Annotated in this window: 47 protein-coding genes and 1 pseudogene (1 of these 48 only partly in view); 28 read left to right on the top strand and 20 right to left on the bottom strand. The window is 69.2% G+C overall.

The window, feature by feature from the left end; genetic code table 11:
- The 6 genes and pseudogenes from ACPEH1_RS04730 to recO form a co-directional block, all read left to right on the top strand.
- Nucleotides 1–538, top strand: a pseudogene (locus ACPEH1_RS04730) (elongation factor 4); the annotation flags it as partial.
- A 24-nt stretch (nt 539–562) separates the two neighbouring features.
- Nucleotides 563–1,357: a signal peptidase I gene (gene lepB / locus ACPEH1_RS04725; RefSeq protein WP_017356784.1), complete on the top strand. Its 795-nt coding sequence runs from the start codon at nt 563–565 to the stop codon at nt 1,355–1,357.
- 32 nt (nt 1,358–1,389) lie between these two features.
- Nucleotides 1,390–1,773 carry a DUF4845 domain-containing protein gene (locus tag ACPEH1_RS04720; protein ID WP_017356785.1) on the top strand — a complete coding sequence of 128 codons (384 nt, stop codon included), beginning with the start codon at nt 1,390–1,392 and terminating at the stop codon, nt 1,771–1,773.
- Nucleotides 1,763–2,443: a ribonuclease III gene (gene rnc / locus ACPEH1_RS04715; protein WP_017356786.1), complete on the top strand. Its 681-nt coding sequence runs from the start codon at nt 1,763–1,765 to the stop codon at nt 2,441–2,443. The genes ACPEH1_RS04720 and rnc overlap by 11 nt, the downstream gene beginning before the upstream one ends.
- Nucleotides 2,440–3,336, top strand: a complete 897-nt coding sequence (gene era / locus ACPEH1_RS04710; RefSeq protein WP_136003123.1) for a GTPase Era — start codon at nt 2,440–2,442, stop codon at nt 3,334–3,336. The genes rnc and era overlap by 4 nt, the downstream gene beginning before the upstream one ends.
- A 95-nt stretch (nt 3,337–3,431) precedes the next feature.
- A complete protein-coding gene (gene recO / locus ACPEH1_RS04705) occupies nt 3,432–4,154 on the top strand; it encodes a DNA repair protein RecO (protein WP_136003124.1) in 723 nt (240 codons plus the stop codon).
- A 16-nt stretch (nt 4,155–4,170) separates the two neighbouring features.
- On the opposite strand, the gene ACPEH1_RS04700 is transcribed toward recO, so the two are convergent.
- Nucleotides 4,171–4,896, bottom strand: coding sequence for a response regulator (locus ACPEH1_RS04700; RefSeq protein ID WP_136003125.1), 726 nt, complete (start codon nt 4,894–4,896; stop codon nt 4,171–4,173).
- Nucleotides 4,897–5,024: 128 nt separating this feature from the next.
- Here ACPEH1_RS04700 and rlmD point away from each other — a divergent pair, with 128 nt between their 5' ends.
- Entirely contained in the window at nt 5,025–6,359 is a 1,335-nt protein-coding gene (gene rlmD / locus ACPEH1_RS04695) for a 23S rRNA (uracil(1939)-C(5))-methyltransferase RlmD (protein ID WP_136003126.1), read from the top strand.
- A gap of 23 nt (nt 6,360–6,382) precedes the next feature.
- Here rlmD and ACPEH1_RS04690 read toward each other — a convergent pair whose 3' ends face one another.
- A complete protein-coding gene (locus tag ACPEH1_RS04690) occupies nt 6,383–7,021 on the bottom strand; it encodes a hypothetical protein (RefSeq protein ID WP_423715339.1) in 639 nt (212 codons plus the stop codon).
- Between the two features lie 59 nt (nt 7,022–7,080).
- Between ACPEH1_RS04690 and ACPEH1_RS04685 the strand changes: the two genes are divergently transcribed.
- The 8 genes from ACPEH1_RS04685 (at nt 7,081) to ACPEH1_RS04650 (ending at nt 12,873) form a co-directional block, all read left to right on the top strand.
- Nucleotides 7,081–7,572, top strand: a complete 492-nt coding sequence (locus ACPEH1_RS04685; RefSeq protein WP_017357283.1) for a CYTH domain-containing protein — start codon at nt 7,081–7,083, stop codon at nt 7,570–7,572.
- Between the two features lie 138 nt (nt 7,573–7,710).
- Nucleotides 7,711–8,361 (top strand): DsbA family oxidoreductase, encoded by a 651-nt coding sequence (locus tag ACPEH1_RS04680; RefSeq protein ID WP_136003128.1) that lies wholly within the window; start codon nt 7,711–7,713, stop codon nt 8,359–8,361.
- A gap of 100 nt (nt 8,362–8,461) precedes the next feature.
- Nucleotides 8,462–9,469: a beta-N-acetylhexosaminidase gene (nagZ, locus tag ACPEH1_RS04675; protein WP_153165220.1), complete on the top strand. Its 1,008-nt coding sequence runs from the start codon at nt 8,462–8,464 to the stop codon at nt 9,467–9,469.
- Complete coding sequence (locus ACPEH1_RS04670; RefSeq protein ID WP_017357286.1) at nt 9,469–10,023, top strand: hypoxanthine-guanine phosphoribosyltransferase; 555 nt, start codon at nt 9,469–9,471, stop codon at nt 10,021–10,023. Before nagZ ends, ACPEH1_RS04670 begins: the two co-directional genes overlap by 1 nt.
- On the top strand, nt 10,023–10,769 hold the full coding sequence (locus ACPEH1_RS04665; protein ID WP_026070968.1) for an S-methyl-5'-thioinosine phosphorylase: 747 nt from the start codon (nt 10,023–10,025) through the stop codon (nt 10,767–10,769). Before ACPEH1_RS04670 ends, ACPEH1_RS04665 begins: the two co-directional genes overlap by 1 nt.
- Before the next feature lie 88 nt (nt 10,770–10,857).
- Nucleotides 10,858–11,064 carry a cold-shock protein gene (locus ACPEH1_RS04660; protein WP_017357288.1) on the top strand — a complete coding sequence of 69 codons (207 nt, stop codon included), beginning with the start codon at nt 10,858–10,860 and terminating at the stop codon, nt 11,062–11,064.
- An 88-nt stretch (nt 11,065–11,152) separates the two neighbouring features.
- On the top strand, nt 11,153–12,388 hold the full coding sequence (locus ACPEH1_RS04655) for an FAD-dependent oxidoreductase (RefSeq protein ID WP_136003129.1): 1,236 nt from the start codon (nt 11,153–11,155) through the stop codon (nt 12,386–12,388).
- A 29-nt stretch (nt 12,389–12,417) separates the two neighbouring features.
- Nucleotides 12,418–12,873: a hypothetical protein gene (locus tag ACPEH1_RS04650; RefSeq protein ID WP_312708688.1), complete on the top strand. Its 456-nt coding sequence runs from the start codon at nt 12,418–12,420 to the stop codon at nt 12,871–12,873.
- A 30-nt stretch (nt 12,874–12,903) separates the two neighbouring features.
- Here ACPEH1_RS04650 and pdeM read toward each other — a convergent pair whose 3' ends face one another.
- From pdeM to ACPEH1_RS04630, 4 genes are read right to left on the bottom strand one after another with little or no spacing between them, the layout of a single operon-like run.
- Nucleotides 12,904–13,548 carry a ligase-associated DNA damage response endonuclease PdeM gene (gene pdeM, locus ACPEH1_RS04645; protein ID WP_153165218.1) on the bottom strand — a complete coding sequence of 215 codons (645 nt, stop codon included), beginning with the start codon at nt 13,546–13,548 and terminating at the stop codon, nt 12,904–12,906.
- On the bottom strand, nt 13,538–15,982 hold the full coding sequence (locus ACPEH1_RS04640; RefSeq protein WP_153165241.1) for a ligase-associated DNA damage response DEXH box helicase: 2,445 nt from the start codon (nt 15,980–15,982) through the stop codon (nt 13,538–13,540). The genes pdeM and ACPEH1_RS04640 overlap by 11 nt, the downstream gene beginning before the upstream one ends.
- Nucleotides 15,983–15,996: 14 nt before the next feature.
- The gene (locus ACPEH1_RS04635) at nt 15,997–17,601 is read right to left on the bottom strand and encodes an ATP-dependent DNA ligase (RefSeq protein WP_423715338.1); all 1,605 of its coding nucleotides are present in this window, start codon (nt 17,599–17,601) and stop codon (nt 15,997–15,999) included.
- The gene (locus tag ACPEH1_RS04630; RefSeq protein ID WP_017357467.1) at nt 17,598–18,605 is read right to left on the bottom strand and encodes a ligase-associated DNA damage response exonuclease; all 1,008 of its coding nucleotides are present in this window, start codon (nt 18,603–18,605) and stop codon (nt 17,598–17,600) included. The genes ACPEH1_RS04635 and ACPEH1_RS04630 overlap by 4 nt, the downstream gene beginning before the upstream one ends.
- A gap of 109 nt (nt 18,606–18,714) precedes the next feature.
- On the opposite strand from ACPEH1_RS04630, the gene ACPEH1_RS04625 reads away from it, so the two are divergent.
- Nucleotides 18,715–20,343, top strand: coding sequence for an acyl-CoA dehydrogenase family protein (locus ACPEH1_RS04625; RefSeq protein WP_017357466.1), 1,629 nt, complete (start codon nt 18,715–18,717; stop codon nt 20,341–20,343).
- 79 nt (nt 20,344–20,422) lie between these two features.
- Here the strand turns inward: ACPEH1_RS04625 and ACPEH1_RS04620 are convergent, their stop codons facing one another.
- The 3 genes from ACPEH1_RS04620 to ACPEH1_RS04610 all read right to left on the bottom strand — a co-directional run bounded on the left by ACPEH1_RS04620 (nt 20,423) and on the right by ACPEH1_RS04610 (nt 22,602).
- Entirely contained in the window at nt 20,423–20,827 is a 405-nt protein-coding gene (locus ACPEH1_RS04620) for a hypothetical protein (protein WP_136003133.1), read from the bottom strand.
- A 133-nt stretch (nt 20,828–20,960) separates the two neighbouring features.
- On the bottom strand, nt 20,961–21,302 hold the full coding sequence (locus ACPEH1_RS04615) for a hypothetical protein (protein WP_136003134.1): 342 nt from the start codon (nt 21,300–21,302) through the stop codon (nt 20,961–20,963).
- Nucleotides 21,303–21,426: 124 nt separating this feature from the next.
- Nucleotides 21,427–22,602, bottom strand: a complete 1,176-nt coding sequence (locus ACPEH1_RS04610; protein WP_017356163.1) for a thiolase family protein — start codon at nt 22,600–22,602, stop codon at nt 21,427–21,429.
- 176 nt (nt 22,603–22,778) lie between these two features.
- Between ACPEH1_RS04610 and ACPEH1_RS04605 the strand changes: the two genes are divergently transcribed.
- A complete protein-coding gene (locus tag ACPEH1_RS04605; protein WP_423715337.1) occupies nt 22,779–25,631 on the top strand; it encodes a S8 family serine peptidase in 2,853 nt (950 codons plus the stop codon).
- A gap of 73 nt (nt 25,632–25,704) precedes the next feature.
- Here the strand turns inward: ACPEH1_RS04605 and ACPEH1_RS04600 are convergent, their stop codons facing one another.
- Entirely contained in the window at nt 25,705–26,802 is a 1,098-nt protein-coding gene (locus ACPEH1_RS04600) for a Glu/Leu/Phe/Val dehydrogenase dimerization domain-containing protein (RefSeq protein ID WP_136003136.1), read from the bottom strand.
- A 309-nt stretch (nt 26,803–27,111) separates the two neighbouring features.
- Here ACPEH1_RS04600 and ACPEH1_RS04595 point away from each other — a divergent pair, with 309 nt between their 5' ends.
- Nucleotides 27,112–28,242 carry an HDOD domain-containing protein gene (locus tag ACPEH1_RS04595; RefSeq protein WP_136003195.1) on the top strand — a complete coding sequence of 377 codons (1,131 nt, stop codon included), beginning with the start codon at nt 27,112–27,114 and terminating at the stop codon, nt 28,240–28,242.
- 6 nt (nt 28,243–28,248) lie between these two features.
- On the opposite strand, the gene ACPEH1_RS04590 is transcribed toward ACPEH1_RS04595, so the two are convergent.
- From ACPEH1_RS04590 to ACPEH1_RS04580, 3 genes are all read right to left on the bottom strand, one after another.
- Nucleotides 28,249–29,826 (bottom strand): phospholipase D-like domain-containing protein, encoded by a 1,578-nt coding sequence (locus ACPEH1_RS04590; RefSeq protein WP_423715335.1) that lies wholly within the window; start codon nt 29,824–29,826, stop codon nt 28,249–28,251.
- A gap of 60 nt (nt 29,827–29,886) precedes the next feature.
- Nucleotides 29,887–30,597, bottom strand: coding sequence for an rRNA pseudouridine synthase (locus ACPEH1_RS04585; RefSeq protein ID WP_017356540.1), 711 nt, complete (start codon nt 30,595–30,597; stop codon nt 29,887–29,889).
- 61 nt (nt 30,598–30,658) lie between these two features.
- Entirely contained in the window at nt 30,659–31,156 is a 498-nt protein-coding gene (locus ACPEH1_RS04580; RefSeq protein WP_017356541.1) for a YgjP-like metallopeptidase domain-containing protein, read from the bottom strand.
- Nucleotides 31,157–31,230: 74 nt separating this feature from the next.
- On the opposite strand from ACPEH1_RS04580, the gene ACPEH1_RS04575 reads away from it, so the two are divergent.
- Both ACPEH1_RS04575 and ACPEH1_RS04570 read left to right on the top strand, forming a co-directional pair.
- Nucleotides 31,231–31,785 (top strand): DUF2058 domain-containing protein, encoded by a 555-nt coding sequence (locus tag ACPEH1_RS04575; protein ID WP_017356542.1) that lies wholly within the window; start codon nt 31,231–31,233, stop codon nt 31,783–31,785.
- A 124-nt stretch (nt 31,786–31,909) separates the two neighbouring features.
- Entirely contained in the window at nt 31,910–32,176 is a 267-nt protein-coding gene (locus ACPEH1_RS04570; protein WP_017356543.1) for a DksA/TraR family C4-type zinc finger protein, read from the top strand.
- A gap of 10 nt (nt 32,177–32,186) precedes the next feature.
- On the opposite strand, the gene ACPEH1_RS04565 is transcribed toward ACPEH1_RS04570, so the two are convergent.
- Together ACPEH1_RS04565 and ACPEH1_RS04560 are read right to left on the bottom strand one after the other, a co-directional pair.
- Nucleotides 32,187–32,768 carry a mechanosensitive ion channel family protein gene (locus ACPEH1_RS04565; RefSeq protein WP_017356544.1) on the bottom strand — a complete coding sequence of 194 codons (582 nt, stop codon included), beginning with the start codon at nt 32,766–32,768 and terminating at the stop codon, nt 32,187–32,189.
- A 79-nt stretch (nt 32,769–32,847) separates the two neighbouring features.
- Nucleotides 32,848–33,036 (bottom strand): hypothetical protein, encoded by a 189-nt coding sequence (locus ACPEH1_RS04560; protein WP_136003139.1) that lies wholly within the window; start codon nt 33,034–33,036, stop codon nt 32,848–32,850.
- A 122-nt stretch (nt 33,037–33,158) separates the two neighbouring features.
- On the opposite strand from ACPEH1_RS04560, the gene ACPEH1_RS04555 reads away from it, so the two are divergent.
- Genes ACPEH1_RS04555 through ACPEH1_RS04545 form a run of 3 tightly spaced genes read left to right on the top strand, consistent with a single transcriptional unit; the run spans nt 33,159 to nt 35,169 of the window.
- Nucleotides 33,159–33,743 carry an RNA polymerase sigma factor gene (locus tag ACPEH1_RS04555; protein WP_017356546.1) on the top strand — a complete coding sequence of 195 codons (585 nt, stop codon included), beginning with the start codon at nt 33,159–33,161 and terminating at the stop codon, nt 33,741–33,743.
- Nucleotides 33,740–34,273, top strand: coding sequence for a hypothetical protein (locus ACPEH1_RS04550; RefSeq protein WP_017356547.1), 534 nt, complete (start codon nt 33,740–33,742; stop codon nt 34,271–34,273). Before ACPEH1_RS04555 ends, ACPEH1_RS04550 begins: the two co-directional genes overlap by 4 nt.
- Before the next feature lie 11 nt (nt 34,274–34,284).
- A complete protein-coding gene (locus ACPEH1_RS04545; RefSeq protein ID WP_026070840.1) occupies nt 34,285–35,169 on the top strand; it encodes a DUF4097 family beta strand repeat-containing protein in 885 nt (294 codons plus the stop codon).
- A 48-nt stretch (nt 35,170–35,217) separates the two neighbouring features.
- Here the strand turns inward: ACPEH1_RS04545 and ACPEH1_RS04540 are convergent, their stop codons facing one another.
- The 3 genes from ACPEH1_RS04540 to ACPEH1_RS04530 form a co-directional block, all read right to left on the bottom strand.
- Nucleotides 35,218–35,397, bottom strand: a complete 180-nt coding sequence (locus ACPEH1_RS04540; protein ID WP_017356549.1) for a hypothetical protein — start codon at nt 35,395–35,397, stop codon at nt 35,218–35,220.
- 11 nt (nt 35,398–35,408) lie between these two features.
- Entirely contained in the window at nt 35,409–35,708 is a 300-nt protein-coding gene (locus ACPEH1_RS04535) for a YkgJ family cysteine cluster protein (RefSeq protein WP_082316410.1), read from the bottom strand.
- A gap of 320 nt (nt 35,709–36,028) precedes the next feature.
- Nucleotides 36,029–37,399, bottom strand: a complete 1,371-nt coding sequence (locus ACPEH1_RS04530) for an Hsp70 family protein (protein WP_136003140.1) — start codon at nt 37,397–37,399, stop codon at nt 36,029–36,031.
- A gap of 131 nt (nt 37,400–37,530) precedes the next feature.
- Between ACPEH1_RS04530 and ACPEH1_RS04525 the strand changes: the two genes are divergently transcribed.
- Nucleotides 37,531–37,866: a zinc ribbon domain-containing protein YjdM gene (locus tag ACPEH1_RS04525; protein WP_136003141.1), complete on the top strand. Its 336-nt coding sequence runs from the start codon at nt 37,531–37,533 to the stop codon at nt 37,864–37,866.
- A gap of 9 nt (nt 37,867–37,875) precedes the next feature.
- Here ACPEH1_RS04525 and ACPEH1_RS04520 read toward each other — a convergent pair whose 3' ends face one another.
- On the bottom strand, nt 37,876–39,027 hold the full coding sequence (locus tag ACPEH1_RS04520; protein ID WP_153165211.1) for a tetratricopeptide repeat protein: 1,152 nt from the start codon (nt 39,025–39,027) through the stop codon (nt 37,876–37,878).
- A gap of 245 nt (nt 39,028–39,272) precedes the next feature.
- Here ACPEH1_RS04520 and ACPEH1_RS04515 point away from each other — a divergent pair, with 245 nt between their 5' ends.
- The 4 genes from ACPEH1_RS04515 (at nt 39,273) to ACPEH1_RS04500 (ending at nt 42,191) form a co-directional block, all read left to right on the top strand.
- Nucleotides 39,273–39,878: an HD domain-containing protein gene (locus ACPEH1_RS04515; protein WP_017356326.1), complete on the top strand. Its 606-nt coding sequence runs from the start codon at nt 39,273–39,275 to the stop codon at nt 39,876–39,878.
- A 50-nt stretch (nt 39,879–39,928) separates the two neighbouring features.
- Complete coding sequence (locus tag ACPEH1_RS04510; protein WP_026070810.1) at nt 39,929–40,123, top strand: oxidoreductase-like domain-containing protein; 195 nt, start codon at nt 39,929–39,931, stop codon at nt 40,121–40,123.
- Entirely contained in the window at nt 40,120–40,767 is a 648-nt protein-coding gene (locus ACPEH1_RS04505; RefSeq protein ID WP_262071697.1) for a DUF998 domain-containing protein, read from the top strand. The genes ACPEH1_RS04510 and ACPEH1_RS04505 overlap by 4 nt, the downstream gene beginning before the upstream one ends.
- 80 nt (nt 40,768–40,847) lie before the next feature.
- The gene (locus ACPEH1_RS04500) at nt 40,848–42,191 is read left to right on the top strand and encodes a virulence factor family protein (protein WP_136003143.1); all 1,344 of its coding nucleotides are present in this window, start codon (nt 40,848–40,850) and stop codon (nt 42,189–42,191) included.
- A gap of 412 nt (nt 42,192–42,603) precedes the next feature.
- Here ACPEH1_RS04500 and mprF read toward each other — a convergent pair whose 3' ends face one another.
- Nucleotides 42,604–42,686 carry the end of a bifunctional lysylphosphatidylglycerol flippase/synthetase MprF gene (mprF, locus tag ACPEH1_RS04495; protein ID WP_166473308.1) on the bottom strand. Its footprint extends 2,476 nt past the window's final position, so the window shows 83 of its 2,559 coding nt (coding positions 2,477–2,559); the start codon falls outside the window, past its right edge; it ends in the stop codon at nt 42,604–42,606.

Here is a 42,686-nt window from a genome sequence, read left to right as displayed (position 1 = left end):
CATCAAGCTGTGCGAAGAAAAGCGTGGCAGCCAGATCGGCATCAACTACCTCGGCAGCCAGGTGCAGATCAGCTACGAGCTGCCGATGGCCGAAGTGGTGCTCGACTTCTTCGACAAGCTCAAGTCGGTCAGCCGCGGGTACGCCTCGCTGGACTACCACTTCGTGCGTTTCGACGCCGGTCCGTTCGTCCGTGTGGACGTGCTGATCAATGGCGACAAGGTCGATGCGCTGTCGCTGATCGTGCACCGCAGCCATGCCGACCGCCGCGGCCGCGAGCTGTGCGAGAAGATGAAGGACCTGATCCCCCGACAGATGTTCGACGTGGCCATCCAGGCCGCCGTGGGCTCGCAGATCATCTCCCGCACCACGGTCAAAGCCATGCGCAAGAACGTTCTGGCCAAGTGCTATGGTGGCGACGTTTCGCGCAAGAAGAAGCTGTTGGAGAAGCAGAAGGAAGGCAAGAAGCGCATGAAGCAGGTGGGCCGCGTGGAGATCCCGCAGGAAGCCTTCCTGGCCGTGCTGCAGATGGACAAGTAAGGCACCCGATCCCAAGGACACCGCATGAAATTGTTTGAAATCCTCCTGGTCGTACTGACGCTGGCCTCCGGGCTGATCCTGCTGGCCGACAAGCTGTACTTCGCCAGGCGCCGTGCCGCGCGTGCCGGCCTGCTGGATTCCGAACCGGTGCTGGTCGACTACTCCCGGGCGTTCTTCCCGGTGCTGGCGATCGTGCTGGTGGTGCGCAGCTTCATCGCCGAGCCGTACAAGATTCCGTCCAGCTCGATGATGCCCAACCTGCTGATCGGCGATTTCATCCTGGTCAACAAGTTCTCCTACGGTCTGCGCCTGCCGTTGAACAACGCCAAGATCGTTCCGCTGGGCGAGCCCAAGCGTGGCGACGTGGTGGTGTTCCACTTCCCGGGCCATTCCGACGCCGACCCGGCCAAGGGCGAGAACTTCATCAAGCGCGTCATCGGCGTGCCGGGGGACGAGGTCGCCTTCCAGGGCGATGGGCTGATCCTCAATGGCGAGCCGGTCAAGTACGACAACAAGGGCATCTACGCGGGCCACCTCGGCCAAGGCGACGGCAGCACGCTGCTGGTGGAGCACCTGCCGGGCCGTACCCACACCGTGCTGGAGACCGACTACCCGCGTGGCCAGGGTCAGTGGACCGTGCCGGCCGGCAAGTACCTGGTCATGGGCGACAACCGCGACAACAGCGACGATGGCCGCTTCTGGGGCCTGCTGCCGGAGGAAAATCTCCGTGGCAAGGCGTTCCTGATCTGGCTGAACTGCTCGGGCTGGTTCTGCAAGGACGGCTTCGAGCCGTCGCGGATCGGCTCGACCATCAACTGATCCATCACACCGGCGTATCTGGGGAGAACGCAATGAAGACGATGAACACGCAGCGCGGCATGACCCTGACCTCGTTCCTGGTCGTCCTGATCGTGGTTGCCTTCGGCCTGTACATCGGCATGAAGCTGTTCCCGATGTACCAGGAGTACTACTCGGTGCGGTCGGCGATGAAGAGCCTGGCCAAGGAGCCGGGGGTGGGCAACATGGAGCCCGGGCGTGTCCAGGACCTGTTCTTCAAGCGTCTGTACATCAACTACTCCGAGAACGTGAAGCCGGCCAACGTCACATTCGATCGCATCGATGGCGGCTGGAACATGAAGGTCAACTACGAAGTGCGCCGGGCAATGATCGGCAACCTCGACGTGGTGGGCCGGTTTGATACCAACCAGGAATTGACCCGTAGCGGTGCCGAATAAACCTTTCCAACGCGGTGACCTGATCGGTCACCCCTTCCGCGATCCGGGTCTGCTGCAGCAGGCCCTGACGCATCGCAGTGCCGGTACGCCCAACAATGAGCGGCTGGAGTTCCTTGGCGACAGCATCGTCAATATGATGGTGGCCCAGGCGCTTTACGAGCGGTGGCCCAAGGCCGACGAGGGCGCGTTGACCCGCGCCCGGGCCGAGCTGGTGCGCGAAGGCGCGCTGGCGGTCATCGCCCGCACCCTGCAGCTGGGCGACCGGCTGACGCTGGGACCTGGCGAGATGAAGTCCGGCGGCCAACGCCGGGACTCGATCCTGGCCGACGCGCTGGAGGCGGTGGTCGCGGCGATCTACCTGGACGCCGGCTTTGCCGCCTGCCAGACCGTGGTGCTGCCCTGGTTCAGCCCCTCGATGGAGGCGCTGCCGGCCACGGGCAAGCCGGAGAAAGACCCCAAGACGCGCCTGCAGGAATGGCTGCAGGCCCGACAGAAGGCGCTCCCCCAGTACGAACTGGTGTCAGAATCGGGTGACGATCACGCCAAGACCTTCCGGGTACGCTGCGGCGTAACCGATCCTGCCGTCAGCACCGAAGGCGAAGGTGCCTCGCGACGGCTGGCCGAACAACAGGCGGCCGCCGCCGCCCTCGAGCAACTGGATTCCAAGTGAGCGAAGCAACCCCCCATCGTAGCGGCAGCGTGGCCGTCATCGGCCGCCCCAATGTCGGCAAATCCACTCTGACCAACGCCCTGGTCGGCGCCAAGGTCAGCATCGTGTCCAACCGGCCGCAGACCACGCGCCACCGGCTGCTCGGCATCGCCAGTTATCCGGAAGGGCAGCTGGTGCTGGTCGACACGCCCGGGCTGCACAAGGTGCAGAAGCGCGCCATGAACCGGGTGATGAACCGGGCGGCGCGCGGCTCGCTGGAAGGTGTCGACGCCGGGCTGCTGGTGATCGAGGCCGGCCGCTGGGACGAGGAAGACACCCTGGCCTTCAACGTTCTCAGCGATGCGGGCGTGCCGGTGGTGCTGGTGGTCAACAAGATCGACCGCCTCAAGGACAAGGGCGCGTTGCTGCCGTTCCTGCAGGAAGTGACCGCCGGCCGCAGCTTTGCCGCCGTGCATCCGATTTCCGCGCAGAAGCGCAACGGCTTGGACGCGCTGGTGCGCGACGTGCTGAAGCTGCTGCCCGAAGCCCCGCCGATGTTCGGCGAGGACGAGATCACCGACCGCAGCCAGCGGTTCCTGGCCGGTGAGCTGGTCCGCGAGCAGCTGATGCGCCAGCTGGGCGAAGAGCTGCCGTACGCCACCACGGTGGAGATCGAGCGCTTTGTCGAAGACGGCAACCTGCTGCGCATCGGTGCGGTGATCTGGGTCGAGCGCGAAGGCCAGAAGGCGATCGTCATCGGCAAGGGCGGTACCCGCCTGAAGGATATCGGCGCCAAGGCCCGCATGCAGATGGAACGTCTGTTCGGTGCCAAGGTGTTCCTGGAAACCTGGGTGCGCGTGCGCGAGGGCTGGTCCGACGACGAAGCCGCGCTGAAGGCCTTCGGCTACGAATGAACCGCCCCGGGCGCGCGCAGCGGCGCGGCGTCCGTCGTGTCCCGGCGTGCGCCGCGGTGGGACCCCACCGGCCGGCGCCGGTCGGGAGGTAGGCCGTGCGCATCGAGGATGAACCCGCCTTCGTTCTGCACGCCCGCCCGTGGCGGGAGACCAGCCTGCTGGTGGAAGTGCTGACCGAGCAGCATGGTCGCATCGGCCTGCTCGCGCGGGGCGTGTCCAGTGCCCGCAGCCAGCCGTTGCGGGCGGCCCTGCAGCCCCTGCAATGGATCCGGCTGACCGCGGTACAGCGCGGCGAACTGGCGCAGCTTCGCGGTGCCGAGGCACTCGACGCCGCACCGCGGCTGCTGGGCGATGCGATGCTCGCCGGCTTCTACATCAATGAACTGCTGCTGCGGCTGGCACCCCGCCAGGACCCGCTGCCCGACCTGTACGACGCCTATGCCGTGGTGCGCCAGCGGCTGCGCGACGGCGACCCCTTGGCATGGACCCTGCGCCGCTTCGAACGGGATCTGCTGGATGCGCTCGGGGTGGGGTTCGACCTGAGCCATGACGGCGATGGCGAGCCGCTCGATCCCGCTGCCCGCTACGAACTCGACCCGGGCGATGGCCCGCGCCGTCTGCTCAGTGACCGGGGCGCCGACCAGCGACGCGGGGCGGCCACCGGCAGCGCGCTGCTCGCGCTGGGCGCTGACCGTCTGCCCGGCGCGGAGGACCTGGCCAGCCTTCGCCGCAGCATGCGCACGGTGCTGCTGCACCACCTCGGGGGCCGCGGCCTGAAATCCTGGGAAATGCTCGACGACCTGTCACGCCGGCGCTAGCGCCGGGCGCTGAGACTCAATGCAGCAGGGCTTCCACCGCCGCGCGGAACTGGGTCTGTGCGCCGCCGGACTCCGGTGCCTGGTGCAGCTGGCGTACCGCCCGGGCCAGGCGCGCGGCGCCGACGAAGCCGCAACTGGCCTGCAACCGGTGCAACTGCCCGCGGAGGGCCCGTACATCCTGCTGCAGCAAGGCCTGCGCGACGGCGTCGCGCACCCCGGGCAATTCGGCCAGGAACAGTTCGCGCAGGGCGATGAGATGGTTGCGCTGCCCATTCAGGGCTGCCAGGGCGGTGGTTTCATCCCAGTCCTGGCGCTCGTTCTCGGTGCTGCTCCCGGGACCGGCCGCCATGCCGCCGGGGCTGTTGACCAGCGCGCGGCGCACCGCCTTGAGCAGCTGTTCGCGGGTCAGGGGCTTGATCAGGGTCTCGCTGAAGCCGGCCTCGCGCAGCCGGGCATGGATGCCGCTGTCGCCATCGGCGGTATGCGCCAGCGCCGGGGTGTCCGGCCGCGAACGGCGCAGGGCCTGCAGCAGCTCGGTGCCGTTGCCGTCGGGCAGGTTGACGTCGATCAGCCACAGGTCATGGCCGCCGCCGTTGGCGCGGTCCATTGCGCTGGCCAGCGAATCGGCGGTATCGACCTCGGCGGGCAGGGTCTCCAGCGCAGCCTTGAAGAAGCCGCGGCTGATGGTGTCGTCCTCGACGAGCAGGAATCGGGGCATGGGATCCCGCGGGGTCATCTGCATTGGGGCTGCCTCCATGTCAGCTGTGTCCCATATTAAACACGTCCGGGGCCGCTGCAAACGGTTTCCGAGCAGGGCAATGCCTCCATCTGCGACAATACGCACCCTTTTTGCCCGCAGCCTGTTGCCACGTGGCCCGAACCCGCTCCCGCCTCGACCGTACGCCCTTCCAGACCGACATCCTCGACCTCAGCCACGATGGCCGTGGCGTGGCCCGCCGTGATGGCGAGGGTGGCAAGGTCACCTTCATCACCGGCGCGCTGCCGGGCGAAGTGGTGACCGCCGAACCGACCGCCCGCAACCGCCACTTTGACGAGGCGCGCACGCTGGAGGTGGTGACCGCCTCGCCGCAGCGGGTGACGCCGCGCTGCCCGCATTTCGGCGTCTGCGCCGGCTGCGTGCTGCAGCACCTGGAGGAATCGCAGCAGATCGTGGCCAAGCAGCGGGTGCTGATGGACAACCTGACCCGTATCGGCCACGTCACCCCGGGTACCGTGCTGCCGCCGCTGGTCGGCGACAGTTGGGGCTACCGCCGCAAGGGCCGGTTCTCGGTGCGTCGGGTCGAGAAGAAGGACAAGACCCTGGTCGGCTTCCGCGAGCAGGACCCGCGCTTCGTCGCCGATCTGTCGCAGTGCCTGACCGTGATCCCGGAGATCGGCAGCAAGGTCGGCGCGATGGCCACCTTCATCGAGACCCTGGACGGCAAGCGCGATATTCCGCAGATCGAGTTCATCGCCGGCGACGACGCGATCATGCTGACCATCCGCCACATGCAGCCGCTCAGCGACGCCGATCGTGCGGCGTGGACCGCCTTCGGGCAGGAACACGGCTTTGCGATCTCGCTGCAGCCCGGCGGCGTGGAATCGGTGCAGCCGCTGTGGCCGGCCGAGGTGCCGCTGTCGTTCAAGCTCGCGCCGTGGGATGTCGAGCTGGCCTTCCGGCCGCTGGACTTCATCCAGGTCAATGCATCGCTCAACGTGAAGATGATCGCGCTGGCGCTGGAACTGCTCGACGCCGGCCCGGACGAGCGGGTGCTCGATCTGTTCTGTGGCCTGGGCAACTTCACCCTGCCGCTGGCGCGTACCGTGCGTGAAGTGGTCGGCGTGGAAGGTGATCCGGGACTGGTCGCGCGTGCACGGGAAAACGCCGAGCGCAATGGCCTGTCCAACGCCCAGTTCCACGCCGCGGACCTGACCCAGGACCAGCGCCAGACGCCGTGGATGCGCCAGGGCTTCGACAAGCTGCTGCTGGACCCGCCGCGCTCGGGGGCCATCGAAGTGCTGCAGCAGCTGCCGCTGAAGCAGTTCAAGCGCATCGTCTACGTCAGCTGCCATCCCGGCTCGCTGGCGCGCGATGCGGGCTATCTGGTCAACGAACAGGGCTTCACCCTGGTCTCGGCCGGCGCAATGGACATGTTCCCGCACACCGCGCACGTGGAAAGCATCGCGGTGTTCGAGAAGCGCTGACGCCCGTTCGCCGGCCGCGTCCGCTACTGCGCCGTGGCCGGTGCGTTGTGCCACTGTCCGTCCCCCCACACGAACGCCATCGGCTGGCGGCCGCGCTCGCTGGCGACGATGGCGTCGACCTCGCATTCGATCACCGGCGCGTCCTCGCCGATGTCGCACGCATGCACCGCGACCACGTCGGCCGTGCGCGCCGCCTGTGCCAGCTCGGCACGCGCGGCAGGGTCGGCCTCCTGCGCGGCGCGCGCGATGAACGCCTCGCGCAGCAGGACCTGCACACGCTCCTGCGGCGGCACCGGCACCGGGATCCGGCGCTGTTCGACAGGCATCGTCCAGCGCTGCTCCGTGTAGACGAAGCGCAACAGGCGATACACCGGCTCCGGACCCGCCTGGGCGGTCGTGATGCAGTCCACCGTGGCCGCGGCGGCGCCGTCGAGCGGCATGCAGCTGGACAACCCCAGCAGGCGGGGACGAAACGCGTCGGCGACCATGCGGCTGCTGTCGGTGGCGGGGCGGTCGGCGATGGCGGCATCGAACAGCGCGTCCATCGCCGACTGGGCCTGCGCCAGCGTGGGGATGGCCGGCGCGGCAGCGCTGGCGGCCAGCGGGAGCAGCGCCAGGGAGGCGAGGGCGATGCGGCGCAGAGTGGGGCGATGGCGTGTCATCGTGGCTGGATCCTTGCAGGGGGCGCGCAGTGTAGGCGCCGCGCCGCCATACTGTGCGCATGGGCATTGAAATCGAACGCAAATTCCTCGTCACCGGCGACGGCTGGCGCACCGCCGCGCACGCGGTGATTCCGATGGCGCAGGGCTACATCAATGACGCCGCCGCGCTCGACAGTGGCGCGCAGAAGGCCTCGGTGCGTGTGCGCATCCAGGGCGCGCAGGCCTTCCTCAACCTGAAGTCGCGCGAGATCGGCCACACCCGGCAGGAGTTCGACTACCCGATTCCGGTGGACGATGCCCGCGCGCTGCTTGCGCTGTGCGTCGGCGGGCTGATCGACAAGCGCCGGCATCTGGTCGAACACGGCGGGCGGGTCTGGGAGGTCGATGAATTCCTCGGCGACAACGCCGGGCTGGTCGTGGCCGAGATCGAGCTGGAGCGCGCCGACCAGTCCATCGCCCTACCGGCATGGGTGGGTGAGGAAGTCACCGACGACGTGCGCTACTACAACCTGGCGCTGGCCGCCCATCCCTTCAGCCGCTGGGACAGATAGCCGCGGGCGCGCGGCGGTGTCGCCGCTCGGGTTCAGCGCGAGCGTGAAGGGCCCGTCGGCGACGATCACGTCCAACGCGGCGCTTTGAGGCGCCGCTGCCCCCTTTTTTCCGCAGGCCGTCATCCCCATCTTGGCCGCATGAACATTGAGATCTGGTCCGACGTGGTGTGCCCCTGGTGCTGGATCGGTAAACACCGGTTCGAGCAGGGCCTGGCCCTTCTGGGCGACGAAGCGCCCGAGATCGAGGTGCGCTGGCGGCCGTTCCTGCTGGATCCGGACGCCGGCACCACTCCGGTGCCGCTGCGCGAGGCCTATCGGGCCAAATTCGGCAGTGCCGAGCGCACCGAGCAGATTCTGTCCCAGACCCAGACCACGGCGCGCGCCGAAGGCCTGCCGATGGACTTCGACCAGGGCCAGGTGCGGGTCACCACCCTGCCGGCGCATCGCCTGCTGTGGCTGGCGGGTCGTGAGGGCGTGCAGGCGGCGGTCGGCGAGGCGCTGTTCCGTGCGCATTTTGTTCACGGGCGGAATCTGGCCGATCCGCAGACGCTGATCGAGGCCGCCGCCGCCGGCGGAATCGCGGCCGACCGGGTGACGGCGCTGCTGGCCGGCGAGGAAGGGCTGGAGGAGATCCGGGCCCAGCTCGACCAGGCCCGTGCGGTGGGCATTCAGTCGGTGCCCACCTTTGTGATCAATGGCCGCTACGCCGTGCAGGGGGCCCAGCCGCCCGAGGCGTTTGCCCAGGCACTGCGGCAGATCGCGGCGGAAGGCGCCGCGGACGCGTCCTGACCGAGACGTGGTCACAGCCGCGCGGTCGTGGCCCACGGCGCGCGGGTTCTGCGACAATGCGGCGGTGCGCCATCGCGGCGCCCCGTATTGGAGATGACCCATGCTCGTGATCGGCGTCGCCGGGACCGAACTCACCGCCCAGGAGCGGCACTGGCTGCAGCATGACGCCGTGGCCGGTGTCATCCTGTTCAAGCGCAATTTCGCCTCGCGCGAGCAGGTTGCCGCGCTGTCGGCCGCGATCCGCGCCGCCGCCCCGCGCCCGGTGCTGATCTGCGTGGACCAGGAAGGCGGCCGCGTGCAGCGGTTCCGTGACGGCTACAGCGCGCTGCCGCCGCTGCAGGGCTTCGATGCGCAGTACGCCAGGGACCCCGAGGCCGCGCTGGCCCTGGCCGAGCAGCACGCCTGGCTGATGGCCAGCGAAGTGCGCGCCAGCGGCGTGGACCTGAGCTTTGCACCGGTGGTCGATTTGGGCCGGGGCAACCTGGCCATCGGCGACCGCGCCTTCAGCGCCGATCCGGACGTGGTCGCGGCCTTCACCCGCGCCTATGTGCGCGGCATGCACAGCGTGGGCATGGCGGCCACGCTCAAGCACTTCCCCGGCCACGGCACGGTCAAGGAAGACACCCACGTCGACGATGCCAGCGATCCGCGCACGCTCGATGAACTCCGTGCGCTGGACCTGGTGCCGTTCGTGGCCGGTATCGACGCCGGTGCCGACGCGGTGATGATGGCCCACGTGGTCTACCCGCAGGTGGCGCCGGAACCGGCCGGCTACTCGCCCCGCTGGATCGGCGAGATCCTGCGCGGCGAGATGGGCTTCCGCGGCGTGGTGTTCTCCGACGACATCGGCATGGCCGCGTCGTTCTCCGCCGGTGGCGTGAAGGCGCGCGTGGATGCGCATCTGGACGCCGGCTGCGACGTGGTGCTGGTCTGCCACCCCGAACTGGTGGAAGAATCGCTGCGCGCGGTCGAAGGCCGCACCCTCAATACCGCCGCGTTGCTGGGCCTGATCGGCCGCGGCGCGCTGGGCTGGGACGGCCTGTTGGCCGACACCCGCCACGGCACTACCCAATCCCGTTTGCTTGACACCCTTGGAAGAACCGTCTGATGCCCAACCTCACCATCCCCCAGGCCCTGGCCCAGGCCGACCTGCTGGTCGACCGCCCCACCATCGACAAGGCCATCGCCGGCATCGCTGACGCCATCGCGCGCGATTACAAGGGCGAAGTGCCGCTGTTCCTGTCGATCATGCATGGCGCCCTGCCGTTCGCCGGACAGCTTGCGCTGGAACTGGGTGCCCGCGGCCAGGACGTGCAGTTCGATTACCTGCATGCCACCCGCTACCGCGGTGAGACCACCGGCGGCGACCTGGTCTGGAAGCACAAGCCGGCCACCGCGCTGTTCGGCCGTCGCGTGCTGCTGGTCGACGACATCCTCGATGAGGGCTACACGCTGCAGGGCGTGCGCACCTGGTGCCTGGAACAGGGCGCGACCGACGTGCGCATCGCCGCGCTGACGGTCAAGCAGCACGACCGCGCGCTGCCGGACATCAAGGCCGACTACGCCGGCATCGACCTGCCGGACCGTTACGTGTTCGGCTTCGGCATGGACGTCAATGAGACGCTGCGCTGCGTGCCGGCCATCTACGCGATGAAGGAATGATGGAACACATCGCACTGGCCGTCATCGGCGGCACCGGCGTCTACAAACTGGCCCAGCTCGACGATGTCAGCAGCCACCAGGTCGAGACCCGCTACGGCACGCCGTCCGGCCCGATCCGGGTCGGCACGCTGCTCGGCCAGCGCGTGGCGTTCCTGGCCCGCCACGGCGAAGGCCACTCGCTGCCGCCGCACAAGATCAATTACCGCGCCAATCTCGCTGCGCTGCAGCAGATCGGCGCGACGCGCGTGCTCGCACTCAATACTGTTGGCGGCATCACCGATGCGTTCGGACCGCGCGTGCTGGCCTGTCCGGACCAGTTGATCGACTACACGTGGGGTCGCATCTCCACGCTGTGTGAAGAGCCGGGCAGCGAGGTGCTGCACGTGGACTTCGGGCATCCGTACACGCCGATGCTGCGCAGCAAGGTATTGGCCGCAGCCAAGGTCACCGGCGTGCGTCTGCAGGATGGCGGATGCTACGGCGCCACGCAGGGGCCGCGCCTGGAAACCAATGCGGAGATCGCCCGCATGCGTCGCGACGGCTGCGATCTGGTCGGCATGACCGGCATGCCCGAAGCCAGCCTGGCGCGCGAGCTCGGTCTGGACTATGCCTGCCTGGCGATCGTGGCCAACTGGGCGGCCGGGTGTGGTGATGGCGACGAAATCACGATGGCCGAAGTACTGGCCAACGTCGATGCCGCGTCGGCGGGTTTGCCGGAACTGATCGGTGAATTGGCGCGGGGGTGATTGTCATTGCGGAACAAGCTTTGCATACTCCGGCAGTGCGCTGGTTGAGCGTACACCACCCATTCATTGAAGAAGGTCTCGCATTACCATGCCGAACGGTACCGTCAAGTGGTTCAACGACGCCAAGGGATTTGGCTTTATCTCGCCGGAGGACGGCAGCGCCGACGTCTTCGCGCACTTCTCCGCGATCAACGCCAAGGGCTTCCGCAGCCTGCAGGAAGGCCAGCGTGTCACGTACGACGTGACCCAGGGCCCGAAGGGCGCCCAGGCTTCGAACATTGTGCCGGCTGAGTGATTCTCTCGGTTGAGCATTGAAAACCCCGCTTCGGCGGGGTTTTTTTTGCGCACGATGTGAACTTGATCACGCTCATTGGGAACATGACATGACGCAGCCGCGTACGGTGGCGATCATCGGCTACGGCACCGCCGGTCAGGCATTGTCGATTCTGCTTTCACGCGATCATCACGTGGTACACGTGTTCGAGCGTGCGAAAGCGCCCGGCCCCGTCGGGGCCGGCTTCCTGCTGCAACCCAGCGGCCTGGACGTGCTGTGGCAGATGGCGTTGTTGCCGCAGGTGCTGCGACATGGCGCGCCGGTGCAGCGGCTGTACGGGGAAACGCCCTGCGGGCGCGCGGTGATGGACATGCGCTACGCCGCGCTGGACGCGCATCTGCATGGCGTGGGCATGCAGCGCGGTGCGTTGTTCACAGTGTTGGCGCAGGCCTGGGAGCACGCGGGCAACCTGCAGGCCGATACCGCGATCGTCGAGGTGGACAGTGACAAGGGGCGGGTGCGTGATGCACGCGGACAGTGGCACGGGCCCTACGATGTGGTGATCGCCGCCGATGGCGCCGCCTCCACGCTGCGCGCGCAGGTGGCGGGTGCGCGGCATGATCGCGAGTACCCGTGGGGGGCACTGTGGTGCCTGCTGCCGCGCGGTGACTGGCCGCATGTCGACGAACTGCGCCAGCGCTACCTGATGGCGCGCAGGATGATCGGCCTGCTGCCCGTGGGAACGCGGCCCGGCGATGACACGCCACGGCTGAGCTTCTTCTGGAGTCTGCCGCGTGATCGCTTCGCGCACTGGGAACGCGATGGCATGGCGCGCTGGCTGGACGATGTCGCTGCGCTCTGGCCGGAGGCACACGGGTTGCTGCAGGACGTAGCGCCGGAGGCGCTGGCCCGCGCGAGTTATCGCGACACGCGCATGCGGCAGTGGCATCGCGGGCGGCTGGTGCTGGCCGGCGACGCGGCGCATGCGATGAGCCCGCAGCTGGGGCAGGGGGTGAACATGGCGCTGCTGGATGCGATGGCGCTGCGCGATGCGCTGCGGGCGCACCCCGATCTGACGGCCGCATTGCAGGCGTACCAGCAGCGGCGACGCGCGCATGTGGCGATCTATCACTACTGGAGCCACTGGCTGACGCCGCTGTTCCAGTCCGAACGCGACACGCTGGCGCGTGCCCGCGACGTGTTCTTCGGGCCGATGGGGCGCGTACCCGGCGGGCGCGGGCACATGCTGCGCGTGCTCAGTGGCACGCAGCATGGCTGGATGGGGCGCCTGCCGTTGTCGCCCGGGTTCGTGACGGCAATGCGCGAATACCGTGCTGCACGGTGATGCCCGCGTCAGGCGCTGAATGCGCGCGCGTGAAGGCGGATCTGCATTGCGTTGACGGTGAAATCACCGTCGACATGAGACAACGGCAGCGCAGACGCAGCGTGCGTGTGCGCCTGGCGCGACCCGACCCGGATATGCCTTGCACCACGGATCGTTCCGTGCCGGTGCGCCTGCGCCCCAGGTCCCGTGTGGACCGCCATCCCAAGGAGATTGACATGTTGTTCTCGGCCGACACTCTCGAAAGCGAACTCAGCAAACTGCGCGGTCTGTTGCAGATGCTGCACGAGGATCAGCCGGATGTGATGGAAGACGTGTTCGAATTCCATGTCACCAGCCTCATCACCCATACCGCAGCGGAGCATCATCCGCACATCCGCCAGGCGGCCCGCGACATGCTGGTGGCGATCCAGCAGCAGCCGGTCCGCGCCGTGTCCCGCACGCCGGAGATCCTGTTGATGCCGGATACGCTGGTCCCGGCCATGTGAATCGCACCGCGTTCGGCCGCCGTCCGGCGGCTAGCGCGGCGGCAGCGCGATGGCCTCGTCCTCGACGCACGCCACCAGCCGCTCCCCATTGGCCAGCACCGGCGCGATGCCGGCGGTGAACCGCGAGAAGGCCGGCAGTATCGTGAGGTCTTCGCGCAGCCAGAATGCCGGCCAGCGCCGCTGCATGCCCGGCAGCCGTGCCAGTGGATGCAGGTGACCGCACAGTACGTGCAGGCGCGCATGCGGGCGCGGGTCGTGGCGCAGCAGGAACGGCCCTTCCTGCACGCTCTCACCCAGCAGTTCGATGCCGAGGTCCGCTTTGGGCAGCGCACGGTCGTGGTTGCCGGCCAGTGCGCCGATCTGCAGCGACGGGTGCTGCTCACGCCATCCCTGCCACTGCCGGTACCACGCGGCGCGATGCGCCACACCGTGCAGTACATCGCCCAGAATCCACAGCGTGTCCACGCGCTGCTGCTGCAGCAGGTGGGTCAGGCGTGCGAGATCATCGCCCGTGCCGCCGCTGGGCAGGCCGATGCCGGCGCGCCGGAACAGGTCGGCCTTGCCCAAGTGCAGGTCGGCGATCAACATCGCGCTGCGCGTGGGCCAGTAGAGCGCACGCGCACCCAGCAGGTGCAGCGTCTCGCCGGCGAGCGTCAGCGACAGGTCATTGCCCATGCCGTTTCTCCAGTTGCTGTGCCGCGCGCAGCACGCGGGTTTTCCAGTCTTCGTTGCTGAGCTGGCCGCGCATGCGCTCGGCCCAGAGCGGGAACGAGAATGGCCCGAGGCTGCCCAACGCCTGCACATGCAGCGCGCGCGCCTGACAGCGCTGCAGTGCGGCGGCCAGAGCGCCGAGGTCGAGCTGACTGTGCAGCACCTCGTGTTCGGCGAGCGTCAGCAGGATGTGATCCGGATCGTGCTGGCGCAGCACGTCGTACAGCAGGCCGCTGGACGCCTGCAACTGACGCAGGCTGCGCGGCGTGCGGCCCGGCAACGCAGGCACCAACATGCCGGAGACGCGCGCGATATCGCGGAACTGACGGCGTGCCAGCTCGCCAAGGTTGAGGCTGTCGCGCAGGTCCTCGAACAGGCTGTCAGGCTGCAGCAGCCGGCGTATCAGCGCCGGTTCCACCGCAACCGCATGCGCCGGCGCCAGCACGAAGCCGTAGTCGTTGGCGGCATAGGCGAAGGTGTTGGTCTGCAGGCGCGTCCAGCGCATCGCCATCAACGCGGCGATGCCTTCGTTGACCTGACGGCCCGCGAACGGATACACGAACAGGTACTGGCCCTCGCGGCGGAGCAGTGTTTCCACCAGCAGGCGTGAGGAGCCGGGCAGCACGGACAGGCGCGCCTGCAACTGCAGCAACGGCGCCAGCCAGCGCAGTTCGGCGCTCTCGCCGGGCGTCTCCAGTACCGCTTCCATCTCGCGGCCCAGTGCATCGGACAGTGGCAACCGGCCGCCCTGCCAGCGCGGCACTACGCCCTCGCCGCCACGGGCCAGCCGCACATACGCGGTCATCTGCTCGAGCCGGACCAGTTCCAGCAGGCGCCCGGCAAACTGGAAGCGGTCCCCGGGTCGCAGCCGTCCGACGAACTGCTCTTCCACCGCGCCCAGCCGGCCGCCGCGCAGGAACTGGACCGTTACGCTGCCGTCGCTGGTGATGGTGCCGATCGACAGGCGGTGACGCAGCGCCACGCGGCGGTCGTGGACGCGGTACACGCCATCATCGTCACGAACGACGCGGTGGAAGTCCGGGTACTGCGCCAGCGCACGGCCCCCCTGCACGATGAAGGCCAGCACGCCTTCCCACTGCGTCATCTCCAGGCTGGCGAACGCGTGCGTGCGTCGCACCTGCGCGAACAGCGCATCGGCGTCGAAACCGCCGCCTAGCGCGCAGCTCACGCAGTGCTGGGCCAACACGTCCAGCGACAACTGCAGCGGACGTCGTGCTTCGATCACGCCCTCGGCCAGCGCGCGTCGCGCTGCCGCATACTCCACCAGCTCCAGCGCATGCGAGGGGACGCAGATGATGTGTCCGGATTCACCGGGACGATGACGCGCCCGGCCGGCACGCTGCAGCAGGCGCGCGATGCCTTTGGGGCTGCCGACCTGCAGCACCTGGTCCACAGCGGGGAAGTCCACGCCGAGATCCAGGCTGGACGTGGCGACCACGCAGCGCAGGCGACCTTCGCGCAGTCCCTCCTCGGCATCGCGCCGCAGCGCAGGGTCCAGCGAACCGTGGTGCAGTGCCAGGGTCGCCAGCTCCTCCGGCCATACCGCCGTCAATGCCTGGTGCCACAGTTCCGCCTGCGCGCGGGTGTTGGTGAACAGCAGGCTGCTGCGTGCCGACAGCAGCCGCTCCAGCACGCGCTGCAGCTGTGACAGGCCCAGATGCCCCGCCCACGGAAAGCGTTCGCCGTGCGCCGGCAGCAGCGTTTCCAGCGTCATCGGACGGGGGCGGGCGCCTGACACCTGTGGCGCGTCGGGCTGGTCGGGCAGCAGCACCTGGCGCGCTTCGTCGAGGTTGCCGAGCGTGGCCGACAGCCCCCACACCTGCAGCGCCGGCAGCGCATCGCGCAGGCGACGCAGGTTCAACTGCAGCAGCACGCCCCGCTTGTTGCCAAGCAGCTCGTGCCACTCGTCGACCACCACGCAGCGCAGCTGCTGCAGGCGCGCCATCGTATCGGGATAGCTCAACAGCAGTGCCAGCGATTCGGGCGTGGTGACCAGTACATCCACGCGCCCCTCGCGCGCCAGACGCTTGTCGCGCGCGCTGGCATCGCCGGTACGCAGGCCCACCTGCCAGTCCAGGCCCAGTGCGGACAACGGCTCGCGCAGCGCACGCGCGGTGTCGGCGGCGAGTGCGCGCAGCGGGGTGATCCACAGGACCTGCAGGGCCGGCACCCGCCTGCCGCCGCGGCCCGCAATGCGCGGCGGCGGATCGGACAGCGCCTGCAGCAGGGGGCCGCCGAACATTGCCAAGGTTTTGCCGCTGCCGGTGGGCGTGTGCAGCAGCCCCGACGCGCCGGCCAGGTAGTGACGCCACATGGTTTTCTGGAACGGCAGCGGTGCCCAGCCGCGGCTGGCGAACCACGCCACCAGGCGTGCCATCGCCTCGCGCCGCGTCACCGTGCCAGCGCCTGCAGCTGGGCCAGCGTGTCTGCTTCGCTGGCCGGCTTGTCCTGCCGCCAGCGCAGGATGCGCGGAAAACGCACCGCGATGCCGGACTTGTGCCGGCTGCTGCGGTTGACGCCTTCGAAGCCGAGTTCGAACACCTGTTCGCCACGCACACTGCGCACCGGCCCGAAGCGTTCGAGCGTGTTGGCGCGGATCCAGCGGTCCAGCGCCAGGATTTCCGTGTCGTCCAGGCCCGAGTACGCCTTGGCTACCGGTACCAGCCTGTCACCGTCCCACACGCCGAAGGTGTAATCGGTGTACAGCGTGCTGCGTCGGCCGTGGCCGGACTGCGCGTAGATCATCACCGCATCGACGGTGAGCGGGTCGACCTTCCATTTCCACCAGTCGCCGCGACGCCGTCCGCTCTGGTAGGGCGAGCTGCCGCGCTTGAGCATCAGTCCCTCGACGCCGCGCTCGCGGGCACCTGCCCGCAGGGCGGCGGCGGCGTGCCAGTCGTCGGGATGCAGCTGCGGGGAGAGCTGCAGCCGCGGATCGCCCAGGCTGTCGAGTACGGTCGCCAGCGCGGCGCGCCGCTGCGTCAGCGGCTGCAGCCGCAGGTCCTGCCCGTGCAGCTCCAGCAGGTCGTAGGCGAGCACGCGCACAGGTGTATCGCGCAGGGTCCTGGGGCCGGGCGCGCGGCGCTGGATGCGGGTTTGCAGCGCGGTGAACGGCAACGGCTGCGGATCGTCATCGCGCCAGGCAAGCAGTTCGCCATCGATCACGCAGCCGTCCGCCAACGCCATCGCGGCCGCCTCGATCTCCGGGAAGCGGCCATCCAGACGTTCCTCGCCGCGCGACCACAGCGCCACTTCGCCCTGGCGCCGCAGCAGCTGCAGGCGGATGCCATCCCATTTCCATTCCACGTTCCAGCCGCCGATGTCGCCCAGGCGGTCGGCGTCGCTTTCCAGCGGAGATGCGAGGAAAAACGGGTAAGGCTGCTGGCGGTCCTCCGGGCGTTCCTCCGGCGTCAGCAGGTCGGCCAGCAGGCCGGGCGAGGGTACCCACGCGCCGAGCATGCGCTGGGCGATGCGGGCAATGTCGATGCCGGATAGTTCCGCCAGCGCCTGCTGCACCAGCCGCTGCGACACGCCCACGCGCAGCGCGCCGGTCAGCAGCTTGTTGAATACCAGCCGCTCGTCGAACGCCAGGTCCCGCCACGCCTCCACCACTGTGGCGCGGCGGACCGGCTCGGCCTGGTTGGCGACCGGCAGCAGACGCTGCTCGATCCAGTCGGCGAGCGCCATGTCGGACGCGCGGTCGGCCGGATCGTCCAGCAGCAGGGTCAGCGTTTCGGCGAGGTCGCCGACCTGGTCGTAGCTGTCGTCAACCAGCCATGCGGGGGTGTCGGAGACGTCGGCGATCCACGCGCGCAGTTCGGCGCTGCCGGCGATCTTCTGCCGTGCGCTGGTGACCTTGCCACCGGACAGCAGGAACAGCGCCCATGCCGCGTCATGCGCTGGCGCGTCGCGGAAATAATCGACCAGCGCAGCGCGTTTGTCGCCGGTGGCGGTGCTGCGGTCCAGCGTGCGGTACAGCGCGGCGAAGCGTTTCATTCCTCGTCCCCGTAGCCGGTGGCGAAAGCTTCGGCGGCTACGCCCCGCTCGCGCAGAAAGCGGATCAGCGCATCGGTATTGCCGTGCGTGGCGATCACCCGACGCGCCCCGGTCTGCGCGATCGTACGCAGCAGGTCCGGCCAGTCGGCGTGATCGGACACCACAAAGCCGCGGTCGTAGTTGCGGCGCCGGCGGTTGCCGCGCAGGCGCATCCAGCCCGACGCAAAGCCCAGTTGCGCGCTCTTGAAACGCCGCATCCAGGCGCTGCCGGCGGCCGAGGGCGGCGCCAGCACCAGCTTGCCGGCAAGGTCGCTGCCGCGCGCCTGCTCACCGACGGTTTCGGTGGCGAGCATGGCGATGCCGGCCTCGCGGTACACAGCCACGCCGGCGGCGATCGCGCCGTGCAGCAGCGCCGGCTGCGTGTCCAGCGGCAGCAGCTCGGCCAGCACCCGCTGCGCTTTGCCCAGCGCGTAGCAGAGCAGCACGGCGGCTTCGCCGCGCGCTTCGCATTCCCTGCGCCAGGCCACGATGTCGGCGGCCACCTGCGGCGTGGGCGGCCAGCGGTACACCGGCAGTCCAAAGGTCGCCTCGGTGATGAACGTATCGCAGGGCACCACGTCGAACGGCGCGCAGGTGGGATCGGGTTGCCGCTTGTAGTCACCGGAGGCCACCCAGACCTGGGTGCCGTCGTCGATGCGCACCTGCGCCGACCCCAGCACGTGTCCGGCCGGATGCAGCGACACGTCCACATCGCCCAGGCGGAAGCGCGCGCCGTACGCATGCGCGTCCAGCGGCACTTCGCCGAGCCGCCAGCGCAGGATCGGCACGCTGTCGGTGCTGCAGTGGTAGTGGCCCATGCCGCTGCGGGCATGGTCGCCGTGCCCGTGCGTGATCACCGCGCGCGGGACCGGGCGCCACGGGTCGATGTGGAAGTCACCGGCCGGGCAGTACAGGCCTTCCGGGCGCAGCACCACCAGGTCCGGTTTTGCAGAGGAGGACGTCATGCCTGCACTGTGCCGCCGCGTTCGTGCAGGAGGTGAGAATCCGGCTGAACGGACGCCTGCGCGTGGATGCGGCAGAATCGGGCGGTCCCCTGCCACGAGGCCCGCCACGATGCCCGAGCTGTCCGCCTTCGAGACCCATGCGGTGACCAACCAGCCGCCACCGTTCGGGGGCCGGCATCTGTGGGCCGACGATCTGGCTTTGGCCGAAGCGGTGCAGCGCGAGGGTGGCGCGGCGTTCGTGCCACGCCTGGCGGTATACGGCGGGCTGGCTGGCGACGCGCTGTACCGGCTGGGATTCGATGCCAATCGGGACCGTCCGCGTCTGCGTACCCACGATGCACAGGGCCATCGTATCGACACCGTCGAGTTCCATCCGGCCTACCACGCGCTGATGGAGGCGGCCAAATCGCACGGCGTGGCAGGCCTGTCCTGGCACGAGCCGGTGCCGGGTGCGCACGTCGCGCGCGCGGCGCTGAGCTATCTGCACCATCAGGCCGAAGCCGGCACCAGTTGCCCGCTGACCATGACCCATGCGGCGGTTGCTGTGCTGCGCCAGGACCCGCTGCTGGCCGAGTGGGCCGACAAGGCCGCGGCACCGCACTACGACCCGCGCGACGTGCCCATTGCCGACAAGGCCGGCATCACCCTCGGCATGGGCATGACCGAAAAGCAGGGCGGATCGGATGTGCGCGGCAATACCACCCGCGCCGAACCGCAGGCCGACGGCAGCTATGCCCTGGTCGGGCATAAATGGTTCTTTTCCGCGCCGATGTCCGATGGCTTCCTGGTGCTGGCACAGGCGCCGGGCGGGCTGACCTGTTTCCTGATGCCGCGGCGCCTGGCCGACGGCAACCGCAACGCGTTCCATCTGATGCGCCTGAAGGACAAGCTCGGAGACTGGGCCAACGCGTCCAGCGAGATCGAGCTGTGCGGTGCCTGGGCGCGGCGGGTGGGCGAGGAGGGGCGCGGGGTGGCCACCATCATCGGCATGGTGATGATGACGCGGCTGGACTGCATGCTCGGCGCCGCGGCGGAAATGCGCATGGCGCTGGCGCAGGCGCTGCACCACACGCGTCATCGCAGCAGTTTTGGCCGCCGTCTGTGCGACCACCCGCTGATGGCCAATGTGCTGGCCGACCTGGCGATCGAATCGGAGGCGGCCACCGTGTTCGCCCTGCGTGTTGCGCGCGCGGTCGACCTGGCGCCGCAGGATGCACAGGAGGCCGCCTTCGCCCGCATCGCCACAGCGGTGGGCAAGTACTGGGTGTGCAAGCGCGCGGCGGTGTTCGTCAACGAAGCGCAGGAATGCCTGGGCGGTGCGGGGTACGTCGAGGAATCGATCCTGCCGCGGCTGTACCGGCAGGCACCGTTGAATTCGATCTGGGAAGGCAGTGGCAACATCCAGTGCCTGGACGTGCTGCGCGCGCTGTCGCGCGAGGCGCAGGTGCTGCCGGTGCTGGAACAGGAACTGGGCAGAGTGGCCGGACGCGACACCATCTACGATGCGGCATGGCAGACGCTGCGTGCGCAGTTGGCGGCCGGCCCGGGTGAGGCGCAGGCGCGTCGCATCACCGAGCGGCTGGCGCTGCTGCTGCAGGCGGCGGTATTGCTGCGCGCCGACAGCCCGCTGGCGGCCGCCTTCATCCGCTCCCGGCTCGGTGCCGAGCACGGCATGGCATTCGGAACGCTGCCGCCGGATCTGGATTACGCTGCGGTCCTGGCCCGCGCGCTGCCCTGAGCCACCGTTCCAATGCAGCACGCCCCTCCGGAGAGGGGCGTGCGGATGACGACATCCTGCCGTGATGCGGCGGTGTGGCTCAGTGCTTGGCCTCGTCTGCGTTCTGCTTTGCCTCATTGGCGACGTCGCGCGCCTTGTCGGCTACCTTCTGCGCGGCATCGGCGGTGGAATCGCTGGCATGCGCGGCAGCATCCCGGGCAGCGCTCTTGGCCTCGCCAGCGGCTTCGGAGGTCGCAGCGGCGGCCCGATCCAGTGCCTGCTGCGTATCGGCGGCGGCGCGGTCGGACGCGGCCGCGGCATCATCGGCCGCGCTGCGGGTGGCGGCGGCGGCCTTGTCGACGGCCTCGCGCGCGGCGGCGTTGGCGCTGTCGGCGGCCTGGGCCGCATCCTGGCGTGCCTGTTCGGCTTCCGGGCCCTTGCAGGCGGCCAGGGCCAGCAGCAGGGAGGCAGCCAGCAGGGAAGTGGTGATAGGACGGATGTTCATGGCGGTCTCCAGGACGGGAATCGTCGGGGAGGCCAGCCTATTCACGCCGGTGTGAAGGGCGGGTTGTGGCGGCCAAAGAAAAAGCCGCTGGCGAACCAGCGGCTTCTTCAGACTTGCTTGAAGAAAGAAGTGATTACTTCTTGGCTTCTTCAGCAGCGTCCTTGGCCTGCTCGGCGGTGCCTTCGGCAGCCTTGGCAGCGTCAGCAGCCTGGGCGGCAGCAGCGTCGGTGGCAGCGCCAGCAGCGGCAGCAGCGGCATCGGCCGAAGCGTCAGCAGCGGTGGTGGCGGTGTCGGCAGCAGCCTGGGCAGCGTCGGCAGCCGGGGCGCCAGCAGCAGCGGCCTGGTCGGCAGCGACCTGGGCGTCAGCGGCGGCTTCGTTGGCCGAAGCAGCAGCGTCAGCAGCCTGTTCCTGCTTGGAGCAGGCGGTCAGAGCCAGGCCCAGGGCCATCGCGATCAGCAGCTTGTTGATGCTCATTAGTGTGAATCCTCGTCGTTAGATTAGGCAACGCGCTATTGCGCGCCCGGCAACATGATGACAAGCCACGATTGGCTGTCAAGCGATCGCGCATTCATTTTTGAGAAATGCGCGTTAAACCAAATCAAATCAATTCGATAGCGATGGCGGTTGCTTCGCCGCCGCCAATGCAGAGAGTCGCAATGCCGCGCTGGGCCCCACGCTTGCGCAAGGCGTTCACCAGGGTCACCACCAGCCGCGCGCCCGAAGCACCGATCGGATGGCCCAGCGCGCACGCGCCACCATTCACGTTGACCTTGTCGTGCGGAATACCCAGTTCGAGCATGGGCGCCATTGCCACGACGGCAAACGCTTCGTTGATCTCGAACAGGTCGACCTGGTCCAGCGTCCAGCCGGTCTTCTCCAGCAGTGTGCGCAGCGCGCCGATCGGCGCGGTGGTGAACCATTCCGGTTCCTGGGAGTGGGTGGCGTGGCCGACGATGCGGGCCAGTGGCTGCACGCCGCGTGCGCGGGCGTCGTCCTCGGACAGCAGCACCACGGCGGCGGCGCCGTCGGAAATGCTGGACGAACTGGCGGCCGTCACCGTGCCATCCTTCTTGAAGGCCGGGCGCAGGGTCGGAATCTTGGCGATGTCCGAACGGCTGGGCTGTTCGTCCTGGGCCACGCTGACCTCGCCCTTGCGGGTGGTCACAGTGACCGCGACGATCTCATCGTCGAACGCGCCATTGGCCTGCGCGGCCTGCGCGCGGCGCACCGACTCGATCGCATAGGCGTCCTGGGCTTCGCGGCTGACCTGGTATTTGTCCACCGCACACTCGGCGAACTCGCCCATCGCCTTGCCGTCGTAGGCGTTGACCAGACCGTCGTGGGCCATGTGGTCCACCGCCTGGAAGTTGCCGAAGCGGTTGCCGGTACGGGAATTGGGCAGCATGTGCGGGGCGTTGGACATCGACTCCATGCCGCCGGCGACCACGATGCTGGCCGACCCGGCCTTGATCAGGTCATGGCCCAGCATGATGGCCTTCATACCCGAGCCGCATACCTTGTTCAGGGTGGTGGCGCCGGTGGACAGCGGCAGCCCGGCGGCGATGGCGGCCTGGCGGGCCGGCGCCTGGCCGAGGTTGGCCGGCAGCACGCAGCCCATGATCACTTCGGAGACATCCGCCGCCGGGACACCGGACTGTTCCAGGGCCGCGGCGATCGCGGTGGCGCCCAGGGTGGGCGTGGGAACGCCGTTGAACTGGCCGAGGAAGGAACCGATGGCAGTGCGCTTGGCGGCGGCGATGACGATGTTGGACATGGCAATCTCGTTGGTGCGTGAGCGATATTCGGAATGGGACGGCGGGCATTGGATGCCGGCGCGAATCCCGTCAGACTGCGTGGGGGTCGGCCCAGTATAGAGGGTCGGCATTGACCGCCGGTGTCTGCCCGGATGGCAGGATGCCGGTCATTGCGTATCGAACGTGGGGAGCGGGGATGAAACAGATCGTGGCAGTGAGGACAGGGCTGGCGGGCGCATTGGCCGTGGCGCTGAGTGCCTGTGGCGGGGGTGGGGGGGGCGGCAACGTGCGGGTGGATCCGCCGCCGGTCACGCCCCCGGTGACCCCGCCGGTCACACCGCCGGTGACGCCGCCGACCAATCCGCCGGTGCAGCCGGCGATCGATGCGCACCTGACCATCGTCAATGGCCGCAACGTGCAGGGCCTGACCGGCAAGGGCGTGCGCATCGGCGTGGTCGATTCTGGCGTCAACCGCGCCCATCCCGCCCTGTCGGGGCGGGTGGTGTCCAGCCGCGCCTACATCGACCCGCGCGTCAACAATCTCAACGTGGACGATGTGGTCGGCCACGGCACGACGGTGGCTTCGCTGGCGGCGGGCCGCGCCGTCGGCGCCTGGCCGGGCGGCATCGCGCCGGAAGCGCTGGTGATCTCGGCGCGGATCATCGCCGACCGGCGCCCCACCGATGACGGCAGCGGCAGCGGCAATGAAGTCAGCGGTGCGCTCGGTTTCGCGCCCATGCACCAGGATCTGATCGCCGACGGCGTGAAGATCATGAACAACTCCTGGGGCGGGCTGTACTGGACCAACCCGGCCGCGACCGCGCCGATCGCCAACGAGTACCGTCCCTTCGTGATGGCGAACAACGGGCTGGTGGTGTTCGCCAGCGGCAACGAGAGCCGCCCCAACCCCTCCAGCATGGCTGCCCTGCCAAGCCAGGCCGGTCCGAACGGCACGCGCCCGGCCGCTGACTTGGAGCGCGGCTGGCTGACCGTGACCGCGGTGGATTCGGCCGATCCGTCCAAACTGGCGTCCTATGCCAACGCGTGCGGCGTGGCGGCAGCCTACTGCCTGGCCGCGCCCGGTACCGTGGTGTATGTGGACCCGCAGAACACCGGTGGCACGCCGAGCTACCTGTGGGGCTCGGGCACGTCCTATGCCGCACCGCTGGTGTCCGGCGCCGCCGCGCTGGTGTGGGAGAAGTATCCGTACTTCACCAACGACCTGGTCCGCCAGACCCTGCTTGGCACCGCCACCGATCTTGGCGCGCCCGGCGTGGACAGCACTTTCGGCTATGGCCTGCTCAACGTCGCCAAGGCGGTCAACGGGCCGGCGCGCTTCGACTGGGGCAACACCGTGGTCGATGTCAACGTGTTGGGCCTGAACTCGGTCTGGAGCAACACCATCAGCGGCAGCGGCGGGCTGGTCAAACAGGGCAACGGTTCGCTGGGCCTGTCCGGCACCAGCACCTACACCGGCGACACGCGCATCGAACGCGGCACGCTGGCGCTGCGCGACGGCGGGTCGATCACCTCCAACGTGACCATCGTGGCGCAGCCCGATGGCGCCGAGCGCGCGGTGCTGCAGTTCATGGGCAGCAGCGCGCGGGTCAAGGGCAACGTGGACAGCGGCGGCAGCGTGCTGCTGAACGAGGCGCGCACCGTTGCCACCATCGACGGCAACTACGTGCAGCGTGCCGGCGGGCAGTACATGACGCTGCTGGGCGCCGCACCGCTGAACGTGACGGGCACGGTCGAGCTCCAGGGAGGCGTGCTGTACCTGATGGGGGCGGTGAGCGGTTACGTCCCGCAGGACGGACGCCGCCAGGAGCTGATCAAGGCGGGCCAGTCGCTGACCGGCGCGTTTGACAGCCTTCGCAAGGACACCAGCATCACCCTGCTGGAAAGCCGTTTCGGCTACGACGCGCGCACCGCATGGCTGGACATCGACCGGGTCAACGTCAGCGCGGCCGCCGCGTCGGCGGGCGTGGGCGCTGCGGCGCAGGGCGCGGCGGCCCGCGTGGAAACCGCATTCGAAGTGCTCGATGGCGGCGGGCCGGCCGCAGGCGGCTTTGCGGCGGCGGCAGGCCAACTGCAGCAGGTGCAGGGCGCCGACGGGCTGTCGGCGAGCCTGGAGAGCCTGTCCGGCAAAGCGCACGGCCTGGCGGCGGCGATGACCTTCGACACCATCGACATGCAGCGACGCGCGCTGTCCTCGCGTTTCGATGCGGTGACGGCCGCACCACGCCTGCGCGGCGCCTGGCACAGCACGCTGGGCGAGGCGGGGCAGGGCAGTTTCGCTGCCAGCGGTGTCCAGACCCAGGGCTGGATGATGGGCCAGGACACGGCATTGGGCAGTCACGGCATGCTGGGCTTCGCCTTCGGCGAAACCCGCAGCGCCAGTACCCGCGACTGGGGCAATGACAGGGGGCGTGACCGCCAGTCGCAGGCGCAGCTGTATGCCGGCTGGCAGCACGGGCGGGCCTACGCGCTGGGCCAGGTGGGCGCCGGCCAGTTCACCCGCGATATCGACCGCCAGCTGCTGCTGGGCGCCGGCCAGTACGGGGTCAACGCGCGCTACGGCGGCAGTTTCAGCACGGCCAGCATGGAATCGGGCTACCGGTTCGGCAGCACCGCCCTGTCGCTCACGCCGTACCTCGGTGCCGAGTACGCACGGGTGGACAGCGACCGCTTCAGCGAGAACGGCGGCGCCGGTTTCGGGTTGCGCACGCAGGGCGGCATTGCCAGCCGCAGCCAGGCGCTGGCTGGCGTGCGTGCGCAGGCGTGGTGGGGCGACTGGTCGCTGCGCGGCTACGCCGAATGGCAGCAGCACCTGGCCAGCCACGGGCTCGACCTGCAGGCCAGCTTCGTTGGCGTGGATGCGTGGGCGCCGCTGGCCGGCCTGCAGCCGGCCCGGTCCGGGGGGCTGTTCGGGGTCTCGGTGGAGTCGTGGCTCAGCCGGAACACGCGCGTGTCGTTCGGCTACGACCAGCGCGTTGGTCCGCGCGGCGACCTGCACCAGGTGGCCCTGCGCTACGTCTCCGCGTTCTGACCCCGCAGGGCAGCAATGAAGAAGGGCGCGATCGTCGATCGCGCCCTTCTGCGTTTCCGGTAGGGCCGTGCCGTCAGTTGCGGCGCAGGGTGCCCAGTCGCGGCGTGCTGCGGCCGAGAGGCATTTTCAGCTTGCCGATCGACTGGATGCGCGATTCGGCGATCTGGTCCGCGGCGCGCTGTGGGGCGATACCCTCGCGCTCGGACAGCGCGAAAATGCGGCCGAGGTTGTGGTAGATGCTGCGGATCAGGCGCATGGCGCGCTCGCGGTTGTAGCCGTCGATCTCCAGCGACACGTTCATCACGCCGCCGGCGTTGACCGCATAATCGGGCGCATACAGGATGCCGCGCGCATGCAGCTCATCGCCGATCTCCAGGCTGGCGAGCTGGTTGTTGGCGGTGCCACAGACGATCTTCGTGCGCAGGCGGGGCAGCGTCTGAGGATTGATCGCGCCTTCCAGCGCACAGGGCGCGAAGACGTCGGCGTTGACGTCGTAGATGTCGTCGGGCTTGACCGCCTCGGCGCCGTATTCGGTGACCGCGCGCTCCACCCGGCTGCTGTCCAGATCGGTCACGAACAGCTTGGCCCCACGGTCGCGCAGCAGTTTGACCAGTTCCATGCCGATATGGCCCAGGCCCTGCACGGCGATGCTGGCCTTGCCGACTTCCTCATGGCCCAGCTTGTGCTGCATGGCGGCCATCAGGGCCTGCAGCGCGCCGTAGGCGGTGAACGGGGCCGGATCGCCGGAGCCACCGTGGACCTGGTGCACGCCGGTGACGTACTCGCTCTCCAGGTAGATGTTCTCCATGTCGTTGACATCGGTGCCCACGTCCTCGGCGGTGATGTAGCGTCCGCCCAGCGAATCGACGTAGCGGCCGAACGCGCGGAACAGCACTTCGCTCTTGTCCACCTTCGGGTCGCCGATGATCACCGCCTTGCCGCCGCCCACGTTCAACCCGGCCAGCGCGTTCTTGTAGGTCATCGTGCGGCTCAGCCGCAGCGCATCGGCGAGCGCCTCGTCGGTGCTGGCATACGGCCGCATGCGCACCCCGCCCAGGGCCGGGCCCAGGGTGGTGTTGTGGATGGCGATGATCGCCCTCAGACCCGCGTCGCGGTTGTGGCAGAACACCACTTGTTCGTGATCGGTGGTTTCGAGGGTTTCAAATAACATGGTGGCTCCGATGGTGCGAACGGTGGCGAACAGCGGCGAACGGACCAGCAAATGTTGGGTTGTAAAACAAAAAAAGCGACGTCGTCGGTTCGAGTGGACGGGTCGCGCGGCGCCATTCTAGTGCATTCCGCCGGAGGGCGGTGTCAGCCGCCGCCGGGGCCGGGCCGTTAAAGTTGGTGAAGGCGCGGCCGATGCCGTGGCTACGGTGTGCAGTATCGGCAATGTCAGGATGGATGACGTGGGCGCAGTGGCGACAAGGCAGGTGCGGGACCGCGTTTCCGGGAGACCTCGATGCTGACGTCGGCGCCGATGCTGGGTGCGTGGGGCGTGGGCGGCGTGGCCGCCGTGCTGGCGCTGGTGGCCTGGCGCAGGCGCCAGGGATCGCTGCAGCGGGGGCCGGCCGAGACACGGCCGCCCCGGGCCGACCTGCGCGTGGCGGCTCCGCTGGCGGCGCCCGCCGGGGACCCGGCGGCGGTGCTGCAGGCCGGGCTGTATGCCCTGGCACTGGTGCCACGCGGAGGCGATCCGGCAGGTGACACCGCGCCCGCGCCGGCATTGCGTGCGGCAGTGGATGCGGCGCTGTCGGCGCGCGACTGGTCGGCCCGCCACCTGCCGCGGCGGCCACAGCTCCTGCCGCAGCTGATCCAGACCGTCAACGACCACGAGGCCTCGGCGCGGGCGATGGCGGCGATCATCGGCCAGGACCCGGTGCTCACCGGCAACCTGCTGCGTATCGCCAACAGCCCGGTGTACCGGTTGCAGGCCCGGCCGGTGGACAGCCTGCAGCGGGCGGTGACCCTGGTGGGCACCGAGGGTATCCGCCAGATCATCAGCGCGGTGCTGGTCCAGCCGGTGATGCACCTGCAGTGCGCCGCGTTCCCGCAGTTCGATGCGGTGATCTGGGAACACGCGCTGCTGGCGTCGCGCGCGGCCGCCGACCACGCGCGTACGGTCAGCCATGAAGATGCCTTCGCGGCGCAGTGGCTGGGGCTCACCCAGGGGCTGGGCGCGGCGCTGGTGATGCGCCACCTGCTCGATGCCTGCGCCGGGCACGGTGTCGCGGTACCGCCACGGGCGCTCGCCGCCGCTCTGCTGGATGACTGGACCCTGCCGGTTGCCAGCCGTATCGCTGCAGCGTGGGAATTGCCGCCGCCGGTGCATGCCGCGCTGGAGCGGGCCGGCGCCGGCGCGCCGGACGGACTGCTCACCAGCCTGGGTTTTGCCCGCGCCGCGGCGGCGGCCAGCCTGCTGTGCCGGCACGGACGCATGGGCCAGGCGCAGGCGCTGGCGTTGCTGGAGCACCTGCAGAGCACGCCGGCCCACGCGCTGCAGTGGATCTGGCGGCGTGTCCACGGGCGCGCCGTGGAAACCCTGGACGCCGACGAGGTGCATGCCGGGGATGGCGATGCCGGCGCGGACGCAGGCGTGGCCTCGCGCTGAGCGCGGCTACAACTGCGACTCCAGCGGCAGCCAGCTGATGGCACGCGCACTGACGCGCAGCCACAGGCCGGTATCCGGTTCGCGGTAGAGCCAGTGTGGCGGCTGTGCGGCGCGGTCCAGCCAGCGCACCTGGCCGTGCGCGTCCAGCGCCACCCAGTAGCTCTGCGTGGGACTGGCCAGCCGCAGGTACTCGGCGCGCAGTTGCGCCGCCAGCACCGGGTCATCGAACAGCACGCCCATTTCGGTGTTGAGGTAGGCCGAGCGCGGGTCGAGGTTGAACGAGCCGACGAACCCGCGCCGGTCGTCGATCATGAAGGCCTTGGTGTGCAGGCTGGCACCGCTGCTGCCGAACAGTCCGCCGCTGTCGGCATGGCCGCGCGATTTCAGCTCGTACAGGTGCACACCGCTGCGCAGCAACGGGGCGCGATAGTGCATGTAGCCGCTGTGCACGGCGGCAACGTCGTTGGCCGCCAGCGAGTTGGTCACCACCCCGACAGTCGCGCCGCGTGCCACCAGCGCACCCAGCCCCTGCGTGCCTTCTTCACCGGGCACGAAGTACGGGGAGATCAGCAGGGCCTTGCGGCGGGTACCCGCCAGTTCGGCCGAGAGCCGCGCGACCAGCCAGTCGCCCCGGTCGTCGCGGCGGTGTTTCATCGGCGGATCGGAGACGATCGCCACCTGGCGGGTCCAGTGCAGATCGACGGCATCACGGTAGTACGACTGCGCCTGCTGCGAACGCGCCACGCGTGCCAGGTAGGGCTTGGCGCCGTCCAGCCGCGCTTCGTGCTCGGACTGGCGCACCAGCAGGCGCAGCTGGGCCGGAGTGTAGAACGCCAGGGCCGCGATGGGGAGGGCGGTTTCGCTGTTCCAGTAGTCGTCGAAAATCATGTTGGCCTGCTGCACGGCCTTGCCGGCGACGAGCAGGTCCAGGTCGCGGAAATTGACGTCGGTGCGCGCGCTGAAATACTCCTCGCCGATATTGCGCCCACCAACGATGGCCACGCGGCCGTCGGCGATCCAGGACTTGTTGTGCATGCGGTGGTTGACGCTGAACACGCGTTGCACCATTTCCACCAGCCGCCACAGGCCATTGCGGTTGCGGAACGGGTTGTACAGGCGGATCTCGATGTTGGGGTGCTGGTCGAGCGCCATCATCAGCGCGTCCTTGTCCTGCGCGTTCATGTCGTCGAGCAGGATGCGCACGCGCACGCCGCGCTCGGCGGCCTGGTAGAGCTCGCGTGCCATCAGGTGGCCGATGAGGTCGTTCTGCCAGATGTAGTACTGCAGGTCCAGGCTGCGTCCGGCGTGCTGGGTGATCACCGCGCGCGCGGCGTAGGCATCCAGCCCATCGGCGAGGAAGGCCACGCCGGATTCGCCGGGGTGCTCGGCCTGCAGGCGTGACAGTTCGCGGTCGATCGCGGTCTGGCTGGGCTGGACTGGCAGCACCCGCGACGGGGGGCCAAGCGCCTTGGGCGTGAGGTGGTCGGCCAGCAGCAGGCCACTGAGCACCAGCATGACCAGGATCGCCACGAAGATGCCCAGCCAGCGCAGGAGCCGGCGCCAGAAGGGTGGTTTGTCGGTCATGCCCCGATCCTAAGCGGCCCGGCCGTGCAGCGCGAGTGCAGGCCGACCGGGGCCGGTCGATCAGAAGCGCTCGTCGGGGGCGAGGTAGCGCCACTGGCCGGGAACGAGCTTGCCCATCGCCACGCGTCCGATGCGCAGGCGGCGGACACTCACGACCTCCAGGCCGACCTGGCGGCACATGTCGCGCAGCTGGCCGGGATGTACCGGCTTGATGGCGAAGCGCAGGCGGGTTTCGTTCTGCCAGCTGACCTTGCACGGTGGCAGTGGCCAGTTGCGGAAGCTCAGGCCGTGCGCCAGGCGCTTCATGCCGTAGGGCACCAGCTCGCCGGTGACTTCCACCAGGTACTCCTGCTCCAGCGTGGCGCCGCGGTCTTTGAGGTGCGAGACGACCCGCCCGTCCTGGCTGACCACGACCAGGCCGCTGTCCTCGTCCGCCAGCGGCATGACCAGCTGCAGGGCGTGGAAATGGCGCTGCAGCAGAGTGACGCCGGTGGCGTCGAGTTCGCTGCGCGTGTCCGGGGTGACCAGGGCGCACAGTGCGTCGGCCGGCATGCCGGCGGGCTTGTGCAGCAGCATGCTCACCGTTTCGGCGCGGGTCGCTTCGGCGTTGTCACGCAGGACGATGACCTCGTCGGTGACCATCGCCTGGGGCTGTTCAACAACGCTGCCGTTCACGGTCACCCAGCCCCCCTCGATGTAGCGCTGGGCGTCGCCGCGTGAGCAGCCGATCAGCTGGGTCAGGCGTTTGTCGAGTCGGATCGGGTCGGTCATCGGGCAGGCAACGAAAAGCGGGAAGCGGGCGGGGAGTGTACTGGGTGGGGGCGGCCGGGCGTCAGCCGGCGGTACCGTCCAGGTGGGTGAGGTACAGCCGCAGGTCGAATTCCAGCTGGTGGTAATCCGCTTCCATGTGCGTGCAGAGCTGGTAGAAGGCCTTGTTGTGGTCCGATTCCTTCAGGTGCGCCAGTTCATGTACCACGATCATCTTCAGGAACGGGGCCGGGGCATCGCGGAACACCGTGGCGATGCGGATTTCGCGGCTGGCCTTGAGCCGGCTGCCCTGGACGCGCGAGACGGTGGTGTGGGTGCCCAGGGCGTGTTTGAGCACCTGCAGCCGGCTGTCGTAGATCACCTTGGACAGCGGGGCGGACTGGCGCAGGTAGCGGTCTTTCAGGTCCTGGGTGTAGTCGTACAGCTGGCGGTCGTTGCGCACGGTATGCAGGTCGGCGTAACGGCGCTGCAGCCACGGCCCCAGGCGGTCGCCCGCGATCAGCTCCCGCACCTGCTGCTGCAGGGCGTCGGGGTAGCCGGCAAGGTACTTCAGGGCGGTCACGGGGAGCGGTTGGGGTGGGGCGGGCAGACCAGTATGATGGCCCCCGGAATCCCGCAAAAACAGATGCAAGGCGTATGGCGAAGGCGAATCCCCTGCAGGAGCAGCTGCTCAAGGCCGGGCTGGTCAAGAAGTCCCAGGTCTCACAGGCCGCGCGTGAACAGGTCAAGGCCCGTCACGGCAAGGCCCCGGTTGCGCCCAGCGAAAGCCAGCGCGAGGCCGAACGGGCGCGCGCGGAAAAGGCTGAACGCGATCGCGCGCTGGAGGCCGAGCGCAAGGAAAAGGCGCGCGCCCAGGAACTGCAGGCGCAGGTGCGGCAGATCATCGAGACCAACAAGGTCAAGCGCGACGGGGAGATCGAATACCGCTTCAACGACGGTACCGTGATCCGCACTCTGCTGGTGAATGCCCTGCTGCGCAGGCAGCTGGCGTCGGGCGCGCTGGTCATCGCCCGCTTCGGCGAGGGCGTTGAGCTGCTGCCGCGCGCGGCGGCCGACAAGGTGCGCGAGCGCGATCCCGGCGCCATCGTGCTCGACAACGCCCAGCCGGGCAGCAGCGAGCCCAGCACCGGCAACGCCGACGACGACGCGTATTACGCGCAGTTCCAGGTCCCGGACGACCTGGTCTGGTAAGCGCGCCGGCAGTCCGGCAGCGTCGACCGCGGGTGGGGCCGCCCCCGTGCGTTCAGCCGCACGTTGGGCCCGGTCATGCGTGCGGGTCTATGCTGGGGGCCTGATACGGCATGGGAGACACAACATGGCGACAGGGTGGGCAGGCGACGGCGCGGTCCAGGACCAGATCGACGCCACGGTCGATGACGCCATTCAGCGCGCCCGCGCGCAGCTGGGGCAGGGCCCGGGGCTGACGCACTGCGAACACTGCGAGGCCCCCATACCCGAGGCGCGGCGCAAGGCCGTACCCGGGGTGCGTCTGTGCGTGCGCTGCCAGGAGGCGGACGACGCCGCACAGCACGACGGCGGCGGTTACAACCGCCGCGGCAGCAAGGACAGCCAGCTGCGCTGATCCGTGGGCATCACCCGTCGCCCTGGATGCCGCCGGGTGCCTGCGCCGGGTCGCGCCAGCGGCGCACCGTGCGCTGGAAGAACATGTTGTTGGGCACCTGCAGCACCGTGCCTTCATGGCCGCCGTCGGTTTCCTGCAGCGTGGTGTAGATCAGGTTGACGTCGATCACCCGGCCCTTCAGACCCGGCTTTTCACCGTTCTCCAGCACTTCGATGTAGTCGTGCAGGCGGAACGGCCGGGTGGTGAAGATCAGCAGTGTGCAGAAGATGTTGGACAGCACGCTCCATGCGGCGAAGAAGGCGACCGCGCCGACGGCGGCGAAGCCGGTGAAGGCCGTCCACAGCACGGTGGCCGAAACACCGAGGATGTTCAGCACGGTGAGCAGCGCGGCGAAATAGACCACGAAGCCGGTGACCCGACGCGCGCCCATCACCATTTCCGGCGGCAGCGTGTAGTGCTCGCCAAGACGGCGGATCAACCGGCGGCCAATCAGGCGCAGCAGCCAGGCGACGGCGATGGTCAGCAGAATCAGGCCGGCGGGCTCCACGTACTGCAGCCAATCGTGGGTCCAGGCGGGCAGGCGAACTTTCATGGGGGACACATTTCCTTGCGGGGTGCGGCAGACAAGGACCCATCTTAATGCGCGGCGATGCGCGCGGCCGCATGCCCGCTCAGGCCCAGCGCGGCAGGGCGACTGCCAGGTGCCGCAGCAGCGTGGAAACGCACTGTGGCGTCTGGCCGCCCGTCTGCACGCAGATGTCCGGATGCTCGTCCTGCAGGTGCAGCTGCACCGACCACGGGCCGCCGGTCAGCGACCACGCCGCCAGCGACAACCACAATGCGCACGTACTGGATGACATGACAGTTCCTGATGGCCACCGGAGTGGAACACAGGCTTGGATGCAGCCAACGTCGAAAAGGTTTGAACATCCCGGTCGATGATGCGCTTAAACCTTTTCGGTGCCGGTGGCATCCAACGGATATGCTCGACGCCACCATGCCCGCTCCCCGCCTCGCCGACCCGGCCGACAGCGCCGACGACCACGCCCTGGTGCGTGCCGCCGTCGCTGGTGACATGGGCGCGTACGAACGCATCTACCGACGCCATGCGCCGCGTCTGAACGCGGTGCTGTGGCGGCTCTGCGGTGGCCATGCGGCGCGCGCCGAGGATGCGCTGCAGGAGACCTTCCTGCAGGCGTGGCGCGCGCTGCCCACGTTCCGCTTCGAGAGCAGCCTGGGTACCTGGCTGCACCGGATGGGCGTCAATGCGGCATTGATGGAACTGCGCGGGCGCGCCGGCGCAGATGCCCTGGAAACCGGCGAGGACAGCGCCGATGCAATGGCGGCGCTGGTGGCGCCCGACCGCTGCGCGGGCACTGTGATGGACCTGGAGCGCGCGCTGGAAACCCTGCCGCCGCGTGCGCGCGCGGTACTGGTGCTGCACGATATCGAGGGCTGGAAACACCATGAAATCGCCGATCAGCTGCAGATGGCGGTCGGCAGTTCCAAAGCCCAGCTGCACCGTGCGCGCGGTCTGTTGCGCGCACGCCTTGGAGAATCCGCATGAACGAACATGACGACCTGAGCGCGCGCCTGCGGGCGCTGCCCGACCAGCGGGTGCCCCCGGCACGGGTGTGGCAGGGTATCGCCGCGCAGCTGCACGAGGAGGCGCAACTGCGCCGCCTGGATGCGGTGCCGGCTGCCGTGCCGGCCGATGCGGTCACAGCAGAGAGGGCACGGCGCCGGCCACGGCGCTGGGCGCTGGGCGTGGGGCTCGGCCTGGCGGCGGCACTGGCGGTGCTGGTGGTGGTGCCGATGCCGACGCCGCATACCCCGCCGCCGTCGATGCTGCAGCGGCAGGCCGATGTCCTGGCCGGTGAGTACCAGCAGGCGATGGCGGCGTTGCCGGCGGCCACGTTGCCCGGCGACTACCAGCCGGCGCTGCACGAACTCGATGCCAGCGCGCGCAGCATCCGCGCGGCCATCGCCGAGAATCCGCGCTCGGGCTATCTGCTCGGGCAACTGCAGCGTACCTATGCGCTGCGGCTGGAACTGACCCAGCAGGCGGTGATGGCCGCCACTGGCATGCCCACATGAAGGAGAATCCGATGCGTACCCTGTTGCCGTTGAGTGCCACCCTGGCGCTGTTGCTGCCGTTGGCGGCGCTGGCCGATACCCACGTCGACGAGCGCCATCCGCTGGCGGCGGGCGGGCGGGTGGAAGTGAGCAATATCGCCGGCAAGGTCACCGTACGCGGCTGGGACCGCAACGAGGTGGCGCTGAGCGGCTCGATGGCCGACGGGCTGACCCTGAAGCAGGACAAGAGCACCAACCGCGTGCGCTGGGAAGTGGTCTACCCGCGCAACAGCAACACCCGGGGCGGTGCCACGCTGACGCTGCGCGTACCGCGTGCGGTGGAGGTGCAGCTGGGCACGGTGAGCGCCGATATCGACGTGTCCGAGGTCGATGTGCGTCGCCTGCAGGCCAATGCCGTCAGTGGCGACATCGCGGCAGCGGGACGCAGCGGCGAGACCACGCTGGGCACCGTCAGCGGTGGCATCCGTTCACGCGTGCAGACGCCACGGCTGGAGGTGCGCGCAGTCAGCGGCCAGGTGCAGGCCGGCGGCGGCATCAGCGGGGAGATCACGGCGGAAACGGTGTCCGGCAGCATCCGTGTGGAAGCCGAACGCGTACAGCGTTTGAGCGCTGAAGCGGTGTCGGGGAGCGTGGACGTGGCCGTGGGCGGTCTGGCGCCGGGCGGCAAGGTCGCGCTGCAGACAGTCAGCGGGTCGGTCGGGCTGGCACTGCCGGCGATGGTGTCGGCGCAGTTGAACGTGAAAACGTTCAGTGGTGGCATCCAGTCCGATGCGGGAAAGGTGGAACGGCCGCGCTATGGTCCGGGCCGCAGCCTGGATACGCGTCTGGGCGGCGGTGACGGCGACGTCTCGATCAATGCCCACTCGGGCAGCGTGCGGGTCACGCTCCGCCGCTGAGTCGTGCGGCCACCGCACCGGCCAGGGCCGGTGCGGTCGGCTGCGAGGTCAACCGGCTTTCTTCAGCGCCAGGGTGTTGCCCAGCACTTCGATCTTGCCGCCGCCCTTGCGGAAGGCAGCCAGGTCGGCAGCGATGCTGGCGCTGCTGACGGCGGTGTTGGACCCTTGCTTGCGGTCGACGCGAACGGTGTTGCCTGCCTTGGGGGAGGTCTTTGGCGTACGGGCCATGGATGCTCCTGCTATGGGTGGATCGGTGAAAAAAGCGTCGACAGATCGTGCTGTTGTCGACGGTAGTCCTGCCGCACGGTGCGGCAGTCATCGCCGCCCATCGAAAACTGGCGGCAGATCGCGGGGCGCTGCGAATAGATCGTGCAGCGCAGATGGTAGGGGTCGATCGCGGCACACCAGCCTTCGTCGTTGCGCGCCATCACGGTGCGGCCCAGTTCGTCGGTATCCAGCAGATGGCCGGGAACCGCGTCGTCGGGCATCACCGTGACCGAGAGCCGGCAGCACACCGCGTCGCAGCGGCGACAGTCGATGGGGTCCGGTTCGGCTACGATGGAAGGGGCTGGTGAAGCCAGGCGTTCGCCCAATGGAATCTCTCTTGGCGGCTCGGGGCAGTGCGTGCTGGGAACGAGCCGGATCGCAGCGTAAAAACGATCCCGGCGCCACAGGACGGGTCCACGGGGCGGCAGCATCGACAGAGACAGTGGCCTGGATCAGGCCCGGAAGGTCATGCGCATTGCGCATTGAAGCCGAAAGATGATAGCGCTTTCGGCGTAACGTTTTGTTAATGCGCGCGCTTCACGCGGCGAAAGCCTTGTGCGACAAGGGCTTCGGCGGTCTGGTGCGGCCCGCCTCAGCCGGCCACTGACGGTTCCGCCGCCGCCCATGCCAGGCCGTGCACCACACCGAAGGACGGGTTGCCGCGCACCAGGGTGGCGCCGGGGAAGGCGGCGGCGACGGCCTGCTGCAGGTAGCCGGCGCGCGACATGCCGCCGGTCAGGAAGACCGCCGCCGGATCGTGGCCGATGTCAGCGCGGACCTGCGCCAGCAGGCCGGCCAGTTCACCCATGTAGCCGCTGGCGGCCGCTTCCAGGCGCGGAGCGTCGACGTCCACGGCCAGGTCGCGTTCGATGAAGTCCAGTGCGCTGCGGTGGCCCGGCTCGCTGCTGAGGGCAATCTTGCAGCGCTCCACCTCGCGGTACAGGCGCGCGGTGTTGCCGGTGTCCTGCAGGGCCTGCAGGCGCTTGCCGAACGGGGCGTCGACGTCGCGGTAGTCGTGCTGGCGGAAATCGCGCTGTCGGGTCATGTCCTGCACCATCGCCGCCTCGACGTAGTGGTGGGTCGGTACGCGGGTGATGTTGCGGCCGAACAGCGGCATGTAGCCGCCCAGGCTCAGGGCCAGGTCGATGTCGGTACCGCCGCGCGCGATACCCCAGGCGCGGTGGATGCGCGGCGCCCGGGGGCCGCCGACGCGGGCGTGTGCGACATCGGTGGTGCCGCCGCCGATGTCCACCACCACCGCATCGTGTTCCTGCGTGCTTTCGGCGTGGTAATGCATGGCCGCCGCCGCGGGCTCCTCGAGGAAGTCGACGCTGTCGAAGCCGGCGGCGATCGCTGCGCTGTGCAGGATCTCCAGGGCCTGTGCGTTGCCTGCCTCGCCGATCGAACTGCGGAACTGCACCGGGCGGCCGAGCGTGGCGGTGCGCACCGGCGTGTCGAACTGACGCGAGGCGGTCAGACGGATGTGTTCCAGGATGTGGGTGGCGATACCGGTGATGGTCTGCCGCGCGCGCGGATGCAGGTTGTAGCCCAGCATCGATTTCGGGCTCTGCACGAGGTTGCCCTCGTTCTCTTCGAAGTAGGCTTCCAGCGCATCGTCGCCGTACACGGCGTTCTGCAGCAGGGTGGTCGAGCTGAGCGGTGCGCGCATCTGCTCTTCCATCCACTGCCGCCGCACCACCCGCAGCGCCTCGCGGCGCAGCGCGTCGTGCGGCCGTTCCTGGCCCGCGGCGCGGGCGTCGCGCGCTGCCGCGTCGACCAGGCGGGCCAGTTCGTGCTCCAGCGCCGGCGTCAGCTCGAAATCGTTGGGGTCACGCATGACCTCGGGGAAGTACACCGTGGTCCGGAACTGCTGCGCCTGCCCGAACTGGATCGGGACGACCTTGCCGTCGACCACTGCCGCGGCGGCGGAATTGCTGGTGCCAAAGTCGATGCCGATTTTCATGCGGGAGGGCCGGGCCGGTGGTCAGGGGGCGCGCACTGTGCGGCAAGGCGCCCGCCGGCGCAAGGGCGCTGGGGCAGCGGGTGCCACCGGGAGGCTACAATAGTGATCGTTGAATGCCCGAGGTTGTCCCGATGTCCGCTGTTCCCGCCTGCCCCCAATGCACCCTGGAAAATACCTACGCCGATGGCGCGCTGTGGATCTGTGCCGACTGCGGCCACGAGTGGACCGCCGGCGAAAGCGCCGGGCAGGCGCTGGTCGTCCGCGACAGCAACGGCAATGCGCTGGCGGCCGGTGACACGGTCACGGTGATCAAGGACCTGAAGGTCAAGGGGTCCTCGATCCCGCTCAAGCAGGGTACGGTGATCCGCAACATCCGCCTGGTCGATGACGACGCCGAGCACATCGAAGGCAACTCGGACAAGATCAAGGGCCTGGTCCTCAAGACCTGCTTCCTCAAGAAGGCCTGATCGCGGCGGTCATCGCGCCTGCACGTTCTGCAGGCGCCAGCGGTTCAGACTGTCCAGCTTGGCCTGGTAGCGCTGCTGCAGCGCATCCCCGCCCAGCGCCCGCGCCCGCTGCATCTCCTCGCCGGCATGCTGCGTATCGCCGACCATGAAGTAGGCGCGGGCCAGGCCGAAGTGGAACTGGTGCGCTTCCTCGTACAGGCGCACGGCGCGTTTGTAATAGCGTATCGCCTGCGCATAGTCCTGCTTCTTCTCCGCGTCGGCGCCCAGCATGTACTGCACGAACGGGTCGCGACGGTGCACAAGCGCCAGCCGGCGCGACAGCCGCTCGGCCTCACGCGTGTCGCCCATGCGGGTGTACAGCGTGCTGGCGTTGGACAGCGCCGCGGCATGCTGCGGCGCGTAGCGCAGGGCGGATCTGAAGTCGACCACGGCGGCCTGCAGGCGGCCTTCGCGCGTGTCCAGCACGCCCAGGTTGTTCCACCCCGAGGCGAACTCCGGTGACATCTGCAGCGATTGGCGGAAGTAGGCGCGTGCCAGGACCAGGTCGCCGGCGGCCATGCGGGCGGCGCCGCGGTTGTTGTAGAAATGCGCCAACGCACGTTCGCGGGTGATCTGCCTGGGGCCCTCGCGGTCGTACAGCACGTTGCGGTCCAGATCGACGACCGCGCTGCGGCCGCCCAGGTTGACGCCCGCATTGACGTGGCCAACGCTGTAGATCACGCCCTGGTCCTGGTACCAGGACACCACCTGGTTGACCTCCTGCACGTGCGCATCGATGCCGGCCTCGCGGGCCAGGCTGACGAACAGCAGGGTGAAGGCCAGGCAGTTGGCCCGCCGGGTTTCCCAGGTCTCGGCCACAGTGAGGGTGGCGTCGGCGTCGTAGCCCAGGTTCATGCCCTGCGCATCGAAGATCAGGGTGATCAGACGTTGCAGGCGCTGCTCGCGCGACAGCGACGGGGTGATCACGCGCGCGTGCAGCAGGGCCAGCAGCGCCGGCGGGATGGCCATGACCTGGTCCGGGCTGGGGATCGGCCCGGTGGCCACGACCGACACCGGGGGCAGGGGGGTGGCAGCCGGCGGCGGCGCCGTTGCGTCGGCGGCGACGGCCAGCCCGGGCACGGCCAGGGCCAGGCTCAACAGCAGGGCGGTGCTACCGGTCATGGCGGTCTCCTCGCAGCAGGGCTGGGGCCAGTCGCCGCCAGTCTATGCCCGGCGTGGGCGGTGCGCACGCCGCTCATCGGCGTATCCGGCCATCCACAGCCGGTGTGGATGGGCACCGGGTAAAGATGTGGATAACCGTCGGCGGCGCCTGCGCCGCAAGGGCGTCACGACGGTGGTGAAAAAAACGCCGGGCGCAGGGACGGGCACGGGGTTGCCAGCGCCTGCCCGCCGGCCAATCATGGTGCATGCGCTTTGAACCGATTCCGCTGCCGCCTGCCCAGCTCGCCGAGCTGGAAGCCCGCTACACCGAGCCGCCACGGGCGTACCACAACTTCGCGCACGTACAGGCGGTGCTGCGGCACTGCCTGACCGTGGCCGTGGACGGCCCCGGCTGGCAGGCGCCGGCCGAAGTGCAGCTGGCCGCGCTGTATCACGACGCGATCTACGACGCCGGGCGCAGCGACAATGAGGCGCGGTCGGCGGAGCTGGCCCGCGAGGCGATCGCGCGCTGGCTGCCGAAGCAGGGCATCGATGTCGAACGGGTGGTGCAGCTGATCGAACTGACCGCGCGCCACGGCACGCTGGCTGCGTCGGACGTGGATGCCGAGGCCGCGTTGTTCCTCGATTGCGACATGGCCATTCTCGGCGCACCGGCGCCGGTCTTCGACGCCTATGACCGTGGCATCGCAGAAGAGTACGCCGGTCACGTGCCCGGCTTCCTGTTCCGCATGCAGCGCAAGCGGTTCCTGCGGAAGGTGCTGATGAAGCCGCGCATTTTCCTGAGCGACTTTTTCCACCAGCGTCTGGACGCACCGGCGCGGTCCAACCTGCGGCGGCTGCTTGAGCGCTGAAGGTCGCGGGCTACACTGACCGGCACACCCGTTGCCTGGTCGTCCGCACGATGTCTGCGCCTGCTTGTGATCCCACCGACCCCGACCCCACCGATCCGCGTCCGCGACCGCCGGAAGAGCCGGGGCCCAACGAATGCTGCGGCAGCGGCTGCCCGCTGTGCGTGCTGGATATGTACAGCGATGAGCTGCAGCAGTACCGCGCCGCATTGGCCGCCTGGAAACTGCGCCATCCGGAGGTGCCGTGAGCCGGCCGGTGCGACCGTCCCCGCGCTGGCAGGGGGCGTTCGCGCAGGTGGCCATCCTGGCGCTGCTGCTGTTCGTGGCGACCGCGGTCTGGACGCAGGTCGCCCGTGACGACCTGGATTGGGTCCGCGCCACATTGAGCCTGTATCTGCACGGCCCCTGGGGCCTGGCCCTGCGCAGCGCCTACTGCATGCTGGCGATCGCGATCATGCTGCTGGCCATGTCGCTGCACGCCGGCAGTGGCTCGCCGCGCCGCAGTGCGGCGGCCCCGATGCTGTTCTGCGTGGCCGGGGTGGGGCTGATGGGCGTGGCGATCGGCGACAGCTGGCTGCCTGCGCATGCACCGCTGCTGGCGCCGCTGGTACACGGCATCGCCGCCAATACCGCCTTCCTGTGCGCCAGCGTGGCGATGCTGCTGCAGAGCTGGTACCTGCGTGCCGATCCTCGTTGGTCGCGCTGGGCGGGCGCGGCCTGGGGCTGGGCCTGGCTGAGCTTCGTTCTGCTGTGGCTGCATGTGCTGTGGCGCGGGCCGCCGCGCGGCGCCGGGCAGAAGGTGGTGATCGCGGCGCTGGTGGCCTGGCTGCTGGCGGTTGCCTGGCAGCAGTGGCGGCAGACCCGCGTGCAGGCCGCTCCGGCGCGGCGCTGAGCGCTGCGGCCAGTCTGTGTACATGCCCTTGGCCGGCGACCGGCGTATCGTGTGGCGCATCTATCCGAGGATGCGAGACGATGCGGCGAGCCGCGTGGGGGAAGGTGCTGGCGCTGGTGATGGTGGGCACGGCGGCAACGGCCGCGGCCACGCCGCCACGGACAGTCAGTCACGGTCGATTCCAGGACACCCCGGTGTACCTGCCCGAGGGCCATCCGCAGCGGGTGGTGGTGTGGTTCGATGGGGGCCGTGACCCGGGCCGCAGTGCCGCGCGCGTGGCCGCGCTGCGCGCGCAGGGCGCGCTGGTGGCCGTGGTCGATGTGGCCCGGCTGCGCCGCAGCGTGGCACGTGATGGCGGTGGCAGCTGCGGTTTCGGTGCGGGCGATGTCGAGAATTTCTCGCGCTGGTTCCAGGCGTACCTGCAGTTGCCCGGGTACCACCTGCCGCTGATCGGCGGGGATGGCGAAGGCGCCGAGTTGGCTTACGCGGTCGCCGCGCAGGCCGATACGCAGGTGTTCGCCGGCCTGCTGACCACCGACTTCTGTCCGGATGGCGCGCGCGAACGCATGGTCTGCGGTGCGGGCGTCAGCCACGGCCGCCTGCAGCCGACCGAATTGAGCTTCCCGTGGTTGAATGCCGCAGGTGAGGCGCATTGCCGCGCCGGTGATGCGGGGGTGTTCCTGCGCCGCGTTGCGATGGCCCGACCGTTCCAGCGCACCGCGAGCGGCGACGCCTTGCCCGGTCTGCTGGCCGCCGCGCAGGTGCTGGGTGCGCAGCAGGGTGTCAGCCTGGCGCCGCCGCCGGATGACCTCAAGGGCTTGCCGGTGGTGGAGGTGCCGTCGTCCAGGCCCGGTGACACGCTGGCCATCTTCGTGTCCGGTGATGGCGGCTGGGCGGGGCTCGACAAGGAAGTGGCCGCGGCATTGAGCGATGCGGGGGTGTCGGTGGTGGGCGTGGATTCGCTGCGCTATTTCTGGAGCGAACGCACGCCGCAGGGCTTTGCCCGCGACCTGGAGCGCATCGCTGCGCACTATCGCCAGCAATGGCAGCGCCAGCGCGTGGTGCTGATCGGGTTCTCGCAGGGCGCGGATGTGCTTCCGGCCGCGATCAACCAGCTGTCGCCGGCCACGCGCGACAGCCTGGGGATGATTGCGTTGATGTCGGTGGGGCGGAAGGCCGACTACGAATTTCACGTCAGCAACTGGCTGGGCGGTGGCGGTGACGGCCTGCCGATCGCCCCCGAAGTGGCGCGCCTGCCGCCGGGGAAGACGCTGTGCCTGTATGGCGAAGACGATGGCGACGCGTTGTGTCCGGCGTTGCCGCCGGGCAGCGCGCAGGTGATCCGGTTGCCCGGGGACCATCACTTCAAGGGTGACTACGACCGCCTGGCACAGACGCTGCTGGCGCATCTTCCGGCGCGGTAGCTGGGGGAGAGCCGACCGTGGGTCGGCTATCGCGCGCAGCGCGCGGGGTGTCGGTGGCGGTGCGGAGAGCAGCCGGGCAGAGCCCGGCTCTACGGGCGTACGTGGGGGTGACCTGGCAGGGGGAGAGCCGACCGTGGGTCGGCTATCGCGCGCAGCGCGCGGGGTGTCGGTGTCGGTGCGGAGAGCAGCCGGGCAGAGCCCGGCTCTACGGGCGTGCGTGGGGGTGACCTGGCAGGGGGAGAGCCGACCGTGGGTCGGCTATCGCGCGCAGCGCGCGGGGTGTCGGTGGCGGTGCGGAGAGCAGCCGGGCAGAGCCCGGCTCTACGGGCATGCGTGGGGGTGACCTGGCAGGGGGAGAGCGGAGCGTGGGTCGGCTATCGCGCGCAGCGCGCGGGATGTCGGTGGCGGTGCGTTATCGGCGCGGGTCCAGGGAGATCAGGCGGGTGGCGTCGAGCAGGGCGGCGGGCAGGTGCATGCCGCCCGGCGCGGCCAGGT

The sequence above is a fragment of the Stenotrophomonas sp. NPDC077421 genome, from assembly GCF_049545505.1.
Lineage (GTDB): Bacteria > Pseudomonadota > Gammaproteobacteria > Xanthomonadales > Xanthomonadaceae > Stenotrophomonas > Stenotrophomonas nematodicola.
The sequence above is the reverse complement of the archived record's forward strand: the minus strand, read 5'-3'. Positions and strand labels throughout refer to the sequence as shown.

Bases quoted from the DNA above. Each gene is read 5' to 3' on its own strand.
- ACPEH1_RS04515 (WP_017356326.1), top strand. From the start codon at position 39,273: ATGCGCTTTGAACCGATTCCGCTGCCGCCTGCCCAGCTCGCCGAGCTG.
- ACPEH1_RS04585 (WP_017356540.1), bottom strand. From the start codon at position 30,597: ATGACCGACCCGATCCGACTCGACAAACGCCTGACCCAGCTGATCGGC.
- ACPEH1_RS04550 (WP_017356547.1), top strand. From the start codon at position 33,740: ATGAACGAACATGACGACCTGAGCGCGCGCCTGCGGGCGCTGCCCGAC.
- ACPEH1_RS04690 (WP_423715339.1), bottom strand. From the start codon at position 7,021: ATGACACGCCATCGCCCCACTCTGCGCCGCATCGCCCTCGCCTCCCTG.
- ACPEH1_RS04655 (WP_136003129.1), top strand. From the start codon at position 11,153: ATGACGCAGCCGCGTACGGTGGCGATCATCGGCTACGGCACCGCCGGT.
- ACPEH1_RS04525 (WP_136003141.1), top strand. From the start codon at position 37,531: ATGTCCGCTGTTCCCGCCTGCCCCCAATGCACCCTGGAAAATACCTAC.
- ACPEH1_RS04570 (WP_017356543.1), top strand. From the start codon at position 31,910: ATGGCGACAGGGTGGGCAGGCGACGGCGCGGTCCAGGACCAGATCGAC.
- ACPEH1_RS04510 (WP_026070810.1), top strand. From the start codon at position 39,929: ATGTCTGCGCCTGCTTGTGATCCCACCGACCCCGACCCCACCGATCCG.
- ACPEH1_RS04615 (WP_136003134.1), bottom strand. From the start codon at position 21,302: ATGAGCATCAACAAGCTGCTGATCGCGATGGCCCTGGGCCTGGCTCTG.
- ACPEH1_RS04620 (WP_136003133.1), bottom strand. From the start codon at position 20,827: ATGAACATCCGTCCTATCACCACTTCCCTGCTGGCTGCCTCCCTGCTG.
- ACPEH1_RS04605 (WP_423715337.1), top strand. From the start codon at position 22,779: ATGAAACAGATCGTGGCAGTGAGGACAGGGCTGGCGGGCGCATTGGCC.
- ACPEH1_RS04575 (WP_017356542.1), top strand. From the start codon at position 31,231: ATGGCGAAGGCGAATCCCCTGCAGGAGCAGCTGCTCAAGGCCGGGCTG.
- ACPEH1_RS04625 (WP_017357466.1), top strand. From the start codon at position 18,715: ATGCCCGAGCTGTCCGCCTTCGAGACCCATGCGGTGACCAACCAGCCG.
- ACPEH1_RS04685 (WP_017357283.1), top strand. From the start codon at position 7,081: ATGGGCATTGAAATCGAACGCAAATTCCTCGTCACCGGCGACGGCTGG.
- ACPEH1_RS04500 (WP_136003143.1), top strand. From the start codon at position 40,848: ATGCGGCGAGCCGCGTGGGGGAAGGTGCTGGCGCTGGTGATGGTGGGC.
- ACPEH1_RS04545 (WP_026070840.1), top strand. From the start codon at position 34,285: ATGCGTACCCTGTTGCCGTTGAGTGCCACCCTGGCGCTGTTGCTGCCG.
- ACPEH1_RS04565 (WP_017356544.1), bottom strand. From the start codon at position 32,768: ATGAAAGTTCGCCTGCCCGCCTGGACCCACGATTGGCTGCAGTACGTG.
- ACPEH1_RS04640 (WP_153165241.1), bottom strand. From the start codon at position 15,982: ATGGCACGCCTGGTGGCGTGGTTCGCCAGCCGCGGCTGGGCACCGCTG.
- ACPEH1_RS04700 (WP_136003125.1), bottom strand. From the start codon at position 4,896: ATGCAGATGACCCCGCGGGATCCCATGCCCCGATTCCTGCTCGTCGAG.
- ACPEH1_RS04530 (WP_136003140.1), bottom strand. From the start codon at position 37,399: ATGAAAATCGGCATCGACTTTGGCACCAGCAATTCCGCCGCCGCGGCA.
- lepB (WP_017356784.1), top strand. From the start codon at position 563: ATGAAATTGTTTGAAATCCTCCTGGTCGTACTGACGCTGGCCTCCGGG.
- ACPEH1_RS04660 (WP_017357288.1), top strand. From the start codon at position 10,858: ATGCCGAACGGTACCGTCAAGTGGTTCAACGACGCCAAGGGATTTGGC.
- ACPEH1_RS04600 (WP_136003136.1), bottom strand. From the start codon at position 26,802: ATGTTATTTGAAACCCTCGAAACCACCGATCACGAACAAGTGGTGTTC.
- ACPEH1_RS04610 (WP_017356163.1), bottom strand. From the start codon at position 22,602: ATGTCCAACATCGTCATCGCCGCCGCCAAGCGCACTGCCATCGGTTCC.
- ACPEH1_RS04630 (WP_017357467.1), bottom strand. From the start codon at position 18,605: ATGACGTCCTCCTCTGCAAAACCGGACCTGGTGGTGCTGCGCCCGGAA.
- ACPEH1_RS04635 (WP_423715338.1), bottom strand. From the start codon at position 17,601: ATGAAACGCTTCGCCGCGCTGTACCGCACGCTGGACCGCAGCACCGCC.
- ACPEH1_RS04520 (WP_153165211.1), bottom strand. From the start codon at position 39,027: ATGACCGGTAGCACCGCCCTGCTGTTGAGCCTGGCCCTGGCCGTGCCC.
- ACPEH1_RS04595 (WP_136003195.1), top strand. From the start codon at position 27,112: ATGCTGGGTGCGTGGGGCGTGGGCGGCGTGGCCGCCGTGCTGGCGCTG.
- ACPEH1_RS04665 (WP_026070968.1), top strand. From the start codon at position 10,023: ATGGAACACATCGCACTGGCCGTCATCGGCGGCACCGGCGTCTACAAA.
- ACPEH1_RS04720 (WP_017356785.1), top strand. From the start codon at position 1,390: ATGAAGACGATGAACACGCAGCGCGGCATGACCCTGACCTCGTTCCTG.
- ACPEH1_RS04540 (WP_017356549.1), bottom strand. From the start codon at position 35,397: ATGGCCCGTACGCCAAAGACCTCCCCCAAGGCAGGCAACACCGTTCGC.
- ACPEH1_RS04670 (WP_017357286.1), top strand. From the start codon at position 9,469: ATGCCCAACCTCACCATCCCCCAGGCCCTGGCCCAGGCCGACCTGCTG.
- nagZ (WP_153165220.1), top strand. From the start codon at position 8,462: ATGCTCGTGATCGGCGTCGCCGGGACCGAACTCACCGCCCAGGAGCGG.
- ACPEH1_RS04555 (WP_017356546.1), top strand. From the start codon at position 33,159: ATGCTCGACGCCACCATGCCCGCTCCCCGCCTCGCCGACCCGGCCGAC.
- ACPEH1_RS04590 (WP_423715335.1), bottom strand. From the start codon at position 29,826: ATGACCGACAAACCACCCTTCTGGCGCCGGCTCCTGCGCTGGCTGGGC.
- pdeM (WP_153165218.1), bottom strand. From the start codon at position 13,548: ATGGGCAATGACCTGTCGCTGACGCTCGCCGGCGAGACGCTGCACCTG.
- ACPEH1_RS04560 (WP_136003139.1), bottom strand. From the start codon at position 33,036: ATGTCATCCAGTACGTGCGCATTGTGGTTGTCGCTGGCGGCGTGGTCG.
- ACPEH1_RS04680 (WP_136003128.1), top strand. From the start codon at position 7,711: ATGAACATTGAGATCTGGTCCGACGTGGTGTGCCCCTGGTGCTGGATC.